Genomic DNA, 56,671 nt, shown 5'->3' with positions numbered 1-56,671 from the left:
CAGCATCTTCATCGTGGTGCTCTTGCCGCAGCCGTTCGAACCGATGAACCCGAAGATCTCGCCGCGCGCGACGCGCAGGTTCAGGTCGCGCACCGCGACGAAGGCGCCGAAGCGCCGCCACAGCCCCTCGGCCTCGATCGCGGGCGGCGCCTGGCCGGGCGGCGCCGGTGCGCAAGGCGGCGATGCCGGCGGCAGCCCAGTGGCCGCGCCGCGCGCCGCCGGCGACAGGCGCGCGAACGCCTGTTCGAGGGTCGCGGCGCCACTGCGTTCGAGCAGCGCGGCCGGGCTGCCCTGGGCCAGGACGCGCCCGGCGTCGAGCGCCACCAGGTGATCGAAACCGCGCGCCTCGTCCATGTAGGCGGTGGCCACGAGCACGCTCAGCACCGGGCGGGCGCGGCGGATGGCCCCGATGAGTTCCCAGAACCGGGCGCGCGACAGCGGGTCGACGCCGGTGGTGGGCTCGTCCAGGATCAGGAGCTCCGGGTCGTGCACCAGGGCGCAGCACAGGCCCAGCTTCTGCTTCATGCCGCCCGACAGCTGGCCGGCCGGACGGTCGAGGAAGCTCCACAGTCCCAGGCTGCGCGCCAGCGCGGCGATGCGCGGGCCGCGCGCGCCGGCGCCGAGTCCGAACAGGCGCGCGAAGAAGTCCAGGTTTTCTCGGACCGACAGGGCCGGCAGCAGGTTGGGGCCGAGACCCTGGGGCATGTAGGCGATGCGCCGGCAGGCGTCGGCGCGGAAGGATGCGAGGCGCATGTCGCCGCCCAGCACCTGGACGGCGCCGTGCTGGATGCGGCGGGCGCCGGCCAGCACCGCCAGCAGGCTGGTCTTGCCCGCGCCGTCCGGCCCGATCACGCCGGTGACGGCGGCGCACGGCAGCGCCAGGTCGATCCCGTCCAGCGCCAGCGTGCGCCCGTAGCGCATCGTCAGGCCGGACACCCGCGCCACGGGAGCGGCGGCGCCGGTCATGGTGGCGCCGGTCATGGTGGAGCCGGTCATGGCGGAGCCGGTCATGGCGGCGCCGGCAAGGCCAGCGCGGCCGGCCAGGGCTGGGCCGGGTCCAGCCGCAGCCAGGCCACGCCCGGCACGCCCGCCTTCACGTAATCGGCATGCCGCGCCAGCGTCGCACGGTCGACCTGGGCCTTGACCCGGAACATGAGCTTCTGCCGTTCGCTCGCCGTCTCGCCCGACTTGGGCGTGAACTGGGCCGCACTGGCAACGTAGGTCACGCTGGGCGGCACCACGAAGCGCGGGGCCGCATCCAGCCGCAGGCGCACCTCGGCGCCCAGCGCCACGCGACCGGCCACGGTTTCCGGCACGAAGAACGTCATGTACACATCGGTCAGGTCGATCAGGTTGAGCACGGCGCCTCCGCCCGGCAGCACCTCGCCCGGCTGCGCCACGCGGTACTGGATGCGGCCGGCGCGCGGCGCGGTCAGCACGCCTTCGCCCAGCGCGGCGTCGATGCGCGCGGTGGCCGCGGCCGCCACCTCGACCGCCGAGCGGGCGCCCACGGTCTGGGCCCGGGCGGCGTCCACCGCGGCGCGCGCGGCGGCGCGTTGCGCCCGGGCGGCATCGACCGCGGCGGCCACGCCGGCCGCGCGCGCGCGGTCGTCGTCGAGCTCCTGCGCCGCGGCGGCCCCGCGCTCGGCCAGCGTGGCCGAGCGCGCCAGGCGGCGCCGGGCGGCGTCGAGCTCGCTCTCGCGCTGGACCACGAGCGCCGCCGCCGCAGCCTCGTCGCTGCGCCGCATGGCCAGCGCCGCCAGGCTTTCGGCCACGGCGTCGCGCGCCTGCCGTTCACGCGCCAGCGCCTCCAGCCGCTCGGCCTGCAGCGTGGCCAGGTCCATCAGGGCCACCACCTGGCCGGCCCGCACCAGGTCGCCTTCGTCCACCAGCACCGCGGCGACCCGGCCCGGCTGCTCGGTCGCGACGTCGACCTCGACCGCCTCGACGCGGCCGTTGCCGCTGACGAAGCCGGCGCCGGGCGCGGCCGGACGGGTGGCGCGCCACGCATACAGGCCGGCGGCGGCAACCAGCGCGGCCAGCAGCGCGGCGGCGATGCGCGTTCGCCAGCGCCGCCAAGCGGGCGGCGGCCCAGGCTCGGCGGCGGCCGGCCGCGCTCCGGCCGCTTCGGATCGCATTTGTACCTCGTCCACATATCCTCCCGCGCATCGGCCCTGAAGAAGATAGACCGGCGCCAGGCGCGAAATGCACAGGCGCGCATTTAGTGTGGATCAATGAAGCGAATGAGGCGACGCCGCCGCGCGGCTGTCGGCACGATCGGTTGCCTCAAACGGACAACGCAAATATCCAACTGAGCGACATCAAGGCGTCGTCGTTCTCCCCGACTATCCTGCACCTCTGGCGCGCACCGCGCGGCACCCCTGACTCCGGAGGTTTTCATGAACCCATCCATGCCCCCCACGCCCGATACCGTCCGCGCACGTCCCCCGCTCCCGCCGTCGCGGGCGCGCCGGAGTCTGCGCCGGGCCCTGCTCGCCGTGCTGTGCACGGCGCTGCCTGCGTTCGCGCAGGCCCCGGCATCCACCGCCGGCGCGCCCGACGCGCAGCCCACCGTCACCGGCGCCAGCGAGGCGCAGCGCAAGCAGACCGCCGCCCGCCACGTCGACGATGCCGCCAGGGCCGCCCAGACGATGGCCGCGGATCCCAAGCTGGCCGCGCTGCTCAAGCGCGCACGCGGCGTCTACATCCTTCCCCGCTACGGGCGCGCCGCGCTGGGGGTCGGCGCGGAGGGCGGCGCCGGCGTCCTGCTGGCGCGCCGCGCCGACGGCAGCTGGGGCGACCCCGCATTCTTCAACACCGGAGCCATCGGCATCGGCCTGCAGGCCGGCGCCGAGACCGGTCCGGTGGCCTTCGTCCTCATGAACCAGCGCGCGGTCGACCACTTCCGCAGCAAGAACAATTTTTCGATCAGCGCCGACGCCGGATTGACGATCGTCACTTATGCGCGCCTGGCCGAGGGGTCGACAGGCGGCGACATCGTGGCCTGGTCCGGGTCCAAGGGGCTATTCGCGAATGCCTTGACGGTTGCCATCCAGGACATCCGCTTCAACCAGGGCCTGACCGACGCCTACTATGGCCAGGCGCTGAGCGCGCGCCAGGTGCTGGAACGCGAACAGAACATCGACCAGGCGGCGGCGCTGCGCAAGGCGCTTGGCGGGGCCGACGCGCGGACGTCGCCGCGCTAGCCGCAGCATTTTGCGAGTCGGCCATGGCGCGACCGCAACTGCCGCGCGCTGCCGCCCGAGCCGGCCGCACTCTGCACGCCCTGCACGCCCTGCTCGCCCTGCTCACCCTGCTCCCGCCATCGGGGTGGGCCACCGTGCCGGCGCGCCTGCCGGGCGCCGCCCAGGCGCCGTGCGCCGCGGGCGCCGGCGATGCCTGCCGGCCTGCGCCGGCGCAAGCGCAAGAGCAAGAACCCGCGTGGCTGGCGGACGGGCAAGCGCTTGCGCGCTCTGCGCTCGGCCTGCTCGCGGGCGCCGCCGACGACGGCCTCGATCCGGCGCATTACGGCCTGGATGCGCTGGCGCGCCGCATGCCGCAAATCGATGGGCCCGACGCGGCGGCGCAATTCGAACGCGACCTCGGTGCGGCCATGCGCGCCTTCGTGACCGACCTGCATGGCGGCCGCATCCCCCCATCCAGGCGGGCGCGCTACGCCGACCCGGCCCCGTTCGATGCCGCGCGCCACCTCGCGGCGGCGGCCGGCGAGGGACGGCTGGCACAGGCGGTGCGCGACGCCGCGCCCGCCATTCCTCCCTATGAGCGGGTGCGCGCATCGCTGCGCCACTACCGGGAGCTGGCGCGCCGCGCTCCTGGGCCCTTCGCGCTGCCGCCGGTCGCCGCATCCGGCCTGGCGCCCGGCGCCCGCTACGACGGCGCCGCGCAGCTGCGCGAGCGCCTGCTGCTGCTGGGCGACCTGCCCCCCGGCGCCGAGGCGTCCGCACACGACGCCGACCGCTACACCGAGGCGCTGGCGCAGGCGCTGCGCCGTTTCCAGATGCGCCATGGCCTGGCGCCGGATGGCGTGCTGGGGCCGGCCACCCTGGAGGCGCTGGCGGTCCCGCTTGACCACCGGGTCGACCAGCTCGCGCTGACGCTGGAGCGACTGCGCTGGCTGCCGCGCCTGCCGGACGGACCCGCCGTGGTCGTCAACCTGCCGGCCTACCGCCTGTGGGCGTTCGACCGCGGCGGGTCGGCCGCACCGCTCGAGATGCGCATCATCGTCGGCAAGGCCGCCGGCACGCCCACGCCCCAGTTCCTCGGCCAGATGCGCCACGTCGAGTTCAATCCCTACTGGAACGTGCCGCGCAGCATACTGATGGGCGAGATCATGCCGAGGATCGCGCGCGACCCCGCCTACCTGCGCGACAACGACATGGAGGCGCTCGGGCCGTCCGGGACGGCGGCGCCGGCGTCAGGCGGCGCGCTGCTGGCGGGCCTGCGCTCCGGCGCGCTCAGGCTGCGCCAGCGGCCCGGGCCGCGCAACGTGCTGGGCGCGGTCAAGTTCGCGCTGCCCAACCCGATGAACATCTACCTGCACGGCACCGCAACGCCGGCCCTGTTCGGCCGCGCGCGGCGCGACCTGAGCCATGGCTGCATCCGGGTCGAGGATCCGGTCGGCCTGGCGCATTTCGTGCTCGACGCGGCGCCGGCGTGGCGCGCGGGCGGCGTCGAAGCCGCCATCGCGGGCGGGCGCAATCTGGTCGTGCCGCTGCCGGCGCCGGTGCCCGTCATCCTCTTCTACGCCACCGCCATGATCGACCGGCATGGGCGCGTGCTGTTCGCCGACGACATCTACCGGCGCGACCCCGGTCTGATCGACCTGCTGAAAGCGCCGCCGCGCGCGGGCGCGGCGCATGCCGTGGGCTTGCGCTGGCGACCGCCGGCATGAATCAGCGCCGCTCCACCCGCCACGCTGTGGTCTGCCCACGGGCCCACGAACGCAGGCCGATCCGGATGCGCAGGCGGCCCAGGACGTCGGCGACCGCATCCTGCCCGCCCTGGGGCAGCCCGCGAGGGCGCCCTCCCGGCGGCTTCAGGTATGCGGACGGTCGCGCGCCGGCGCCGCGGGAAGCGCGCGCTGCTGGAACGTCAGGCAGCAGGCTCCTTCGGCGCCGTGGCCGACCGCGATCTTTTCGGCCGTACACTCGTAGTCGTCGTTATGCCAGCAAGCCGACATCTTGCAGGCGCCCACGCCGGCACGGCGCTCCGTGGACCTGGCATGCGGCGTCGCGGTCAGGCAGGTGTCGCATCCCGGATGCACCCCGTTCCCGATCGTGATCGCCCGCGCGTGGCAACCGCCATGCGCGTTATAGGCACACTCGCCGACGAAGCAGGCGCTGACGAGCGTCAGCTCGATGGAAATCGTTTCCATGATGAACTCCCTTCGGTGAAACAGGAGATGAAGTGAAATTACTTAGACGCGCCGCAGGCGCCACTTGCCGAAGAAATCCATATTCCCTTGATCTGGATCAGTGACCAACACCGTGAGCAGACTTGCATCCCGGGATCACTCCGCTACCCATGCCGGAAACGCCACGGTGACCACGCAGCCTTGTCCATCCGCTTTGCGCGCGAGCGCGACCGTGGCCCCATGCTGGCCGGCGATTTCCCTGACGATGCTCAGCCCGAGCCCCGCCCCCTGCCCGCCGCCCGGCCTCAGCCGGTAATAGGGCCGGAACACGTTCTCGCATTCATGATCGGGCACCGGCGCGCCGTCGTTCGCCACCCGCAGCAGCGCCACCCCGTCGCCGCAGGCGATGGACACGTCGACGTCGCCCTGCGCCATTCCGTGCTGCGAGGCGTTGTCGATCAGATTGCGCAGCAGTTGCTGCAGGCGATACGGATCCCCGGCGACCGCGCAGTCGCAGGGGGCGTCGAGCCCGAGCGACTGGCCCCGGCGGTCGAGCAGCGGCTCCTCCAGGGCGATCACCTCGCGGCAGACCTCCGCCAGCGACACCCGGCGCCGCAGCGCCAGGTCGGTGCCGGAGGCCAGGCGGCTGAACGTCAGCAGCTGCTCGGCCAGCTGGGTGGTGCGCCGCAGCGCACGCACCGCCTCGTCCAGCGACCCGTCGCGTTCGGCGGCGTCGGCCGCGCGCAGGGCGTTTTGCACATGCAATTGCACGGCGGCGATCGGGGTGCGAATCTCATGCGCGGCGGCGTCGATGAACTGCTGCTCGCGCTCGAAGGCGGCGCGTACGCGCGCCAGCAGGCTGTTGAGTTCGTCGACCACCGGCGCCAGCTCCTCGGGCAGGTCGGACAACTCGACCGGGGCCAGCGACTCCGGCTCGCGCCGTGCGATCGCATCGGCCAGGCCGCGCAGCGGCGCCAGGTTGGCCGACAGCACCAGGTTGACCACCAGCGCCAGCAGGAGGCCGCCGACCACCACCGGCCCCAGCACCGAGGCGGCCAGCTGTTCGACCATCTCTTCGCGCACCTCGTCCTTTTCGGCGACCAGGACCCAGACGCCGCCCGAGCGCAGCGCGAAGGCCTGCCACAGGTCGCCGTCCACCCGCTTGCTGCTGAAGCCGGCCGCCAGGGGCGCGAACGGCGTCACCGGCGCCGATGCCGAACGGGCCAGCAGCCGGCCTTCGGCGCTCCAGACCTGGAACGCGATCTTGTGTTCGTAAGGATGGCCGTAGGCGCTCGCTCCGCCGTGATGGCCGACCTGGCCGGGGATCGGAATCTCGATCGGCGCGGCGATGGTCGCGGTGTCGAGCTGGTGCGCGACGAGACTCTCGAGCACGCGCGCCGAACTGGCCAGGCGCGCGCTGAAGAATTCTTCGGATTCGTGCCCCGCGAACAGGTGCGCGACCAGCGAGATGCCGCCAAGAATCAGCAGCATGCAGACCATCGTGCGCCGGATCAGGCGCCTGCGGATGGAATAGCGGCGGGCCCTCATGCGGCGGGCTGCCCGATCCGGTAGCCGAGGCCGCGCACGGTCTTGATCAGGTCTGGATCGGTCTTGCGGCGCACGTGGTGCACATAGACGTCGATCGCATTGCTGGCCACGCCCTCTCCCCACCCATACAGCGATTCCTCGAGCTCGGCGCGGCTGAAGACCTTGTTCGGCTGTTCCACCAGGCGCTTGAGCAGCATGAATTCGCGGTGCTGCAGCTCGATGCGCGCGTTCTTCCAGCTGACCGACATCGCGGCCAGGTCGAGCTCGAGGTCGCCGAAGCGCAGCTGGTTGACCGGCAGGCCGGCGCGCCGGCGTTCCAGCACCCTGACCCTGGCCAGCAGCTCGTCGACGTCGAACGGCTTGGTCAGGTAGTCGTCGGCGCCCAGGTCGAGCGCCGCGATGCGGTCGCGCACGGCGTCGCGCGCCGACAGCACCAGCACCGGCAGCGCGTTGCCGCCGCGCCGCACCCGCTCCAGCACCGCGACGCCGTCCAGGCGCGGCAGGCCCAGGTCCAGGATGGCCAGATCGAAGCCGTTGTGCGCCAGCGCCGCCACCGCCGCCACGCCATCCCCCACATGCTCGAGCGCGTAGCCGGCGCGCTCGAGCGCCAGCCGCAGGCCCGAGGCCAGCGACGCATCGTCCTCCACCAGCAATATCCTCATCCCGTCCCTTCCCGGCTATGCACCGTTACTTGCGCTTGGCCGCGACCTGCGCCAGCAGCGTTTCGGCCTCGCTCCTGCGGCCCTCGTCGGCCAGCTTGCGCCCGGGACGGGGCGCCGCCTGCAACGCCTTGCGCAGGTAACGCTCGGCGCCGTCCAGGTCGCCCTTGCGGTACAGGTAGTCGCCGTAGAAGTAGTTGGCGTCGATCCCGTCGGGATTGAGCGCCAGCCCCTGCTTCAGCAGGTCCTGCGCCTTGCGGTCGTCGCCGAAGCCGATCGGCCAGCCCGGCACCTGATAATACAGGCTGCCGAGGCTGGTGTAGGCGGATCCGGCCAGGGCTTGCGGATCGCGCTTGAGCGCGGCCTCGAAGTCCTTGCGGGCGTCTTTCGCCAGGCCGAGCGCGCCGAGGCCGCCCTTGGCGCCTGCGTGGCTGGCCACGATGATCCCGTGCCAGATCAGCAGCGGCGCGCTGTCGGGGTGGCGCGCCAGCGCCGCGTCGGCCTCGGCCGTCAGGGCGGCGAAACCACGCTCCTGCTCGCCAGCGGCGCTGCGGTATTTTATCTGCTCCCAGCGCTGCTGCAGCGCACCGATCGCATCGTCGGCCGGAGCGGCCAGCGCGGTCAGGGCAAGCCCCGACAAGGCCATCCACACGCCGATGGCGACGAAAAAGAACCTGCTGGTATTCATGATGCACTCCTCTTGTTGCGCCAGGACTGGCCCGGCATGTGTCGTTGGATGATGGCGAGCTGTCCGCGGATCGCGCGGTCCGGCAAGGACGGCAGCAGCTGGTTGACCAGCACCAGCAGCGCCTCCCTCAACCCCGCCTTGCGTTCCCAGGCAGTCCCGTCCAGGAAATCGAGTAGCTGGCGCGCCACGTCGCCCGGCTGGTCCACCGCCACGCCCATTTCGGCGTTGAGCGCATCGACCGCGCCCGCGTTGATCGGCGTGCGGGTCGCGCGCGGGATGAAATGGCGCGCCGCGATGCCGGTGTCGGCCAGCTCGCGCCGCAGCGCCTGGGTGAAGCCGCGCAGGCCGGCCTTGCTGGCGCAATAGCCCGCGAATCCCGGATAGCCCAGGTAGCCGAACAGCGAACCGACATTGATCACCTGGGCGCGCCCCGCCTGGCGCAGTTGCGGCAACAGGCGCTGGGTCAGCAGCATCGGCGCCAGCAGGTTCACGTCCAGCAGCGCGCGCAGCGCCGCCGGCTCCTGGGTCGTGAAATCGTGGAAGGCGTTGACGCCCGCGTTGTTGATCAGGAGGTCGGCGCCGCCCATCGCCCTGGCTGCGGCCTCCACCGCGGCCAGCGTCGCGTCCTGCGTCAGGTCGCCCTGGACGACGCGGACCTTGTCGGGGCCCAGCCGCGCGCGCAGCGCTTCCAGCGCGGGGCCGTCGCGCCCGACCAGCATCAGCGCGGCGCAGCGCGGCGCCAGCGCCTCGGCCAGGGCCTGGCCGATGCCGCCCGACGCGCCGGTGAGGACCAGGCGCCACATGTGGCCGCCCATCTCAGGCCCCCGCCAGCGCATCGGCGCGCCGGGGCAGGCCGCGGAAGATGTCGCCGTACAGGCGGTACATCATGCGCGCACAATCGACCACCGCCTCGCGGTCGGCCTCGCGCTCGAGGCGGTTCACCAGGCCTTCGAAGAAGGCGACGTGTTCCAGGTCGAGGCTGCCGTGCGAGGTGAGGTAGCTGAACGCGTCCTGCGGCAGTCCCAGCGCCTGGCGGATCGTCCCGGCGGCCTGGGTCGCCAGCGCGGTGCTGGTGCCCTCCAGGACGTGGACCATGCCGAAGAAGCCGACCGGGTTGCCGCGGTCGATCTGGTGATAGGCGTAGGCCACCATCACCTCGGTGGCAGGATGCGGACGCGAACGGCGCGCGCCGTCGGGATCGGCGCCGCAGGCCGCGATGTCGGACAGGATCCATTCCTCGTGCCCGATCTCTTCCTCGATGTAGTCGGCCACGGCGCGGCGCAGCCAGCCGTATTCGTCGCCGAGGCGGCTGCCGCAGGCCATCATCAGGGGCGCCGTGTGCTTGACGTGGTGATAGGCCTGGGTCAGGAAGGCCACGTACTGGCCGCGGTCGATGTCTCCACGCAGCGCGTCGCCGATGACCGGAACATCGAACAATCGCTGGCGGTCGGGGCCGGTGCGCTGGCACAGGATGTCATAGAACTGCATGGGTTGCTCCTTCATCAAAGATACAGTCGGTCGATCTCGGGGGCGCAGCGCGCGCGCGCGGCGGCGCGGCGCAGGCGCCCGTTGGCGGTGGCGGTGCCGTCGGCCTCGCCGAACGGCGCGCTGCGGAACCAGGCGCCGATGCGCGCGTAATCCGGCAATGCGCGGTTGACGCCGGCCACGGCGGCCGCGATCGCGGCGTCGGGCAGGTCGGGATGGGCCGGCACGATGGCCGCCGCCAGGAAGGGACGCGCCTCGCCCACGACCAGCGCCTGGGCCGCCACGCCGGTGCCGAGCAACAGCGTCTCGGGCCACTCGGGCGAGACGTTGCGGCCATACGCGGTCACCAGCACATTGCTCTTGCGGCCGTCGACATGGAGATAGCCGTCGGCGTCGAGACGGCCCAGGTCGCCCGTGCCGATCCAGGCATCCGGCGCCGGGGCCGGCCCGCCGAGGTAGCCGGCCATCGCGCCGCCGCCCACCTCGATCTCGCCGTCCGCGGCGATGCGCACCTGCCGGTTCGGCAGCGGGCGCCCGGCGCTGCCGTGGCGCGCCTGCCCGGGCAGGTTCAGCGAGACGACCGAACCGCACTCCGAGAGGCCATAGCCCTCGTACACAGGAAAGCCTTTGGCATGCGCCGCCTCGATCAGGGCCGGCGGCGTCCTGGCGCCGCCGACCGCGATGAACTTCAGCGTGTGCAGGCGGCTGTCGCCCGCGCGCGCCGCCGCGACCAGCGCCTGCAGCATCTGCGGCAGCAGGATCACGCTTTCGGCGCGCGTGCGCGCGATCGTGTCCAGGCACAGCACCGGGTCGAACGAGGCCGCACCGCGCAGGCCGGTCTGGGCCAGCGGCAGGCAGATGGTCGCCGCGCCCGACAGCAAGGCGGTGTAGGCGCCGGCGATGTTTTCCAGCAATACCGCCAGCGGCAGCAGGTTGAGGTGGCGGCGGATGTCCAGCGCGGCCAGTTCGCCGGCCAGCACGCGCGCCAGTTCCCATTGCTGCGCCGATCCGAGGCACACCCCTTTCGGCTGGGCCGTGGTGCCGGAGGTGAAGGTGACCTTCTGCACGCCGGGAGGCACGGTGGGCGCCGGCCGCGGGCCGAGGTGCAGCGCCAGCGCTCCCGTCGCGCCGGCGCGCTCGCCGAAGCCCAGCAGCGCCGCATGGCGCGGGTCGGCGCAGAACATGCCTTCCACCGCCCCCGCCGCCAGCGCGTGGCGCCATTGTTCGGGCGTGAAGAAGCCCGGCAGCGGCACCAGCGTCATGCCGGCCTCGTGCACGGCAAGGTCGACCGCGATCCAGTCCGGCCCGTTGTCGGCCAGAATCGCCAGCGCCGCCCCGGGCGGCAGGTGGCGCGCAGGAGCCGCGCGAGCGTGTTCACGCGGTCGTCGAGCATGTCGCCGCTCCAGGAGAAATCGGCCCCCGCCAGCACGGCGCCGGCGCGGGACTGGTTAGCGCGCCAGATGGTCATGGCCGAATCCGATATTGCCGAACATGACTTGCGGATGGGTGGCGTAGTACGTGCCCCAGCCGCGCCCGGCGTCCGCCAGCCGCGCCGGATCGGCCTCGGCCAGCACCGACGGCGTCAACCGCAGCCGCGCGAACGAATTGAGCAGCGCGCGGGTGGCGGTGAAGGTGACCCAGGCCAGGCCCTGGCGGTGCAGGTGGCGCGTCATGGCCACGATCAGCCTGCGTCCCGCGCCGGCGTCGATGGCGGCCAGATTGCCGACCTCGACCACGTCGCCGCGCGCGACCGGATGGCCGACGTGTCCGGCGATGGCGGTCTCGACCGGCAAATCGAGGTACTGCTCGAGGAACAGGCCGGCATCCGCGGCCGGCGTGTAACCCAGCGCCGCGACCCACGTTCCGTCGGCGTCGCGGTGTCCCGCCAGCGTGGGGCAGAAATGCGCGAGCCGCGCCCCGTACGTGCGGGCAAATTGCGCGCCGATAAAGGCTTCCAGCGCAGGCCGCGCGGGATGTCCCGGCGGAACCAGTTCAAGGCCGTCCAGGCCGTCGGCCCGATCGTCGCCCGCGGCGGACACGTGGCCTGGCCGGCAGGGCGGGGTTGGCAGGGTAAGCGGCACGGGGTTCTCCTGATGTTGTTCCAGGCTGCAACTTATGCGCCGAACATTAAGGTCAGATTAATCGCACATCCGCGCGCCGACGCGGCCCCCCGCTCGACCCGACATCCGTGGCGCCGGCACGGCCCGCCCTGGCGGCGCGCCACCGTCGGCGGATCTGAGGCAGCGCAAGCGTTCACGGTCATGCACGGCGCATGCTGGCAAAGCGGCCCCGTTCCCTGGCGCCGGTCAGGAGTGCACCGTGTATAAAACCATTCTTGTTCACGTCGACGGCAGCCCTGCGCAGGAAAGCAGGGTGCGCGCCGCCGCCATCGTCGCCAAAAAGCAGGGTTCGCATCTCGTCGGCTGCCAATCGACGGGCATCACATGGCTCGACCTGTCCCTGTCGGCAGGGTCGATGAACGCCCCTCATCCCCTGATCGACTTCGACGCGCTGCGCGCGGCCGGCGCCAGGCTGCTGGATGCCTTCGCCCTGCAGGCGCAGCGGGCGGGCGCCGGATCGGTGGAAACGCGGCTGGCGGACGACCTGCCCGACGCCAGCCTGCAACTGCAGGCGCGCTATGCGGACCTGGTCGTGCTGAGCCAGGACGCGCCTTCCAGCGCCAATCTTTTCCCGGGACGCCGTCACCTGCCGGAACAGCTCGTCGTGCGCTGCCCCCGGCCCATTCTCGTGGTGCCGGCGGGATACCGCTCGGCGCCGATCGCCAGCACCATCGTCGCGGGGTGGGATGGCAGCATCCAGGCAATGCACGCCCTGAGCGCCGCCCTGCCCCTCCTCGCCACCGCCGATCGCGTCGCGCTGGCGCTGATCAATCCCGACGAACGATCGGGCTTGCACGGCGAGGAGCCCGGCGCCGACATGGCGCTCTATCTGGCGCGCCACCGCGTCGAGGTCGAGGTGGTGGTGCAGCGAACCGCCCAGGCGCCAGCCCAGGCACTGCTGACGCTGGCCCGGCAGAGCGGCGCCGGACTCATCGTGGCCGGAGCCTATGGCCACAGCCGTTACCGTGAATGGGTGCTGGGCGGTACGACCCGTGCGTTGCTGAGCCAGGCGCAGATTCCGCTCTTGCTCGCTCACTGAGAAGCGGTTGCCGCCACCGGTCGATTCGGTGCGTGGGCGCAGGCCGCGCCGACCGGATCACCGTGCGCCACGCAGTGCCTGCGCGCGGCCGCCTTGCACATGCTGTTCTTCGCGCGCCCTGTCATGCGGATCGGACCGCAGACCGGTCACGTGGCCGGCCAGCAGGGCGCCGATGAGCACCATCACCATTGCCGCCAGCGTGCCATTGCCGACCAGCTGCCACAATTTCTCGAAAGCCTCGATCTGATCCGCGACCATCCCCTGCATCGCATAGATGGCGTAGGCGTACTGGATGTACCAGTCCCAACAGGTGTTCGAACGCTGGTCGGCGCGCTCGAAGAGGTCGCGCCGCAGATTGAACAGCTTGGGCGCGCGCAGCTTGACGGGCGGCTGGCCGGCGGCGGCCAGCAGCGTCGGCAGCGAGTTTTGGTGCGACACGATGCCGTTGAGGACGGTACGGGGATTGAACCTGCAGGGCCAGCGCACCAAGGCCGGCCCGGGCCCGGCGCGCTCGCGGATCTGCTGCTCGTCGACGGAGACCCATTGTCGAACATCGGCCTGATCGACGACCCCGACCGGAACCTCCTCGTGATCATGAAGGATGGGGTCGTATTCAGGAACAGGCTGACGGCGCGGCCTGTCGGCTGAGGTCGCGGTAGCGTCGGCCGGCCCTCATGACGCCGTCGCGAACGTGGCAGCCACCTCCTCGACACGATCGCGCAGCCAGCGCTGCGACGCGTTCTCGTCGTTGCGCCGGTGCCAGATCATGTGAAAACTTATCTGCGGCAAAGAGATTGGCGTCGGAAACATCAACAGGTCCCCGGCCTGTGCCGAGTGCAGAGCAACCCGGCGCGGAAGCGTCGCCGCCAGGTCGGTTTGCCGCAGCAGCGCGGGCACCGCGAACATGTGCGGCAGCGTGACCTGCACGTTGCGACGCAGGCCATGATCGGCGAGCGCCTGGTCGACGACCCCATAACGGCTACCCTCCGGAGACACCAGGACATGCCGCATACCCAGATAGGCATCGAGGTCCAGCAAGCGGCGCGCGCGCTTGCCGTCGCGGCGCAACAGCGTCACGAACTCATCGCGCAGGATCTGGCGACTCAGGATGCGGCTTTCCTGCAGGGTGGGCGCGACCCCGATGGCGAGATCGATCTTGCCGGCGTCAAGGAGCGCCACCGCCTCGTCGCGTCCCGAAAAGGCGTGCACGTCGATCTCGATTGCCGGTGCCGCCTGCGTCAATGCCTCGAGCAGGGCCGGCAGCAGAACGAAAGCGGGATAGTCGGACAGTCCCATTCCAAACTTCAATGCCGCCGTGCGGGGATCAAAATGCTCTGACGAAACGAGCAATGCGCCGATCTGCCGCAGGGCGATGGCCACCGGTCCGGCCAGCTCGTTGGCGCGGGGCGTCGGCAGCAACCCGGCCGCGCTGCGCTGGAACAGGCGGTCGTCGAACAGCGTGCGCAGGCGTCCAAGCGCCGCGCTCATCGCGGGCTGGCTCACGTTCATTCGTGCGGCAGCGCGCGTCACGTTGCGCTCCTGCATGAGTGCATCAAACGCTGCAAGCAGGTTCAGGTCGACGCCATTAAAATCCATATTTTGTATATCACTGTATTTGCGCTATTTGTTGGATTAATTTTATATCGCTTCGATAATCCTTTCCATGCGTCGAACACGTCGACGCTTCATGAAAGGATCTGATGCTTACGCCTCAACACAACGACGATGGCCGCATGGCCGCCGAGCGCAGCGCCGTGGAACGACTCTACGACGCCTTCAGCTTGAAGAACCCCGACCTGATCGACGCCGCAGTCACCGCCGACTGGCAGGACATTCCGCTCGCGCCGGGACAGGGGCCCGGGCCGGAAGGCATGAAGCCGGTCATCCGTCAGGTCATCGCAGCATTCCCCGACGTGCGGATCGTCATTCACGACATGGTGCAGCTTCCTGGCAAGATCGCCGTGCGCGGAGAAATCACTGGCACGCATCGGGGCGAATTATTCGGGATCGCGCCCACCGGCAAAGCGGTCAGCTTCAGGATCCACGAATTCCACCATCTGGATGGTCAACGCATCACCACGACCTGGCACATGGAAGACTGGTTCGGCCTGTTCCTCCAGCTCGGCCGCTTTCCCTCCCTTTGATCCGGCAAGGAGCCAACCATGCAAGCAGCAATGATTCACCGCTTCGCGCAGGACGCCGACGTCCGGCTCGCGCCGATCGCAGCCCCTCTTCCCGGCGCGGGCGAAGTCGTCGTGCGCATCGAGGCCGCCGGCGTCAATCCGCTGGACGTGAAGATGATCTCGGGATATATGGAACAAGTGTTTCCTGCCGAACTGCCATATATCCCGGGGACCGACTTCAGCGGCGTGGTGACGGCAACGGGGCCGCGCGCGACCAACGTGAAGGTCGGCGACCGCGTCGTGGGACGCAAGGATCCCGGGCAAGGGGGCGCATTCGCCGACGCCACCCTGGCGCGCGCCGATGCGCTGGTCGTCATCCCTGACGAGATGAGTGCCGAACAGGCGGCCGCCTTGCCCACCGGCTTCGGAACGGCGCGCCAGGCGCTCTTCGATGTCGCCAGACTCCAGGCTGGACAGCGTGTGCTGATCCACGCCGGCGCCGGCGGCGTCGGCAGCTTCGCGGTGCAGCTGGCCAGGCAGGCCGGCGCCCATGTCACCGCCACCGCCTCGGCGCGCAACCTCGGCCTGCTCGAGGAGTTGGGTGCGGACGAGGCGATCGATTACCGCAGCACCGACTTCACGCGTTTGCCGCCATTCGACGTCATCCTGGACACCGTGGGCGGCGACACCACCGCGCGCTCGTGGGAAGTCCTGCGCGAGGGCGGCACCCTGGCCACGCTGATCGACTTCGCCATCGCGCCCCGCGAAGGCCGTCACGCCGCCTTCGTGTTCTTCTCCGACGCCACGTCGGCGTTGCGCGAGGCGGTCGGCCTGTTCCAGGCGGGCAAACTGGATATCGTCATCGACGCGCTCCATCCGCTCGGCGAGGCGCGTGCGGCCCTGGACCAGGTGGCGGCGGGCCATGTCCGCGGCAAGGTCGTGCTCCGTACCGCGCGCTAGAAGCACCGCCACGACGGCGCGAGCCCCCTCCGCCGACTTGCCCGATGCCGCCGCCATCGGGTTTGTCGGCGTACGCCTGACCGGCGCACCGCGCATTTTCCCGAATCAAGGCCGTCCTCGAAGATTGTCGTCTAAATGATAATGCAGTATCATTATCATTATCGGTATCATTAATAAACCAGTTCGTCTGGACGGATCGTGCGCGCCTCTGGGCCCACGGTGACATCGCGCATCGACCTGCCCCAACCGTTTTGCAGCGCTGCTCCGGCATTCACCACCCTATCCCAATGATCAGAATCGACCACCTGACCAAGCGCTACGGCGAGCGCACCGTCGTCAACGACCTCAATCTGCACGTCCATACGGGACAGGTCTATGCGCTGCTGGGGCCGAACGGCGCCGGCAAGTCCACCACCATCGGCTGCCTGCTGGGCTTCGTGAAGCCCGACCACGGCCGCATCGTCCTCGCCGGATCGCCGCTGCCTCCCGCCGAGTCGGCAATTCGCCACGCCGCTTACATCGCCGAAAACGTCGCCCTGTACGACCGTCTTACCGGCGTCGAGAACGTGGACTTCTTCATGCGCCTGCTCGGACGCCGGCTCGCGGCGGACCAGATCGAAGCGCTGCTGGCGCGCGTCGGCCTGCCCCGGCACGCCTGGCACCGGCAGGCGCACGGCTATTCGAAAGGCATGCGCCAGAAGGTCGGCATCGTCATGGCGCTGGCCAAGGGCGCGCGCGTACTGGTGCTGGATGAACCGACCTCGGGCCTCGATCCGGAAGCCAGCGTCGCTTTCGGCGAACTGATCCGCGCGGTGGCCGATGACGGCGCGGCCGTGATCATGGCCACCCACGATCTGCTGCGTGCCCAGGAACTGGCGGACCGCTGCGGAGTGCTGGTCGGCGGCCACCTGGTCAGCGAATGGAAACTTGGAGAACTGAATGCAGGCGAACTCGAACGCAATTACCTCGCCAGTCTCGCGGCCCGTGCCTGAGGCCGTGTGGCGCCACGCCTTCATCGGCGCCTGGCAGGCCGACTGGCGCGAGCGCCGGCGCGACTGGCGGGTGGGCCTGGTGCTGGCGATCGGGCTGGCGCTGGCCGCCTGCGCCGCGCTGCTGGCTTCGCTCGACCTCGACCGCACCCGCGCCGCGCGCGCGGTGGCTGCCGAGGCCGAGGCCCGGCGCTGGATCCACCAGGGCAGCAAGAATCCCCACTCCGCCGCCCACTACGGCGTGTATGTCTTCAAGCCGCTGACGACGCTGGCGGCGCTCGATCCGGGCATCGAGCACTATGTCGGCGCCAGCGTGTGGCTCGAGGCCCACCGCCAGAACGACATGGTGTACCGCCCCGCGGCCGATGGCGCCGGGGCCGATCGCCAGTTTCGCCTCAGCCCTGCCCTGATGCTGCAGGTGCTGGCGCCGGCCGCCATGATCTTCCTGGGTTTCGGCATGTTCGCCGCCGAGCGCGAGCGCGGCATGCTGCCCGCGCTGCGCCTGAACGGCGCGCCGCTGGGCGCGATCGCCGCCGCGCGCGGCGCCGTCCTGCTGTGCCTGGCGCTCACGATGTCGCTCCCGGCGATCGTCGCGATCGCCGGCGTGAAGTGGCATGCGGGCGGCGCCGAGCCGGTCGCCGACGCCGCTGCGCGTGGCGTGCTGTTCGCGGCTGCTTACCTGGTCTACCTGGCCACCTGGGCCGCACTGGTGACGGCGGTATCGGCCTTCGCCCGGACCATGCGCGCCAGCCTGGCGCTGCTGGTCACGCTGTGGATCGTCGCAACCCTGGTGCTGCCGCGCGCCGCCGTCGAACTGGCGCAATCGGCGGCGCCCCTTCCATCGATGCAGGCTTTCCGCCAGGCGATCGACGAAGAACTCGGCATGCCCGACGACCCGGCCGAGGCCGAACGCCACAAGCGGCAACTGCTCGAGCAGTACGGCGTCGACGACGTCGCCGACCTGCCGGTCAACTGGGCCGGGATCAGCCAGCTGCGCAGCGAGGCCCACGGCAACGAGGTGTTCGACCGCCACTACGGTCCGCTGTTCGCGGCGATGGCCGCGCAGGACCGCGCGGTGGCGCTGGCGTCCTGGCTGTCGCCGGCGGTGGCGATCGGCGGCCTGTCGAGCCGGCTGGCGGCGAGCGACAACGCCAGCCATGTCGAATTCATGCAGGCGGCCGAACGGCACCGGCGCCTGATGCAGGACCTGCTCAACAGCGACCTCGCGCGCAATCCCGACCGCGACGGCGTCAAGTACCAGGCCGGCGAAGCGCTGTGGCGCAGTATTGCCCCGCTTCGATTCACCTATGCCGCCCTCGACATGGGCGAGCTGCTGGCGCGCTGGCTGCTGCCGCTGCTGGCCGGCCTCGGCGCGAGCCTGGCGCTGGCCGCGATCGCCCTGCGCCGCCTGCGCACCGGGAGCGTCAAATGATGGCCATCCTTGCCCTGGCCCGTTTCGACCTGCGCGCCCTGCTGCGCGAGCGCGGCGCGCTGCTGCTGATCGCCGCCTCCCTGCTGCTGGCGCTGTACGGCCTGTTCGAAGGGGCGCGCTTCCAGCGCCATGCCCAGGCCGGGCAACAGGCGGCGCTCGCCCAGGAAACCGCCGCGCGCGCCGCCGCCAGGGAACTGGCGGCGCGCTACTTCGCCGATCCGGACCATCCCGACTTCGCCGGCATGCGTTTCTTCCGCACCCCGGTCGACATTCGCGGCTACGCCTTCCGCGAGCACGTCGGATTCGCGACGCTGCCGGCGCTGCCGGGCGCCGCGCTGGCGATCGGCCAGGCCGACATCCAGCCGGGCTACGTGCGTGTGCGCGCCGAATCGATGGAATCGGTGCGCACCGCCAGCGAGATCGAGCATCCGGCGCGCCTGGCGACCGGGCGCTACGACCTGATGTTCTTCGTGGTCTACCTGTGGCCGCTGGTGCTGCTGACCTTGTCGGCCTCGGTCCTGACCCAGGACCGCGAAAGCCTGCGCCTGCGCAGCCTGCTGCTGCAGGGCGTCGGCGGCGCCCGCATCCTGTTCACCCAGGCCAGCGCGCGCAACCTGCTTGCCACGGGGCTGCTGGTGGCGGTCGTCGCCGGCGCGGCCCTGCTCGGCGGCGTCACGCCGCGCGACGGCGCCGGCCTCGCCGCACTGGGCCGCTGGAGCGCCCTCGTGCTCTTGTATTCGGCCTTCTGGACCGCGGTCGGCGCCGCCGTGTGCGCGGCCTGCGCCAACCGCATGAGCGCGACCTTCGCCGGCTTCGGCCTGTGGCTGCTGTTCGCGATCGTGCTGCCCGCCGCGCTCGATGCCGGCGCCCGCATGGCGGCGCCGGTGCCGCCACGCGAACGCTATGTCCAGGCGACCCGCGATGCGCTCGACCAGGTCAACGCCAACACCGCCGGCAGCCTGGCGCGTTTCTACGACAGCCATCCGGAATGGAAGCCGCAGCGCACCGCGCCGGGCGCGGTGTCGTCGTATGTCTCGCGCCTGCACCGCGCCCAGGAGCTCGAGCGCACCATGGCCGGCGTCGAGCGCGAGTTCGCCAGCGCCAGGGATGAACGCAGCGCCCTGTTCGCGCAATCGAGCATCCTGAGTCCGGTGACGCTGGCGAATGCCGCATTCGCTGAACTTGCCGGCAACGACGGCGCGCGCCACGCGCGCTTCGTCGGCGAGGTCGCGCGCCACCAGAGTGCACTGCGCGACTGGTTCCAGGGCGCCATCCAGCGCGCCGCGCTCGGCGACGAACGCGCTCCCTGCCCGCGCACCTGCCTGGGCGGCTACGGCTTCCGCGATTTCGACGCGGTGCCGCGCTTTGCTGCTTCTGCCGCGCTGGGACAGCCTGCCGCCCTGCCGCACCGCGCCTGGTTGCTGGCGCCATGGGCCGCCTGCTTCGTCGCACTGGCCATATTGGCGCTGGGCCGGGAACGCCGGCGCCAACGCGGCTGAATTTTCGACCCTTTCCCCTCATGTTTCTGGAGTAGTCATCTTGCGATCCGCCCCCCGTTTCATCCCTTGCCCTGCGCCGCTGCGCACAATTGCCCACGCCGTCATGCTCACCTGTGCGCTGGCCGCGCCGGCGCTGGCGGACGATACGGCTGTCCCATCCGCCGACCCGGCCCAGGTGGTCGAAGTGAAAGGGCAGCGCAGCGAGGACGAGCGCCTGGCGCCAGGCACCGGCCCCAGGTCGCTGCCCGGCGCGGTCACCACGGTGACCTCGGAAGACCTCGCCACGCTGGACATCGGCCGCGATATTTCGAACGTGTTCCGGCGCGTGCCGGGCGTGGTCGCCAACAATATCGACCAGGGCGACACCGGCAACGGTTTTCGCATGCGCGGCTTCGCCACCCAGGGCACGCACGGCGCCGACACCGCCATCTACATCGACGGCGTGCCGCAGAACATCCCGTCCAGCCAGGGCGGCGCGGGCCACGGCCCGGCGTTCCTCGAGTGGATGACCGGCGACATGATCGACACGATCGACGTCATCAAGGGACCCGTTTCGGCGCTGTACGGCGACCAGAACCGTGCCGGCGCGGTGGCGATCCGCACCCGCGAAGGCGGCGCCGCCACGCCGTCGAGCGCCACGGTGACCGTGGAGAGCTATGGCGGCCGGCGTGGCTCGCTGGTGCTCTCCAGCGAGCATGGCAAGCTGCGCTCGCTGGTCGTGGCAGACCGCTACAGCCTCGATGGCTTCCGCCACGGCGCGTTTACCGATCGCAGCAACCTGTTCTGGAAGCTGTCGACCCCGATCGGCGATGGCATTTACAGCCTGCGCGCGACGTACTACAAGTCCGACTTCGCCGGCGCCGGCTACCTGTCGCTGCCGGCCATGGAAGCCGGACTCGACCCGCATTCGACAATGTACGGCCTGCCCGGCTTCGGCGCCGCGCAGCGCAAGACCCTGGTGTTCAACCGCCGCCCGGCATCGGGCGAAGCCGGCTGGTTCGCCACCGCCTACGCCGAGGACTTCGAGCGCAGCCGCGCGATCCAGACCAGCACCACCCAGCACACCTACGGCTACGACGACCGCGGCATCTACGGCGCGCGCGGCGGCAACACCTGGGCCTTCGGCGACACCGCCATGCTGACGCTGGGCGCCGAGGCGCGCAAGGACAAGGGCGACGCGTATCGCCAGCAATACCGCAACCGCCAGCCGACCGCCAACTACGTCAACAGCCAGGAGCTCGACCTGCTGACCTACGGCGTGTTCGTGCAGGGGCAGTATCGGGTACTGCCCACCGTCAAGCTGCATGGCGGCGCGCGTTATGACCGTTTCGACTACGACCTGGTCAACCTCAAGCTGCCGGCCGCGTCGACCGGCTACAAGAGTTCGGTGCTCACGCCGAAGTACGGCGCGATCTGGAACGTCGTGCCCGACGTGGAACTGTACGCCAATATCGCGCAGGGCTTCCGCTCGCCGGCCGCCGAGCAGATCAGCGCCAGCGGCAGCCTGGGACCACTTGGCGCTGCGGGCGGACGCATCAACGTTGGCATCGATCCGAGCCGGGTGCGCTCGCACGATGTCGGGTTCAACGCAACGCCGCTCAGCGGCCTGACCATGGCCGGCGCGTTCTACACGATCCAGAACGACGACGAGATCGTCAACACGGCGCCCGACGTGTTCGTCGCCTCCGGGCAGACCACCCGCCGGGGCGTGGAACTCGACCTGCGCTACCAGTTCAACAGCGCCTTCAGTACCTACCTGAACTATGGCCGCATCCTGCGCGCGCGCCTGGACAACCCGGCCCCCGGCGCCGGCGCCCGCCTGTCGGTGCCGGAACACACCTGGAAGGCCGGCGCCCAGTACCGCAGCGCCCTGGGACCGGGCCGGCTGACGCTTGCCGGCGACGTGTATGTCACGGCCGGCAATCCCTACTATATGGGCTCGCCGTTATACGAACGCGACATGCCGACCTATGTGCGCTACGACGTCAAGGCGACCTACGACATCGGCAAGTTCCAGGGTGCGCTGTTCGCGACGCTGCAGCCGCACAAGTTCGCCAGCGACATCGCCTATGGCACCGCGGGCGGGCTGGTGGTCACGACCGTGCCGGAGGCGAGCGGCGGCGCATCGCTGCGGTATTTCTTCTGACGCGGCGTGCGGCGAACGGGAGGACTGCGGTTTCCCTTCGCCGCCTTTTGGGACGGAATCGGACCTGTCATTCCGGATCAGGGGGTGGGCGGTGTGGAGTGGTCAAGCGATTTCGGACATGACGAATTGCACCGCCTGGCAAGCACGTTGTGAGCAACTGGCAGGGTATGCTTGCTGTCAGTCGTGTGCACGAACTCGCGCTTCCAGACTGGCGTCCGGCTAGTCTGCTGCAGGAGCTTGCGTACCTCGTCCCCCCCCGATCTTCAAGCCGCCATTGGCAAGCGCCGTAACCAAATAGCGGCTGCCATCACGCGGGCCGCTACTCGTGAATGCCGCACCCAGAGGCGCGCCAACTGCCGGATACGCTGCTGCTCAGCCGTCAGCGGCTTGCCGATACCGGGCTGGGCCGGGCAGCACATGTCGAACGCCGACCGGTACCAAGTTGACTCCGGTGTCCGACGGGCGCTCAGCGTGCAAATGGCATCGCCCCGCGGCCCCCCTTCAGGCCACGGCGCTGACGGCAACGGCCGGCGATACGGGCATGGTGAACGCGAAACACACCTTGCCGCCCTGGGAACTCACATCGAGCGTGCCGCCGTGCGAGCGCGCAATCTCGGAGGCGATATACAGCCCGAGCCCGAGTCCCTTCTGGGCCTTGCTGGATGGCGAGCGCCAGAAGGGCTTGAACAACTGCGACACGACATGCGCCGGCAGGGGTTCGCCCTCATTGGCCACGGACATGAAAAACCTGTCTTCTGTGCAAGTGACGAATACATTCACCTCGGTGCCGGGGTTGCCGTGGACGATCGCATTCTTGACCAGGTTCGACAGCATTTGACTGAGCCGTCCCGGATCACAACGAAGATTGATGCCCGGCTGTATGAGCTCCACGATGTGCGCTTCCGGATGGACTTCGCGTAACTCGGCAATGACTTGCATGAAGTGCAGTTCGAGCGCATGTTCGTCACGGACATCCAGCGCAATGCCACCGCCCAGGCGGCCACGCGTGAAGTCGACCAGGTCATCGACCAGCACCGACATCCTGCCGACGCCACGGCGCATGCGCTGCAGGATGCCCAGGGTGGCAGGGTCCGTCGACTCCGATCCGAGCAGTTCGACGCCGTACTGCAGAGCGCTCAGCGGTGTACGCAAATCATGGCCCAGCACGGCAATGAACTGCTCTCGCAGTTCGGCCGTCTCGCGTTCGGACAGCAGCGCGGTTTGCGCCAACGCATGCTCATGCTCGGCTTCCAGCTGGGCCGACACGAGCTGGGCAAACAACTCGAGCGTGGACAGCGTTGTCGGTGTCGACAGGCGCATCGGTTTCGGATCGAGCCCGCACAGCGTGCCGAAGTAGCTGCCATCGCGCCGGAAGATCGGAACCGAGAAGTAACTCTGAAAACCATAGATCCGGGGGGTGGGGTGATCGCGATACTGTTCGCTTTCCTGGACATGATCGATGACGATGGTTTTCGCGGTGCTGCGCACCTCGTCGCACAAAGTCGTCGTCACGTCGAGACCGTCACCGACCTTCAAGCCGAAATCGAGCTGATCCCGGACCGCGCACGTCGTCCACGACGTTGCGGTCACATGCGCGATCGCGACGAAGCCCAGGCCAGTAAGCGATGCGACCGTCTCAAGAATTTGCGGCACGGCACTGATGGCCTGGATCCCGCGCACACTCGTCACCACCTCTGTACTCATCGCTGAACTAGCCTGGAATTTGCAATCGACTCGTCATATTAGCATTCGCTGGCTTCTTGCCAACAAAAGGATCTTGGCCGTTGACAGGCCGCGGAAGAGGAGCGAAGCAATGAAAGCCTCCCTTCCCGTTGGGGGAGCGGCTCCGATGCTTCGTCTAATGCAGGCAACTGCGCTTGTGCAGATACATTTCGCGGTCCGCAGACTGCACATAGTCGAGCAATGCCGCGCCGCTGCCCGGGTCGCATTGCACGGCACCGGCGCTCACCGCGAGCAGGTAACTGCGTTCCTGCATCAGGTTGAACGCGCGCAGATTGTCCTGAAGCCGCGCCAGTATCACGCGCGGATGCGCATCGTCGAGTGCGAACGCCACGAACTCATCGCCCCCAAAGCGCGCCAGCACGTCGCTGTCGCGCAGGGATTCGCGCAGCACGCTGGCCGCGTCCTGAATCAGCTGGTCGCCCGTGGCATGGCCGAGCTGATCGTTCACCAGCTTCAGACCGTCGATGTCGGCATAAATCACGGCGCAACCGGCCTGCTTGCGCCGTGCCAGCTTGAACATGTGCTCGGCCCGGACGAAGAAGCCGCGCCGGTTGTTCAGGCCGGTCAGGACGTCGGTCAGCGCGAGCGCGCGCGCCGCGCCTTCGGATTCGTCGCGGCGGGCCAGTTCATCGGCATGTGCCAGGGCAGCGCCCACCATCTGTTCGTGCTGAACCGACACCAGGACCTCGAGCGAGGTGCGCGCCGCGATCCGGCCGAGGGTCGCGATGACCAATTCCATTATCGTGCTCAGCAGGCGGCGCCGTGCGTCCCAGGTTTCCGGCGCCGCATCGCCGGTCCAGCCGGCGGCCAGCACGGCCATGGCGTGCCGGGTCGGCACGCCCACCAGCATCGTGCGCGGGTCCATCACCGCAGTCTCGTCCGCTCCGCTGTCCAGCCGGGCCAACGCCATGCGGTACTGATCGTGACCGGACGCCGCCTTGGCCGGAGTGCCAGCGTGGTCGAAAGCAATGCATTCGTTGACCTCGCCGCGCACCAGCAGCAAGGCACGGTCGATGTGCGTAAGCTCCACCATGGCCCCGCCTGCCAGCGCGAGCGCAGCGAAGGGCTGGTCAGCCTGCATCAATTCGCGCGACATGGTGAGCAAGGCGCGCAATTGCCGCACTTCCAGGTCTGGATCCCGTTCGGTGATGTGGGTCATGGTAGCTCTCCGCTTCCATCTGGCCCGCAGCCCTAGGCTGCGGGTTATTGGCCGTCCGGAAAAGTCGGCGTGATCGCTTCGGAGACCGCCTGTCCCGCACTCTCGCGGCGGCGCAGGGAAGGATGGCCGAGCACGCGTGCAATCACATGCTCCGGAACATGCTTATGCCGCATATAGCGTCCGGCGAGTTCGGCATTGCGCGCTGCCAGGATATTCAGCCCGCGTGCGACGGCATTCGCCGCCAGCCCGTCGCGGCGCCGCTGACGCTCGTTGATCAGCATTGATTCTCCATCAAACTACGCTGGAACAGGCGACACATCGGAATGATGCCTGCATATGTTCAAACGGCGGTTCGATTCACTATACGCGCCGCACCGCCAGGGCGCCAGCGCTTTTCGTGGCGTCGCGAGGAACATGTACATGCGCTCTTCGGTCGCTGCATGCGGTGGGCGCACCGTGGCTGGCCGCCGGCGCGAAGGACGGCGACATTCCGCCCTCAGGCAACATGCAACAGGACGGCGAAGTAGTGGCAAATGCTGCCGGCCAGGACGAACAGATGCCAGATCCCGTGACCATGGCGCACCTTGTGGTCGGTGGCATAAAACACGATACCGGCCGTGTACGACAAGCCGCCCGCCGCCAGCCAGGCGAAGCCGGCGCGGCCGAGCCCGTCGACCAGTGGACCGGTACAGGCGATGGCGAGCCAGCCCATCACGACATAGATGACGAGCGAAAGCACGCGGCGCCGTCCCGCATACAGGAGCTCCTGCGCGATTCCGAGCACGGCCAGGGTCCAGACCACAGCGAACATGGTCCAGCCGATGGTCCCGCGCAGCGTCACCAGCGTGAATGGCGTGTACGTGCCCGCGATCAGCAGGTAGATCGCGCAATGGTCCATCTTGCGCAGCACGTTCTTGGTTGCGCCGCGCAGGCTGTGATACAGGGCGGAGGTCAGGTAGAGCAGCAACAGCGTGACCGCGTAGATGCTGAAGCTGAAGATCTTCCATGCATCGCCACTGCGCGCCGCCACGTCCACCAGCAGCACGCCGCTCACGACAGCGGCCACCGCCCCCACCGCATGCGTGATACTGTTGAAGCGTTCACCGTAGACCATGCGCCGCCTTTCGCACGCGAGGCTCGGCCTGGGCGCGGCCGGCCCGCGTGGCCGGCCGACGTGCATCATTCGGGTACCCGATGGCCGAAAACAGGGCTCCCGGAGCGCGCGACGCGCCGCTGCCATGGCCGTGTCAGCACGCGCAGCGCCACCTCCAGCGAAACCTGATTCTTCGCCAGCGCCTCGGCTGCGGATCGGATGCTGCAGGCGCGGTGATTGCTCACGATAGCATCGATTAATATGGCATTCAGGCGGTCGAGACGGGTACGCATCCTTCAGTCTAGCACCCTGCCGATGAACGCAAAAATTATATTTTTTGCCAGATAAAGCAGGTAACTGATTTCGTGCTACTGTGGCTCCCTGACCAAGGAGCATTCCATGCACGCCGAGCCGAAATCGCACTACAAAGGCTACACCATCGTGGCGAATCCGGTCGAGACGATCCGCAGACGCTTCATGGCCATTTTCACGATCTATGAAAGCGAACATGCGACCTTCCCCTTATGCCATCACCAGGCGGTCGGAACCAAGGGGTTCATGACCGTCGAAGAAGCCGTCAGCAATTCCTTCGACAATGCGCGCAAGTGGATCGACAGTCGACACACTGCGAATATGCACTGAAGCCCCAGCATCCTTTTGCATGCTCGCGCAGGTGGCCATTCCCGCACCGACAATGGCATGGTCACCATCCCGCACCACTTTCACCCACGACCGGCGGCAGTGCACTCTCACCGGCGCGATGCGCGCATCCGAATCGCATAGCATTCGTCAACATTCGAACAATCATGCAAAACCGCGCTGACGCGAACACGATGGAATTCACAATGCTCGACGAGCCATACCTTGGCTACATGATCGAGTGGGCAACCACGCCATCGCAGAATCAGCCCACAATGTGGCTGGGACACTTTCACGCGTTCAAGGAAGGCGAGTGCCCCGTCAGAGGTTCGCTAGTCAATTTACAACGCAGCGCTGCGGACGCGCACCTGAGGGTGATCCGTGTCGCAAAATCCAGAATCGATGCGGCGGTTCTTCAACAGCCCCCCATCCGTCCCTCGCGATCCTGAGCCAGCGGCCGCTTCTGGCTAAACCTGCTGCCGGAAACGCATTGGGCAGGCGCGCCGGCCTCGGGCCGAATCATCGATAACCATGCGTCGAAAACATGTTGAACATGGCTCACAGTGCCCGATACGGTGATGAAAAGGGGTAGCGCACACGCCAGCGGCGGCGCGACCGCATGGTCGGCGCCGCCGCGAGGCTTGCCCCAGGGACCCGGGGGGAGGATTCAAATATCAACGTGGCGGCGACGACGCGTCGCCGCCGGCCTGGCCGGGGCCGCCTTGCGGGTTGCCGGGGTTGCGCGGCGGGCCAGCCTGGCCATCGGGCCTGGCATCTGCGGCTTCCCCGTGGAGCTGGTTCAGGTACTCGGCGCCGATGTTGGCGCCGCGCTTCGCCTCCTGCAAGAACGCGTCGCGCGAATTCTTGACGGTTTCCTCCTGCTGGCGCAGGTTCTTGTCGGCTTCTTCGGCCGACACGCGGGTCACTTCACTGGCCAGCGCGCGCGCGGTTCGGGAGGTTTCCTGCACATGCTGCTCGCTCGCGCGGGTCAGGTCGACCTGGGTGGCGGCGGCAAGCTGCGACAGCTGCTGTTGGTACGAACGGAGCTTGTCGGTGGTGGGCTGGGCGCACGAGGCCGCTGCCGACAGGGCGTCAGTGGGACGATCGGCGGTCAGCATGCGCTGGATGGTGCCGGTCGCCTCTTCGAGCAGGGTCTGGCCCAGCTGCATGTTCAATTGGAAGACCTGCTGGAACGAGCGCGACATCGCTTGCGACAACTCGTTCAGGAAGGCGCTCTGGGCGTCGATGTGCGTACGCACGGCAGGATTGACGGATTGGGGGAACGGATACATGGCGTACCTTTCAAGGTATGAAAAACGGATGGGATGGGCATGCGAGCGCCGGATGCAATGCATTGACAAGTCCGGCGGGAATGGCAGCACGGCAGGTGCCGGCTGGATGAGGACGATCAGGGCAGATCGCGTTTGACCATCACACTATGCGCTCTTTTCGGCGTCCCTGCGGCCGATTCGCGTATCTATTTTCCCGCCATGGCAGGCGGCAAGACATTACTGATGAATACAACTGAAAATGGACACCACGTTGCGTGGCAGCCCCGGCAAGCACGCAAGCAAGTACCGCCAAGCCATTTATTGTTATAAACTTGACAATAAAAATGAGGCTGCTACACTCCATTTGCCTGGTCATTGGGCCACGCCAAACAGCTTGTAAGACGCGCCAAGAGGCGAGCACCGATGCCAGCTAAAGACGCCATGCCTTATCGAGTGCTCATCCTCTCCCCCGACGCCGACGACGTTCGCATCCTGCGCCAGGCACTGGGCAACGCACGCGACGGACCCTTCGTTCTGGAAGACGCTGCCACCCTGGTGGACGGACTGCGCCGCATCCGAGGCGGCCAGATCGATGCGATCCTGGTCGATCTGCTGCTCCCGGACAGACAGGGCCTTGCTTGCTTCGACCGCTTGTACGCCGAAGCACGCCATACACCGATCCTCATACTATGCGGACTCGACAATGAAGCCGACGCCATCGAGGCGGTACAGCGCGGTGCGCAGGGCTGGTTGTCGAAAGGTTTCTTCGACAATTACCTGGTGCCTCAATCGCTACGCAACATCATCGAGCGCATGAAAGTCGAGCGGGGATTGTACGTTGCCCAAGCCCGTGCCGAAATCACGCTCAACTCGATCGGCGATGCCGTCGTCTCGGTCGACATGGCCGCGCGCGTGGACTACCTGAATATTGCGGCCGAACTGGTCTGCGGATGGTCGCGCGAAGAGGCGCGCGGACGCCCCGTCATCGAAGTGATCGATCTGGTCGATGCGGACAGTGGCAGCACGATTGCCAGCCCGATCGACGACGTCCTTCATACGGACCAGCCCACGAACCTGAGCGGCAACGCCATCCTCGTTTCACGCCAGGGCCAGCGCATTCCGATCGAAGATTCCGCCGCGCCCATCCATGACTGGGATGGGCAGCTCGTTGGCGCCGTGATGGTGTTCCGGGATATTTCCGACACCGTGGCCCTGACGACCAAGATGCGGCACCTGGCGCAGCACGACTTCCTCACCAACCTGCCCAACCGAGCCCTCCTGAACGACCGCATCACCCAGGCCATCGCCCTGTCCAGGCGCAACGATACCGCCCCGGTACTGCTGTTCCTCGACCTGGACAAATTCAAGCACATCAACGACTCCCTGGGACACGCGGTGGGCGACCGCTTGCTGCAGGCGGTTTCGCAGCGCCTGGTCGCCTGCGTTCGTACGTCCGACACGGTCAGCCGCCATGGCGGGGACGAATTTGTGATCCTGCTGGCCAATGAGCGGCGCGCGCGCGATGCGGCGCTGGCGGCCGACAAGATCCTGCGTGCGCTGTCGACCCCGTTCTTGATCGACGCCCACGAGCTGCATACCTCGACCAGTATGGGAATCAGCGCTTTTCCGCTCGACGGGACCGATGCCGCCACCCTGATCAAGAACGCCGACACCGCCATGTACCACGCCAAGGACCTGGGGCGCAATAATTACCAGTTCTTCCGCCAGGACATGAACACGCGCGCCGTCGAGCGGCAACTGATAGAGACCAGTTTGCGCCGGGCGCTGGAACACGGTGAATTCACGCTGCACTATCAGCCCAAGATCGACCTGCAAACCGATTGCATCACCGGTGTCGAAGCCCTGCTGCGCTGGGAGCATCCGGAATGGGGACTGGTCATGCCGGAGCGTTTCGTATCGATTGCCGAGGAATGCGGCCTGATCGTTCCGATCGGACGCTGGGTGTTGGGCGAAGCGTGCGCGCAACTGGTACGCTGGGTCGGTATGGGAATCCCGAATCTATCGGTCTCGGTGAACGTTTCTGCTTTGGAATTTCGCCACCGGGATTTCTTCACGCACGCAGTCGCGATCTTCGATGCCACCGGCGTGGACCAGACACATATCCAGCTCGAGCTGACCGAGAGCGTACTGATGCACGATGTCGCCGCCAGTGCCCTGCTGCTGGCCAAGTTCAAGGCAATGGGCGTACAGATCGCGGTCGATGACTTCGGCACCGGATACTCCAGCCTCAGTTATCTGAATGAATTCCCGATCGACGTGCTCAAGATCGATCAGTCCTTCGTCAAGGCGATCGACGTGCGGACGGAGGCGGGACGCAACGGCGCGATCGTCAGCGCGGTCATCGACATGGGCAAGAACCTGCACAAGCGCGTCATCGCCGAGGGTGTCGAGGACGAGGCGCAGCTCGCTTTTCTCAAAGACCACAACTGCGACGAAGGCCAGGGCTTCCTGTTCAGCCAACCGGTGAGCGCGGTGCGGATGCAGGCAATGCTCGGCAATGGCGGGCGTTGCTGAGCGGTCTGCGGCATGCCATGTCCTGGTGATGATGATTCCACCACGCGAATCTCATTGCTGGCGCAATTTTTCCGCTTTCTTTATTTTTTTGTCCGCCTTTTTCTCTTTTGGGGTCTTGGCAGGTTCTTTTTTGGCGGATTTCTTTGCGTCCTGACTTTTGCTCATGATTTTCTCCATATCGAGGTGGCTGGATTGCCATGCATGATCGAACATTCGGTGACCGGGAATCCCGTTGGAGTTCCTTGGAGAAGGCGAAGCAGACGTAGTGTCCGAGGTCAGGCGACCAACATACAGCAGTTGCACCACTCAAGACAGCGATTTCGGTATGGATGCGCAAACAGGCCTTCGCACGCGACCACGGTGGCAAGCTCAGTACCGCGGCAAAATAGCCGGCGCTCTGGCCAGGTAGGCACGCCAATCAAGGGCGCTTCGGCATCCTTCAAGCCGAGCGGAGCTGGTCGAACCGGCCTGCAGCCGGATTGCGTTCGAACGCCTGGACCCATGCCGTGCCGTCGAGAATAGCGACGGATGTCGACGTACGCCTCGAACGGCTACAACTCGTCACGACACGGATCGGTCGCAGGCAGCTCCTCGATGGTGGTGACGATGGATCCCATGCTGGCACGATGCGGGAGCCGCCGTTCGCGCCTGCGTGGTATGCGCCAGCGATGTCAGGTGCTGGAACGACCTCGGGCCCGGTGGCGGCGCCAGCCTGCAGGCGCATCTTGGCAGCGCCTGCATCGCCATCGCGCGCAAAGGCGTCGATGCGCTCGGCATGACTAGTCTCACCGCCCGCTTCGGTGCCCGGTCCCTCGTGGCCCTGTACAGGAACGCCGAGTAGTGCGCAACGCACCGGGCCGGTTCAGATTTGGGAAGCACGCATGGCCAGCGCGCCCAATGTCACATCCTGCATCCGCTCCAGCATGAACGCTTCGGTGGCGCGGAACACGGCGCCCAGCTCCGCCACCACCGCCCCCTCTACCGGGCAGGTCTTGTGGTCGACCGCTACGTCGATTGCCAGTACCGACGGCGAGCCGAGCGCTTCATGGACTTCGCGCACCGTGACGCCGTCGACGGCGCGCGCGAGCGACCAGCCGCCGCCGGCGCCGCCGTCCGATGTGACCAAGCCGGCCCGCTTGAGGGGCGCCATCGTGCGGCGCACCACCACCGGGTTCGTTCCAAGCATTTGCGCGATCGTGTCGGACGTGGTGCGGCCGCCCCGCTTGTCCATGTGAATCAGCACATGCAGCATGCGCGACAACCTGGCGTCGTGTCTCATCCCTGCCCCGGCATCGTCATTGTCATTGTCATTGTCATTGTCATTGTCATTGTCATTGTCATTGTCATTGTCATTGTCATTGTCTTTTATCACTCCTCTCAATCCGTAACACAATATGTTACGCGACTTGACCGCACCCAATGCGCAACATATGATGTTACGCATTGGCCAGTCAGGAGAGTCGTATGCAGCGCAAATCGGTCGATGTGAATGGAATTACCCTTTCCTACCTTGAAGCCGGCCAGGGCCCGGCGATACTTCTTTGCCACGGCTTCCCGGAAACCTCGCGTTCATGGCACAAGCAGATCCCCGCGCTGGCCGCGGCCGGCTACCGCGCCATCGCCCCGGACTTGCGCGGGTACGGCGAGTCGTCCTGCCCCACGTCGAGCGATGAATACACGGCATTCCATGTTGTGGGCGACCTGATTGCCCTGATGGATGCGCTGTCGGTCAAGCGCGCCGTCGTCGTCGGCAACGACTGGGGCGCCACGATCGGGTGGCAGATGGCGCTCATGCGCCCGGACCGGGTCTGCGGTGTCGTCGCGTTTGGCGTGCCGATGATGGGCCGCGCCCCGAAGCCGCCAACGCAGCTTTTCCCACGCACGAACCACGCGCTGTTCTACACGCTGTATTTTCAGGAGCCGGGCCTCGCCGAGCGCGAACTCGACCGCGACGTGTCCACCACGCTGCGCCGGATTTACCACGCCGCGTCGGGCGATGCGGGCCCGCGCCGGCCGGGTGACGGTACGCCCAACCCGTTCGGAATGGTATCTCTCGAACGCGGGTTGCTGCACGACCTGCCCGAGCCGGCCGGCCTGCCGGCGTGGCTCGCCAAGGCCGATTTCGACGCCTACGCCGCTGCCTTTGCACGCAGCGGTTTTCGCGGCGGACTGAGCTACTATCGCAACCTGGATCGCAACTGGCAGCTCCAAGCCAGCCTGGAAGGCATGCGGGTCGGGGTGCCGGCGCTGTTCGCCATTGGCGCGCGCGATGTCGGCCTGTCGATGCCGGGCATGGACCGTATCATCGACGCCATGCCGACACTCGTGCCGCGCCTTCGCCCGCCGGTCACCATCGACGATGCCGGACACTGGCTACAGCAGGAGCGGCCCGATACGGTCAACGGCTTGATCCTGTCGTTTGTCGCTTCGCTACCAGACTAAGGGTGCAGGTCCTGCCGCGACGTCGCAGCCGGCATTGGCCGGTGCGCTCTGCAGCGCGTGTCGCCGTTGTTCGGATAGCCTGAGCTGGCATTAAATGGAAGAAGCAGCTGAAGTGCTACGAGTCTGCTAGACGCCTGGAAGTCTACGGGATTGTTTTCGTCAAGTTTGTCGGCACGCACAAGCAGTACGACGCTATCGATACATAAACTACCGAGGGATCTCATGGACATTAAACCTATTCGTACCGAAGTGGACTATCCAGCAGCGCTGCGCGAAGTGGAATCGCTCATGAATGCCGAGTTCGGAACGCCAGAGGGCGACCGTCTCCACGTGCTGGCCACGCTGGTCGAAGCCTATGAAACAAAACACTTTCCGATGGAAGTCGCGGACCCGGTCGAGGCCATTAAATTCCAGATGGACCAGAAGGGTCTCACCGTCAAGGATCTTGAGCCGATGATTGGCCGGTCCAACCGGGTGTACAAGGTGTTGAATCGCCTTCGCCCTTTGACACTCCCCATGATCTGGAAACTGCACAAGGGGCTTGGCAAACCTGCCGAGGCATTAATTCAGCCGCCGAAGGGCACAGCCGTTGTGTGAGCAGACTGCTCCGGCGTAACTCGCGCTTACCAGCCTCCACGAGAACCGGGGCGATTCAGTTTCAGCTCCATCAAAAGCGCAGCAGCATGCTCCGCCGCAGGCGCAGTTCAGCACCGCGAGCCTTCCTCGCATGATGCATATCGATGCAGTGAGACGGCAGGAACCTGCATCGATCTCTCCCGAGGCCCCATGCGCAGCTCGATTTTCCAGTCGCGCCGAGGCCGGTCCACAACGACGTGTGGCACCGGCGCGGCAGCGCGAATCAGAGCTCGAACGACTGTACCGCGGTCACCGGCCGATCGAGGCGATCGCATTCGTACCTGTTCAGTGCATCGGTAACCGATTGGTGCAACTCGGCAGGACCCGACAATCCCGGCACGTCGACCACCCGCCCGTTTTCGATGCGGACTCGCGCGACGACGACCGCTTTCGCACCGGTCGCTGAATAGCCAGCCGGCAGCGTTGGCGGCACCATGTTCCTGCACACAGCCTTGACCGGTACGGCGGCAGCGGCATTCGTTACACGCTGGAGATGCATCAATCGGGACGCGATATGTGTCCTCATGGCTGACAACGGTGGGAACGAATCGCGCCCGACCTTCGTTTCGAGCACCTCGATGATATGCCAGCCGAACTTGGTCTGGACTGGCTCGCTCGACAGGCCCGACGGAGCCAGAGCTACCATGCCTTTCGAGAACTCATCGATGAAGAACGATGGAACCGCCCAGCCCAGGTCGCCTCCCTTCTCTTTCGAGCCCCGATCGGTGGACACGGCGCCGGCAACTTCACCAAATCGCTGTCCCGCCTTGATGCGCGCGAGCGCAGCAAGCGCTTCCCCGCGTGTGCGCAGCAAAATGTGCCGCACCAGGTATTCCTGCACTGGCTGCGTGGCGGCCACCAGCCGATCGTACTCGCTCTGGATTTCCTGATTGCTCGGCTCGCGCACGGCAACCTGCGTTGCGACGGTGATGGGCGTCGTCGGGTCGATTCCCATGGCGGCGCGATGTGCGACTGAACTGATCACCTTGACCATGACGCCATTCCTGCACGTGTCGGCGACGCCGTCGAGTGCGAGGACAGTCGCCTGTCCATAGTCCGGAATCATCAGTTCGTCGCCAACCTTCGTCTGCCGCGCCACGCAATGCGAGGACGGTCGTTTGCGCTCTTCGTCGGACGGAAGCTTATCGGTGCTGGCCAGGTTTGGAAATTGCGGATCGGGACACCGGGTGGCATGGGCGCCATGGATGCGCGTGGCGATGACCGCCACGCCTTTCGAAGTCGAGGTTTCATTGCCACTACCTACCCCGGAGGGGATACAGGCGTCACCGGGCTGCACAGCCGGCATAATGATCACAATAGGGGCGCCCGCGTTGCCGGCATATGCGCTACTTGTCACCATTGCTGATAGCGCAAGCGCGAGCATCAGTCGACGCGTCGCCGCTGTCGGTCGTGTCTCTGGCATCGTCGATCAGCGCAGATTTAACTCGACCACGGCTTTTCGCAGGCCCATGACGCTAAAATACGCAGGGTATGTTTCTGCCAGATACGTGCGCATGGCAAGCTCCTCGTCGAACGCGTCCAGCTTGAAACCTTTTTCGGAGACATCCATCCGAATGTGCCCGATATAAGTGATGGTATTGGCTTCGACCCTGAACCGATTGGTCGACTGCAGCCAGGCAAAGCGCGGATAGACGTTCAATTTGCTGAATGTATATTCACCGGCGTCGACGGGAATCAGCTGGAAGCCGTTACCAGCCTTGAGATTGACCCAGCCTTTAGCGCCGACTAATTCCTCGCCGAAGCGGCTTGCGAACGTCGATTCTTCGATGTAATCGACGTACGTCACGTATGCATCGGCGTTCGAAGTGACATGAACGGCCAGCAAACCCTGGTTCGGCTTCAGAGGTTCGCCATCCCGCGCCTGTCGCGAGCTGGCGCAGCCGCTCACTGCCACAATCACGCCGAGCACGATCATCGAATATCTTAACCGCGCGGTGATTTTTCTAAACACGTTTATCTCCTGAAGGACAGACGGGCATTACGATATTGTTGCGCCACTTTGACCGATGCGGAGACTAGCAGATTACCGGCAATAAATACAGGTTTATGAAATGTGTCTGCTTATACAAGCAACGATGTCTGGAACGAGCGAGCCCAGACTCACGTGCGCAGGTCGGTACATCAGATAGGCGCACCACGGAGGTGGATATCTGGATAATCATGCGGAGATTGTAGTGATGGGGCCGGAGCCGACCTGATCGAATGCGACCGTTTTTCCAGCATATTCATTGTTGGCGGAACCGTTGCAGGTAGCGAATCACCCCGGCTTTCACGGGCGCCGGTTTAGGTGAGTCAGGACGCATGGCCTTGCGAACATGCCGGACTTGTCCGTTAGTGCGAACGTGTGATTTCATCAGATATAGGGTGCGAGTGGTAACGCCACGGGTTTTGGTGCTATCGAGATATGCGTCGTCTCGCGTCGTAAGGCAGCGCACTGTTTTCGCAGGTTTTCGTGAAATTTCAGGACAGAGGTAGACCCTGAGTTTTATCGGGATAAGCCCATAGCGAAACGGACTGAAATACCAACCCCTTCCCCTCCAGCTTTTCTACAATACCCCTGCTGAGCCCATCTGCAGCGGCTTGCTGGGCCGCTGGCCATGTCTACCGAGTCGGCTCGACCACCTATAAATTTTATTTGGCCTTTATGCGACCAATAAAAACAAAACGGGCCTCGAATGAGGCCCGTCCGTTTATTATTTGGAGGCGAGGACGGGAGTCGAACCCGTCTAGACGGCTTTGCAGGCCGCTGCATAACCGCTTTGCTACCTCGCCAGAGGATATAGTGCGCTTGATCGATGTGAACGGTTATGAAACACATCAACAAGGGAAGAAGGAATCTTCCTGAATTCTGGAGCGGGAGAAGAGTCTCGAACTCTCGACCTCAACCTTGGCAAGGTTGCGCTCTACCAACTGAGCTACTCCCGCTTAGGAGTGATACTACCGATCGTAAAACCTGGAGCGGGAGAAGAGTCTCGAACTCTCGACCTCAACCTTGGCAAGGTTGCGCTCTACCAACTGAGCTACTCCCGCATGGAGTCTTACAATGTACAACTTACTGCGCGCTGCCCAGTTCAGGAAACTGGAGCGGGAGAAGAGTCTCGAACTCTCGACCTCAACCTTGGCAAGGTTGCGCTCTACCAACTGAGCTACTCCCGCGTACAGAACAACGATTATGACAGAACTTTGACGTTTTTCCAAGATCGCTTTACAGCTTTGCAATCTTTGGAGCGGGAGAAGAGTCTCGAACTCTCGACCTCAACCTTGGCAAGGTTGCGCTCTACCAACTGAGCTACTCCCGCTTCGTCTTTCATTCTGTTGCGTTGTTGTCGCAACAGGCAGGCATTATAGAGATTCTATTCTGTACGTCAAGGATGCCACGAAACAAATTAAATCGCCCCCGCCTTCTCCTTGATCAGGGGCCAGGCGCGGCGCAGATAATAGAACATCGACCACACCGTCAGCACGCCCGCCACCCACAGCAAGTACTCGCCCCAGAAGTGGATGTCGATGCCGAACAGGCGGTCATGGAACAGCAGCATCGGGATCGCCGTCATCTGGGCCGCGGTCTTGATCTTGCCGATCGAGCTGACCGCCACCGAGCGGGTGGCGCCGATCTGGGCCATCCACTCGCGCAGCGCCGAGATGGTGATCTCGCGGCCGATGATGATGCCGGCGATGATCGCGTCCACGCGGTCCAGCTGGACCAGCACCAGCAGCGCGCCGGCCACCATCAGCTTGTCCGCGACCGGGTCGAGGAAGGCGCCGAAGGCCGAGGTTTCGTTCCATCGGCGGGCCAGGAAACCGTCGAACCAGTCGGTGATGGCGGCGACGATGAAGACCGCGGTGGCTGCCAGATTACGCTCGGGAAGCGTCATCCAGTCGACTGGCAAATAGAACAATCCGACAACGAGGGGAATGAGCGCGACGCGTAACCAGGTCAGGAGAATCGGTATATTGAGGGGCATGAGAGAGCTGATTACCGTGGAAAAATGCTTGGCCGTTAGTCTACATGGGTATGCTGGTTTGGGCCAGTTGACTCATCCGTATGCGGCAGCGTGGGGGTAGATCGCTCAACGGTTGGCTGGCCCTGGAGGTTGACCGTGGGGGAATCTCGATGCGGAATGGATGTGATGGTGCGTTCGCTGAACGCCTGGACGGCGAAGCCATCCACCCTACCGACGAGCGCCGTGGGATGGACGACTTTGTTGTCCATGCGCTCTACCTCAATGCAGCTGCCTGTAGATTTCTTCCGCCAGCGCACTCGAGATTCCCTCGACCGTCATCAGGTCTTCGACACTGGCATCGATCACCCCGCGCAGCCCGCCAAAGCGCGCCAGCAGGCGCTGGCGGCGCTTGGCGCCGATGCCCTCGATCTCTTCCAGGCGCGATGCCTGACGCGCCTTGGCGCGCTTGGCGCGCATGCCCGTAATCGCAAAGCGGTGCGCCTCGTCGCGGATCAGGGCCACCAGCATCAGCGCCGCCGATTCCTTGCCCAGCTCCTGGGCCGGGCGGCCGTCGGCGAAGATCAGGGTCTCCAGGCCCACGCGCCGCCCTTCTCCCTTCGCCACGCCGACGATCATCGAGATGTCCAGCCCCAGCTCGGTAAACACCTGGCGCGCCATCTCCACTTGCCCCTTGCCGCCGTCGACCAGCACGATGTCGGGCATCACGCCCTCGCCGCCCGCCACTTTTTCGTAACGGCGGGTCAAGACCTGGCGCATGGCGGCGTAGTCGTCGCCCGGCGTGATGCCGTTGATGTTGAAGCGGCGATATTCTCCGTTCTGCATCTGGTGGTGCTGGAACACCACGCACGAGGCCTGGGTCGCCTCGCCCGCGGTATGGCTGATGTCGAAGCATTCGACGCGCAAGGCGTCCAGGTCTTCGCTGTCGAGCTGCAGGGTGTCGGCCAGCGCGCGCGTGCGCGCCTGCTGCGAGCCCTGCTCGGACAGCAGCCGCGCCAGCGCGATTTCTCCGCCCTTGCAGGCCATCTCGAGCCACTGGCGGCGCTGGCCGCCCGGCTGCAGCACCAGGCTGATGCGGTGGCCGCACTGCTCCTGCAGGGCCATGATCAGCTCGGGCTGGTCGAATTCCACGTTCAGGATCAGGGTGCCCGGGATGAACTGGCCGGCGTAGTGCTGGGCCAGGAAGGCGCACAGCACCTCCACTTCGATCGGGCACTCCCCCAGCGATTCGCCGACGTGGCTCGGGAAGTAGGCGCGGTCGCCCAGGTGGCGTCCGCCACGCACCATGGCCAGGTTGACACAGGCGCGTCCACCCTGCACCACCACCGCGATGACGTCGACGTCGGCGTCGCCCGTCGTCTCCATGCTTTGCGCATGCAGCACCTTCGACAGCGCCTGGATCTGGTTGCGCACCGACGCCGCCTGCTCGAACTTGAGCTCCATCGCATAGTTCTGCATCTTCTGCTCGAGGTCGGCCATCACCTCGCTCTGGCGGCCGCGCAGGAAACGCGCCGCGTTCTCGACGTCGAGCTTGTATTCCTCCGGCGCGATCAGCTTGACGCAGGGCGCGCTGCAGCGGCCGATCTGGTGCAGCAGGCAGGGGCGCGTGCGGTTGGCATAGACGCTGTCCTCGCAGGTGCGCAGCTGGAAGACGCGCTGCAGCAGCTGGATCGATTCCTTCGCCGCCCAGGCGCTGGGGAAAGGACCGAAGTACTGGTTCCTCTTGTCCAGCGCGCCGCGGTAATACGCCATGCGCGGCGCCTCGCCGCCCGTGATCTTGATGTAAGGGTAAGACTTATCGTCGCGGAACAGGATGTTGTAGCGCGGCTTGAGCGTCTTGATCAGGTTGTTTTCCAGGATCAGCGCTTCGGCCTCGCTGCTCACCACCGTCGTTTCCAGGCGTGCGATCTGCGACACCATCATCGCGATGCGCGGGCTGGCCAGGTTTTTCTGGAAATAGCTCGAGACACGGTTCTTGAGGTTGCGCGCCTTGCCGACGTAGAGCACGTTGTCGGCCGCATCGAAATAGCGGTAGACGCCGGGCAGGCCCGGCAAACGGTTGACGACGGCCAGCACTTGCGCGCGCACGTCGGCATCCACTTTCGGGCTCAGTTCGCGGTTGGCTTCGGCGCGCATTTCCTCGCGCGCGTCCGACAGGCGCTCGCGGCCCAGCCGCGCGGCCAGTTCGGGAGTGAGTTCGACGGATGGATTGCCGGTTGCTGCGGGTTTTGCTTCGGACATTACTCTGCCAATGATGGTGATGCCAACGGCGCCTGGGTCACGATCACGAAGGCGACGCCATAGTCGGCCTCGTCGCTGATCGTCACCTGGGCGCTGAGCTGGTGCTCGCGCATGAAGTCGCCAAGGGCGCCGCTGCAGACGATGACCGGCTTGCCGCTCGGGTCATTCAGCATCTGCGCGGAACGCCAGGTCATGGGCATGCGCATGCCAAGACCGATGGCTTTCGAGAACGCCTCCTTGGCCGAGAAACGTGTGGCCAGGAAGCGCAGGCCGCGCACCGCGTTCTTGGCGCTGCGGGCATGGTATTTTTCCAGCTCTTGCGGGCCGAGGATCTTCTCGGCGAAGCGCGGGCCGCTGCGCGCGAGGGCAGCCTCGACACGCGAGATCTGGACGATGTCGGTGCCGATGCCGTAGATCATATTCAGGCCCCGGCTTTCGCGGCGTACGACACGCCCAGGCGCGCCGCGACCATGATCGCCTTCATCTCGCGCACCGCGTTTTCCCAGCCGGCGAACAGCGCATGCGCCACGATGGCGTGGCCGATGTTCAGCTCGTGCAGGTCGGGAATCGCCGCGATCGGCTGCACATTGGTGTAGTGCAGGCCATGGCCGGCATTCACGCGCAGGCCGCGCTTCGCGCCTTCGTGCACGCCCAGCTTGATGCGTTCCAGCTCGTGCCCCACTTCATCGCCTGCCGCCTCGGCATAACGCCCCGTGTGCAACTCGATCACGGTGGCGCCGACGGCGGCCGCCGCTTCGATCTGGCGCGCATCGGCATCGATGAACAGCGAGACGCGGATGCCCTCTTCCTTCAGCTGCTTCACGGCCGCCTCGACCTCATTGTAGTAGCGCACCACGTCCAGGCCGCCCTCGGTCGTGACTTCCTCGCGCCGCTCCGGCACCAGGCACACGTCCTGCGGTTTCACCTGGCAGGAGAAGTCGATCATCTCCGGGGTGACGGCCGCTTCCAGGTTCATGCGCGTCGCCAGCAGCGGGCGCAGGGCCAGCACGTCGGCATCCTTGATGTGGCGGCGGTCTTCGCGCAGGTGCAGCGTGATCAGGTCGGCGCCCGCCTGCTCGGCCAGCAGCGCGGCGCGCAGCGGGTCTGGATACGTCGTGCCGCGCGCATTGCGCACGGTGGCGATGTGGTCGATGTTCACGCCCAGGTCGATCACCTGGCCGGCGGGTTGCAGGAAGCTCATAGTATTCTTTTTACAGTTGCATCAAATCGATCAAAATCTGGCGCGTATTGAGCGGCTGGCCGCCCAGGTGGTGCGCCAGCAGGAAGCGCATCAATTGCTTGCTCTGCGCCTGGGTCGCCGGATCAGTATAGTCCTCGCGCTCCATATCCAGCAGGGTCTTGCCCAATACGACGGGCCAGACTTCGCCGGCGCCCGCCGCGCGCGCGCCGCGCTCCGGATCGACCACGTAATCACGGCCCGGCTCGACCCGGTCGCGGCTGCTCGTGCAGCGGCCGAGATCGGCTGCCACGCCTGTTTCCTTAAGTAAGGCTCTTTCGAATTTTCGCAAGACGATTTGCGCCGGTTCGCCGTGGGCGAGCTGGTTCAGGGTCGAGACGTAGTGATCGAACAGGGCCGGATGGCGGTCGTCGCGCGCCAGCAGTTTGACCAGCAATTCGTTCAGGTAGAAGCCGCACAGCAGCGCCGTGCGCTCCAATGGGAGCATGCCGCCCACCCACTCGGCATCGATCAGGGTGCGCAGTTCGGACTTGCCACTCCACGATACCGAGAGGGGCTGGAAGGTCTGCAGCACGCCGCGCAGCTTGGAGAACGGGCGCTTGGCGCCTTTCGCCACCACCCCCACCCGGCCATGGTCGCGGGTGAACATGTCGATGATGAGACTGGTTTCTTTGTAGGGATAGCTGTGCAGCACGAAACCGGGCTGGCCGACGATGCGGCTGGCCACTGCCGAAGCGCGCGGGCGCTTGCCGGCGGCCGGAACCGCCTGCTCCGGCGCGTCGTCGATGAATTGGTCGTGGCTGGACATGCGCGTGGCTAGCGTCCCTCGCCCTTACTCGTAACCGTAAGCGCGCAGGCCCGCTTCGTTGTCGGCCCAGCCGGATTTGACCTTGACCCAGATCTCCAGGTAAACCGGGCCGCCAAACAGTTTCTCCATGTCGAGGCGCGATTGGGTGGAAATCTCCTTCAGGCGTGCACCCTTGTTACCGATGATCATCGATTTATGGGTGTCGCGCTCGACCAGGATCGCGGCGAAGATGCGGCGCAGATTGCCTTCCTGTTCGAACTGTTCGATCACGACGGTGCTGGTGTACGGCAGTTCGTCGCCCAGCAGGCGGAACACTTTTTCGCGCACGATCTCGGCCGCCAGGAATTTCTCGCTGCGGTCGGTGATGTCGTCCGGGCCGAAGACCGGCGGGTTTTCCGGCAGATGGCGCTTGATCTCGGTTTCCAGCGCATCGACCTGGAAGCGCAGCTTGGCCGAAACCGGCACGATGGCGGCGAAGTTGAATAGGGCCGAGATCTTTTGCGCGAACGGCATCAGGACCGCCTTGTCCTTCACGCGATCCGATTTATTGATGACCAGGATCACCGGGACGTTTTTTGGCAGCATGTCCAGCACCTGCTGGTCGGCCGGGCCGAAGGTGCCGGCTTCGACCAGGAACAGGATCGCGTCCGACGACGTCAAGGTGTTCGAGACGGTCTTGTTCAGCGTCTTGTTCAGCGCGTTGGCATGGCGGGTCTGGAAGCCCGGGGTATCGACGTAGATGTATTGCGCGTCGTCGCGGGTCTGGATGCCGGTGATGCGGTGGCGCGTGGTCTGGGCCTTGCGCGACGTGATCGATACCTTGGCGCCGATCAGAACGTTCATCAGGGTCGACTTGCCGACGTTCGGGCGGCCGACGATGGCGATATAGCCACAACGGAAGTTGCCGCAGCTGACATGCTCTGGAGTGGCGTTCATGCTTTTTCTGTTCCTGGTTGTTCTGCCTGGGCGGCCGATGTGGTTTCGCCCTGATTGGTACCGATGCCTGCCAGCTTCAACTGGGGCGAGCGCTGGCGTGGCTTGCGCGCGCCCGGCGTCTTGGTCAGCGCTTTCTGCGCCGCGTCGAGCGCCAGGCTGGCGGCGGCCTGCTCGGCCGCGCGGCGGCTCCCGCCGCGGCCGAACACCTGCACGTTCAGCTTCGGCACCAGGCATTCGACTTCGAATTCCTGGCTGTGTGCGGCGCCGTGGGTGGCCACCACATTATAGGTCGGCAGCGCAATGCGCTTGGCCTGCAGGAATTCCTGCAGCAGGGTCTTGGCGTCCTTGCCGAGCGTGGCCGGGTCGACCGTCTCCAGCAGCGGAATATAAAAGGCGCGGATCGTGTCGCGCGCGCTGTCGAAGCCGCCGTCGAGGAAGATCGCGCCGAGCAGCGCTTCCAGGGTGTCGGCCAGGATCGACGGCCGGCGGAAACCGCCGGACTTGAGTTCGCCCTCGCCCAGGCGCAGGAATTGCGACAGGTCAAGCTTCTGGGCGATCTCGAACAGCGCCTGCTGCTTGACCAGGTTGGCGCGCAGGCGCGACAGGTCGCCCTCGTCGAGCGTGCCGAAACGTTCGTACAGCACCGAGGCGACGACGCAGTTGAGGACCGAATCGCCCAGGAATTCCAGGCGCTCGTTATGCAGACTGCTATGGCTACGGTGGGTCAGGGCTTGCTGCAGCAGCCCGATTTCCCGGAACGTATACCCCAAGCGCGTTTGCAATAACTGAAGATTCATTGTTGTTGTCGTGTGCGTGGCCCGGCGGGCCACGGTGTTTCCATTAACGGGCGGCGCTGTCGGCCTCGGCCACCACGCCGCTCGGGTCGGTGGTGCCGGCGAAGTCGATCAGCAGGCTGACGTTGCCCATCAGCGGCAGCCGCTTTTCGTAGGCAAAGCTGATCTGCATGTCTTCACCATCGCGGGTGAAGACCAGGTCCTGGCCGCGTACGGCCTCGACGTCGTTGACGCTGGTGCGGCGGTTGAAGGCTCCCTGCATCTCGCGGATGCTGCCGCCGGCGTCCCTGACCTCGACGATCGCGGTCTTGATCGCGTTGTACTCGATATAGGCCGGGACCATGCGCATGGCGAAGATGCCAACCACGCCGATGACGGCCAGCGCCCCGATCAGGCCAGAGAGCGAAATACCGGCTTGCTTGTTCAACAGCTTCCTGCGATCCATGGGCGCCCCTTCTTATTGGATACCGCCGACGCGTTTCGGATTGCTGAAGTTCATCCAGACCACGAAGGCCTTGCCGACGATATTGCGGTCAGGCACGAAACCCCAGTAACGGCTGTCCGCGCTATTGTCGCGGTTATCGCCCATCATGAAATACTGCCCTTCCGGCACCACGCAGGTAAACTTGTCGTAGGTGTATTCGCAGTTTTCGCGCAGCGGGAAGTTATCCACGCTGCCCAGGTCGATAGTGCGCTTGTCGGCCGTGTTCAGGATGCGGTGCTGGGTCAGGCCGCCCGGGCTCGGCAATTTCTCGACGAACTGCTTGTGGTAGATCGGATGCTGGTCGTCCAGGTAGTCGTCCAGCGCCGTGTACTCGACCGGCTTGCCGTTGACCGTCAGGCGCTTGTCCTCGTAGGTGATTTTATCACCCGGCACGCCGATGACGCGCTTGATGTAATCCTGGTTCATATCTTTTGGATACTTGAACACCATCACGTCGCCGCGCTGGGGATTATTGATCTGGATGATTTTTTTGTTAACGATCGGCAGGCGGATGCCATAGGTGTACTTGTTCACCAGGATAAAGTCACCCACCAGCAGGGTCGGCACCATCGACGACGACGGGATCTTGAACGGCTCCCACAGGAAGGAGCGCAGGATGAACACCAGTGCGATCACCGGGAAGAAACTGCCTGAATACTCGATCCAGGTCGGCTGGCGCAGGTGGGCCTGCTCGATCGCCGCGCGGTTGCCGTTGTGGTCAACCTTGATCCCATCCGCGACCAGCTTGGCGTTGCGCGTATCGTACTCGCGTAGGGCGGCGTCGGCGGCGCGGCGCCGTTGTTTCGCCAGATAGAATGTGTCCAGGCACCAGATGATGCCCGTGATCACCATAGCGACGAACAGGATCAGGGCAAAATTGCCCAGGATGGGTTGCAGGTTCATTATTTATCTTCCACCTGGAGAATGGCCAGGAAGGCTTCTTGTGGAATCTCCACCGAGCCGACCTGCTTCATGCGCTTCTTGCCGGCCTTTTGCTTCTCCAGCAGCTTTTTCTTACGCGAGATGTCGCCGCCATAGCACTTGGCCAGGACGTTCTTGCGCAGCGCCTTGACGTTTTCGCGCGAGATGATCGTGGCGCCGATGGCGGCCTGGATCGCGACGTCGAACATCTGGCGAGGGATCAGTTCGCGCATCTTGGCAGCCACCTGGCGTCCGCGATACGGCGCGTTGGCGCGGTGGACGATGATGGCCAGGGCGTCGACCTTCTCGCTGTTGATCAGCATGTCGACCTTGACCACGTCGGCCGCGCGATTCTCCTTGAACTCATAGTCCATCGAGGCGTAGCCGCGCGAGGTCGACTTCAGGCGGTCGAAGAAGTCGAGCACGATCTCGGCCATCGGGATCTCGTAGTGCAGCTTGACCTGGCGGCCGTGGTAGGCCATGTCCATCTGGATGCCGCGCTTGCCGTTACACAGGGTCATCACCGAACCGACGTACTCCTGCGGCATGTACAGGTTGACGTCGACGATCGGTTCGCGCACTTCGTTGATCTTGGACGGTTCCGGCATCTTCGACGGATTGTCGACGCGGATGATGCTGCCGTCCTTCATCTCGACCTCGTACACCACGGTCGGCGCCGTCGTGATCAGGTCCATGTCGAATTCGCGCTCAAGGCGCTCCTGCACGATCTCCATGTGCAGCAGGCCCAGGAAGCCGCAGCGGAAGCCGAAGCCCAGCGCCTGCGAGACTTCCGGCTCGTACATCAGGGCGGCGTCGTTCAGTTTCAGCTTCTCGAGCGAGTCGCGCAGCGCGTCGTACTGGTTCGCCTCGACCGGGAACAGGCCGGCGAACACCTGCGGCTGCACTTCCTTGAATCCCGGCAGCGGCTCCGGCGCCGGACGGCTGGCCAGGGTCACGGTGTCGCCCACGCGGGCGGCGGTCAGTTCCTTGATGCCGGCGATGATGAAGCCCACCTGGCCGGCGGTCAGTTGCGGCAGCGACACCGAGCGCGGGGTGAACACGCCGATGTTTTCCACCAGATTGACCGACTCGGTGGCCATCAGGCGGATCTTGTCCTTCGGACGCAGGGTGCCGTTGACCACGCGCACCAGCATCACGACGCCGACGTACGGGTCATACCAGGAGTCGACGATCAGGGCCTGCAGCGGCGCGTCCGGGTCGCCTTTCGGCGGCGGCACTTTCGCGATCAGGGTTTCCAGCACGTCTTCCACGCCCAGGCCGGTCTTGGCCGAGCACACGGTGGCGTCGGACGCATCGATGCCGATCACGTCCTCGATTTCTTTCTTGGCGTTGTCCGGGTCGGCGTGCGGCAAGTCGATCTTGTTCAGGATCGGCACCACTTCCACGCCCAGGTCGAGCGCGGTATAGCAGTTGGCAACCGTCTGCGCTTCCACGCCCTGCGAGGCGTCGACCACCAGCAGCGCGCCTTCGCAGGCCGACAGCGAGCGGCTCACTTCGTACGAGAAGTCGACGTGGCCCGGGGTGTCGATCAGGTTCAGGTTGTAGACCTGGCCGTCGCGCGCCTTGTACTGCAGCGCCGCGGTCTGGGCCTTGATGGTGATGCCGCGCTCGCGTTCCAGGTCCATCGAATCGAGCACCTGGGCGTCCATTTCACGGTCCGACAGGCCGCCGCACAGCTGGATGATGCGGTCGGCCAGGGTCGATTTGCCATGGTCGATGTGGGCGATAATGGAGAAGTTACGTATGTTGTTCATTAACAAAGCTCAAAACCAAAAAGGCCGCGAAAGGCGGCGACTACGACGATATAAGGCGTACTGCCGTGCAGCACGAATCGGCTGCGCAATACGAAAAAGCGCTGCGTCGGGGCCGTGCCGGTCCCCAGGCGAGCGCCTTGGAATTCTCTGGAAGGTATTCGATCACCGCTCCGACCCGGCATTTTACCGGATTTCGGAGTAGAAAGCCCGATTTCCGGGGGCGGCCATCAGGAAGCCGCGACCGAGGCCAGATAGGCCCGCACCGCCGCCTCGTCCAGGAAGTAATGGCACAGTTCGGGACCGTCCGGATCGCCGTACAGCACCGGCACCAGCTCGTCGAAGGACGCCAGCAGCGCCGGGTCGGCGTCGACGTCCAGCACGGCGACGTCGAACGGCTGCCCGGGCGGCTCGAGCGCACGCAGCGCCGCCAGCATGTCCTCGCACAGGTGGCACCAGCTGCGCGAGTACAGGACGAACCTTGGGCCGGACTGCGTCGGCGCCCTCGCCTGCTGCGTCACTGGCGCGGCTTGAGCGTGATGTACTGCGTGGTGTCTTCGCGCTGCACCAGCAGGGCCACCGCCTTCGACTTGTCGTGCTTGGCCAGCAAGCCCTTGAACTGCTCGACGCTGGTGATCGGGGTGTTGTTCCACTGCAGGACCAGGTCGCCGGGCTGGATGCCGGCGCTGGCGGCCGGACCCTGCGCCTCCTCGACCAGCAGGCCGTGGTCGATGCCCAGCTCCTTGCGGTCGGCGGCCGGGATGTTCGACAACTGCAGGCCCAGCGCATCCGGGGCGACGCCCGGCGCCGGTTTCTTCGGCTGCTGGCGACCCTGGGTCGGACGTTCTTCTTGCAGCTCGACGATGGTGACCGGCACCTCGACCTGGGCGCCGCGGCGCCAGACGGTGACGCTGGCGCGGCTGCCGACCTTGGAGGCGCCCACCAGGCGCGGCAGGTCGGTGGTCGACTGGATCGGCTGCTTGTTGAAGGCCAGGATGATGTCGCCGACCTTGATGCCCGCCTTCTCGGCCGGGCCACCCGGCTCGACCATCGAGACTTCGGCGCCGCGCGCCTTGCCCAGGCCCAGCGATTCGGCCACGTCGCGCGTGACTTCGCTGATCTGCACGCCCAGGCGGCCGCGGGTGACCTTGCCGGTGGTCTTGAGCTGGTCGGATACGCGGAGCACCTCGTCGATCGGCACCGCGAACGAGATGCCGTTATAGGCGCCCGACAGGGTCGCGATCTGCGAGTTGATGCCGATCACTTCGCCGCGCAGATTGATCAGGGGGCCGCCCGAGTTGCCGGGATTGACCGCCACGTCGCTCTGGATCAGGGGCAGGTATTCGCCGGTATCGCGCGACTTGGCCGAGATGATGCCGGCGGTCACGGTATTCTCGAGGCCGAACGGCGAGCCGATGGCCAGCACCCATTCGCCGACCCGGATCTTGCTGGAGTCGCCGGTGCGCAGGTAAGGCAGATTCGTCGCGTCCAGCTTCAGGACCGCGACGTCGGAGCGGCGGTCGGCGCCCAGCACCTTGGCCTTGAACTCGCGCCGGTCGGAAAGCGTCACGGTGACCTCGTCGGCGCCCTCGACCACGTGGGCATTGGTCAGCACGAAGCCGTCGGCCGAGATGATGAAGCCGGAGCCCACGCCGCGCTGCACTTCGCGTTCTTCTTCCTGCTGCTGCGGACCGCGCCGGCCACCGCCGCGCGGCACCATCTGGCCGCCGAAGAAGCGGCGCAGGAATTCCTGCATCTCTTCCTCGCCCGGGGCGCCGCCGCGGGTGCGCACGCGCTCGGTGGTGCGGATATTGACGACGGCCGGTCCTACTTTCTCGATGACGTCGGTGAAGTCGGGCAAGCCGGAGACGTTCGGGGTGGGGACGGGGCGGCAGCGTGGACTGGTTGAATGAATGCCGTGGCGCCGGACACGAGCAGCGCCGACAGGAGCAGGCTGGCAGTTTTACTGGTCATGGATTCGCTATCGAATGGCTAAGATTGACTGAATGGTAAGCCAAATCAAGCGCTTTGTCGCGCCATGCCAGCCGCGTATCGCCTGCGCACGACGGACGAGGGATGAAATTTAAGCCTGGGATAAGAATGGACGACCGGGAAGTCAGGAAGAAGCGGTCTTGGCGAGCACCGCCGCCAGGCCGGTGGACTCGGCCGCGACGGTCGCGCGGCGCAGCGGCGGCGGCTCGCCGGCCAGGCGTTCGGCCAGGCGCGCATGGAATGCGGGCGACAGCGCCGGTGCGGACGTCTCGCGCAGCGTGTCGCCGATCAGGTGATACAGATCCCAGGCCTGGCGGCCGTCGCTGCCCTGCAGCGCCGCCAATGCCAGCTCCAGGTCGGCGTCAGGCAAGGCGCCGTCTTTCAGGGCAGAGATCTGCTCGCGGAGTTTTTTATTGGTGTCCATCGGTGGTTCCATCGACGTCGGTAGTGTTCAATATGTGCTGTGTTCGTACGATCCCGCTACCTACCGACGTTTGTCAACCGGGAAATCGAGTAAAGGGCGTAATTTCTCGGCAATGACTTCGCGCGCCCGGAAAATCCGGCTGCGCACCGTACCTATTGGACAGGCCATCACTTCGGAGATTTCCTCATAGCTGAGTCCTTCAATCTCGCGCAAGACGATCGCCGTGCGCAGCTCGAGCGGCAAGGCCTCCATGGCCGCGTTGACTGTGTGGGCGATCTGCTTACTCGCGAGCATCGATTCAGGTGTATTGATGTCGCGCAAGCTGTCTGCATCCTCGAATGCTTCGGCGCGCTCGGCATCCGTCTCGGTCGAGGTCGGTGCGCGCCTTCCCTGGGTGACTAGAAAATTCTTGGCGGTGTTGATTCCTATTCGATAGAGCCACGTATAAAAAGCCGAATCCCCGCGAAAATGGCGCAGGGCCCGGTATGCTTTGATGAAGGTCTCTTGCACCACGTCTTCGGCTTCGGCCGGATCGTGGACGAGACGCGACACCAGGCGCATCAGGCGACGTTGGTACTTGGAGACGAGCAAATCGAATGCCCCTGGTCCCCGGCCTGGACGCGCTCTACCAGCAACTGATCACACTCGCGTTCTGTCGTCACGGACCATGCCCCATTGGCGACCCTCTCGCGAGGAGGCACCGATTCATTCGCGCCAGCGACAATCGGTACCTCCTTAAGAGTTGGCCCCCTGCAATAAGTTCACACTGTTTTGTATCGGTATTGTTGCAGCACCGTTGGCCAGCGCACGCAGGGCCACCGCCAGCGCGCGGTATTGGCCGGCACCCACGGCATCTGGCAGCAGCACCAGCGGCCAGGTCGCTCCGTCCTCGGCGCGCAGGCGCAGCAGGATGCAGCAGGGCCAGACCGTGGCGCCGGGCAGCAGCGTCATGGCTGGGCCCGGCCGCGGAATCCCGGCCGCCGGCACGCCTTTCCCCAACTCCTGTTGTACCGTCAGGCGTAGCTGCCCAACTCCAGAAATATCAATTCGGCGCACCGTTGCAACCGAGTGCGAAATCACCGTGGAATGTGTGAGGCAGCGGGCCAGCAACAGCGCGGCCAGCAGCGGCGCGCATGCGACAGCGCCGCCGAATGCGAAGCGTTCAGGCAGCAGCAGGCCCACGGCCACGGCGGCCGCGAACAGGGATGCGCAGAAGGCGGCGAGCAGGCAGCGCAGGCGACGCGACGGCGCGATGACGGCGGACACCGCAAGCGACATGAAGCAAAGGATGAATCGAGGGAATGGCCTGCCGATGGGCAGGATGGCGGGCGGAGGACTATCCGGAAAAAATCCTCTACCGCCAGCACCGGCCGGCCGCCACGAACGGGCGACAGGGCGGGCTGTTGGAAGCGCCCATCCCATTTGACCGGGATGGGGCGAAGTGGTTCAGACCTTGGCGAAGATCAGCGTACCGTTGGTGCCGCCGAAACCGAAGGAGTTCTTCACCGCGTAGTCGATCTGCATCTCGCGCGCCGTGTTGGCGCAGAAGTCCAGGTCGCACTCCGGATCCTGGTTGAAGATGTTGATCGTCGGTGGCGACACCTGGTTGTGGATCGCCAGGACGGTGAACACCGATTCCAGGCCGCCGGCGCCACCGAGCAGGTGACCGGTCATCGACTTGGTCGAATTCACGACCAGGTTCCTGGCATGGTCGCCGAACACGCGCTTGATGCCCTGCACTTCAGCCTTGTCGCCCAGCGGGGTCGAGGTGCCGTGCGCATTCACGTACTGCACCTGGTCGACGTTGATGCCGGCGTTGTTGAACGCATTGACCATGCAACGCGCCGCACCGGCACCATCCTCGACCGGCGAGGTGATGTGGTAGGCGTCCGCGCTCATGCCGAAGCCGATGACTTCAGCATAGATCCTGGCGCCACGCGCGACGGCGTGTTCGTATTCTTCGAGCACCATGACACCGGCGCCCTCGCCCAGCACGAAGCCGTCGCGGTCGCGGTCCCATGGACGCGAGGCGGTGGCCGGATCGTCGTTGCGGGTCGACAGCGCGCGCGCCGAGGCGAAACCGCCCAGGCCCAGCGGCGACACGGTGGATTCGGCGCCGCCCGCGATCATCACGTCGGCATCGCCGTACTCGATCAGGCGCGCTGCCGCGCCGATGCTGTGCAGGCCGGTGGTGCAGGCGGTGACGATGGACAGGTTCGGGCCACGCAGGCCGAACTTGATCGAGAGATCGCCCGAGATCATGTTGATGATCGATGCCGGCACGAAGAACGGCGAGATGCGGCGTGCGCCGCGGCTCGCGTATTCTTCCTTGGTCGCTTCGATCATCGGCAGACCGCCGATGCCCGAACCGATCACCACGCCGATGCGGTCCGCGTTCTCTTCGGTGACTTCCAGGCCCGAATCCTGCAGGGCCTGGATGCCGGCTGCCATGCCGAAATGGATAAACGTATCCATGTGGCGGCCTTCCTTGCCCGGCAGGTAGTCTTCGACGTTGAAGTTCTTGACCTCACCAGCGAAGTGGGTCGTGAATGGCGCTGCATCAAACTTGGTGATGTTGGCAATGCCCGACTTGCCGGCCAGTGCCGCATCCCAGGTCTCGGCAACGGTGTTACCGATCGGTGAGATGCAGCCCAGGCCGGTGACGACGACACGGCGGTTGCGTGAACGACTCAAGCGATTCTCCCAAAAACTGTAAAGCGCCTACTTAGGCCTTGACGTGCGCGGTTGCGTAGTCGATGGCTTGCTTGACGGTGGTGATTTTCTCAGCCTGCTCGTCAGGGATTTCCATTTCGAACTCGTCTTCCAGTGCCATCACCAGTTCAACGGTGTCCAGCGAGTCAGCACCGAGGTCGTCAACGAACGAGGAATCGATTTTGATGTCTGCTTCGGCAACGCCCAGTTGCTCAGCGACGATTTTTTTAACGCGTTGTTCGATATCCGACATGTTTTGGCTCCATTAAGGTATGTGTTGCGGAAAGTGCGCGCATTTTATCAGGTTTGCGACCCGAAAAACTATTTTCGGCGACTGCGGCTATTTCGCCGGAAAGTCCTGCTAAAAGTCCGGATTGCGCTCATAACGATCCCTGTTTAACGAGGTGTATGAGCGCAGGTATTACTTTACTGATTAATTCATGTACATGCCGCCATTCACGTGCAGTTCGGTGCCCGTGATGTAGGCGGCCTGCGGGCCGGCAAGGAAGGCCACCGCATGGGCGATGTCTTCCGGCTGGCCCAGGCGGCCCAGCGGAATCTGGGTCAGCAGCGCTTCGTGCTGGCCTTCGCCCAGCGCCTTGGTCATGTCGGTGTCGATGAAGCCCGGCGCCACGCAGTTGACGGTGATGTTGCGGCTGCCGATCTCGCGCGCCAGCGCACGGGTCATGCCGGCCACGCCGGCCTTGGCGGCGGCGTAGTTCATCTGGCCCGGGTTGCCGGCCGCGCCGACCACGGAGGTGATGCTGATGATACGGCCGGCCTTGGCCTTCATCATGCCGCGCAACACCAGGCGCGACAGGCGGCCGACGGCGGTGAGATTGGTGGCGATCACGTTGTCGAACTCGTCATCCTTCATGCGCATGGCCAGGTTGTCCTGGGTGATGCCGGCATTGTTGACCAGGATCGACAGGCTGCCGTAGCCTTTCTGCACTTCATCGACGACTTCCGCGCAGCGGGCCGCGTCGAGCACGTTCAGGACCACGCCCTTGCCGCCGAATTCGGCCAGGTAATCGGAGATCGCCAGGGCGCCCGATTCGCTGGTGGCGGTGCCGACGACCTTGGCGCCCTGGCGCGCCAGTTCCAGCGCGATGGCCTTGCCGATGCCGCGCGATGCGCCGGTGACGAGCGCGACTTGGTTCTGCAGATTCATGGGTTTCCTTTATTCTTGGTTCAGAGGCATCAAGCCGGCTTGAACGATGCCAGCACGCGCTCCAGCGCAGCCTGGTCGACCAGCGCTTCGCCGACGAGGTTGGCGTCGATGCGCTTGGCCATGCCGATCAGGGTCTTGCTCGGTGCGCATTCGATAACCTGGGTCACGCCGTCAGCCGCCATCTTCTGCATGGTCTCGACCCAGCGGACCGGACCGGCGGCCTGGCGCACCAGCGCGTCCTTGATCTGCTCGGGATCGTTCAGCACGGCGACGTCGACGTTGTTGATGACGTCAATTTGCGGAGCAGCAAACTTCAGCTCCGCCATATAGGTACGCAGGCGGTCGGAGGCCGGCTTCAAGAGCGACGAGTGGAATGGCGCCGACACCGACAATTTCATGGCGCGCTTGGCGCCCCTGGCCTTGGCGATCTCGCAGGCGCGCTCGACGGCGGCGGTATGGCCGGCGATCACGATCTGGGTCGGCTCGTTGAAGTTCACGGCTTCGACCACTTCGCCCTGCGCCGCCTCGGCACAGACGGCGCGCACGTCGTCGGCCTGCAGGCCGAGGATGACGGCCATGCCGCCCTGCCCGACCGGCACCGCGTCCTGCATCGATTGCGCGCGGAAGCGCACCAGCGGCACGGCGTCGGCGAACGGGATCACCCCGGCCGCCACCAGGGCCGAATACTCGCCCAGGCTATGGCCCGCGACCACGTCCGGCACCGGCCCGCCGGCCGCGATCCAGGCGCGGTAGACGGCGACCGCGGCGGTCAGCATGACCGGCTGGGTGTTGGTGGTCAGGTCGAGGTCTTCCTTCGGGCCCTCGGCGATCAGGCGCTGGAGGTCGAAGCCCAGGGCGTCGGACGCTTCTTGCACCGTTTGATCGACGACCGGGTTTCCGGCGAAGCCGTTCAGCATGCCAACTGCCTGGGCGCCTTGTCCGGTGAACAGGAATGCGAATTTGCTCATCGTTGTTTTCCGTAGTTTTGTTGTTCTTGGGAGCTCGGCCAGGCGCTTACATGCGCGCCAGCACCGCGCCCCAGGTAAAGCCGCCGCCCACGCCTTCCATCAGGACGTTCTGGCCCGGCTTGATGCGGCCATCGCGCACCGCCTGGTCGAGCGCCAGCGGGATCGAGGCGGCCGACGTATTGCCGTGTTCGTTGACGGTGACGACCATCTTCTCGAGCGGCAGGCCGAGTTTCTTGGCGGTGCCATTCATGATGCGGATATTGGCCTGGTGCGGCACCAGCCAGTCGATCTGGTCGGCGGACACGCCGGCGTGATCCAGCACCTCATACGCGACTTTTTCGAGCACCGACACCGCCAGCTTGAACACCGCCGGACCGTCCATGTGCAGGAAGCCGCTGCCGGCGACCGCACCATTGGCCAGGTTGCCCGGGATCGACAGGATGTCGGCATGGCTGCCGTCGGCATGCAGCTTGGCGCCGAGAATGCCCGGCTCGTTCGAGGCTTCGAGCAGCACGGCGCCGGCGCCGTCGCCGAACAGCACGCAGGTGGTGCGGTCGTTGAAGTCGACGATGCGCGAGAACACTTCGGCGCCGATCACCAGCACCCGCTTGTGGTTGCCGGCGCGGATGAAGGCGTCGGCGGTCGAGACCGCGTATACGAAGCCGCTGCAGACGGCGGCCACGTCGAAGGCGGCGCTGCCGTTGGCCATGCCCAGCTTTTGCTGGACGATGCAGGCGGTGCTCGGGAAGCTGCCGTGGAAGTCGGGCGTGGAACTGGCGACGATCACCAGGTCGACGTCGGCCGCCGTCTTGCCGGCCATCTCGAGTGCCTTGCGGGCGGCGTGCACGGCCAGGTCGGACGACAGTTCGTCGGCCGCGGCGTAGTGGCGCGCCTCGATGCCGCTGCGGGTGACGATCCACTCGTGCGAGGTTTCGACGCCATTCTCGGCGAGTCGGGCCGCCAGCTGTTCGTTGCTGACGCGATTGGCTGGCAGGTAGCTGCCGGTGCCGGTGATTTTGCTATACATGGTCATTGCTTCACCATCCTGCTGGGTTATAGTGCCTGGCGCTGGCCGTCGAGCACGGGCGCCGATGTCGGCGCCACTGCGGCCGCGGTCGCCGGAGCCGTGATCGGGGAGCTCGGCATCAGTTCGGCGATCAGGGCCGACAGGTGCTCCTGCACATTATTGTGCGCGGCATCGTAGGCGCGCTTGATCGCCCACTCGAAGGCATAGGCATTGGCGCCGCCGTGGCTCTTGAAGACCAGGCCTTTCAGGCCCAGCAGGCCGGCGCCGTTGTAGCGTTCCGGATTGAGCTTCTTGAGCGCCTTGCGCGCGAAGAGCGCGCCCAGCATCGACATGACGCTTTCCTTGAACGTCGTCTTCATGAAGCGCGACAGGCCTTCGATCGCCTTGAGCATGACGTTGCCGACGAAACCGTCGCACACGACGACATCGACCGTGCCCTTGAAGATGTCATTGCCTTCGACATTGCCGAAAAAGTTCAGTTTGCCACGTTCGGCGTCGGCGCGCAGCAGCACGCCGGTGGCCTTCACCGCCTCGTTGCCCTTGATGTCTTCGGTGCCGACGTTCAGGAGGCCGATGGTCGGACGCGGGATACCCTCGATCGCCGAGCACAGCACGGAGCCCATGATGGCGAACTGGTGCAGGTGGTCGGGCTCGCAGTCGACGTTGGCGCCGAGGTCCAGGATATAGGTCGGGCCGCCCTTCTGGTTCGGCATGATCGAGCAGATCGCCGGGCGATCGACGCCTGCCATCGTCTTGAGCACGTAGCGCGAGACGGCCATCAGGGCGCCGGTATTGCCGGCCGAGACGCAGGCGTGGGCGCTGCCGTCCTTGACGGCCTCGATCGCGACGCGCATCGACGAATCCTTCTTGCGGCGCAGGGCCACTTCGACGGGATCGTCCATCGCCACGACTTCGGAGGCATGCTTGACGGTCAGGCGCGGGTTGTTGTCCGCGTGATGCTTCTTGAGTTCTGCGCGCAGCACATCTTCGACGCCCACGAGCACGAGCTCGGCGTCAGCTTGCTTTTTGAGAAAGGAGATGGCTGCCGGAATGGTAACTGAGGGGCCGTGATCGCCGCCCATGCAGTCAATGGATATTTTAATTGTCATTTGTTGGAGATGCCGCGGCTCACACAGGACGGGCGGCCAGAGGGGATCGGGTCGTGGCGCGCAGGCGCACGGGATCCAGGCTGTTCAACATGACGGTGCCGGGAGCATTGAGACGGGCTCCGGGGATGCAGCCGGTTACTGAGCAGATGCCAAAGAAAAAGCGGCGCCACGCAGATAACATACGTTGCGCCGCTTTCATGATGCTAAAAGCCAGAACGTCGATTACTCGTCGTTCTTGGTTTTCAGGACCTTGCGACCACGGTAGAAGCCGTTAGGCGAAATGTGGTGACGCAGGTGGGTTTCGCCGGTGGTCGGCTCGACTGCCAGGTTAGGGGCGGTCAGGAAATCGTGCGAACGGTGCATGCCGCGCTTCGATGGGGATTTCTTGTTCTGTTGAACTGCCATGATAACTCCTAGTACAAAGTTCTAAAATTTTAACACATTCGATATGCAAAAAGGATGCAAGTCGAGTATCTCGGCGGCAAGCCTTGCGGACTGCCGACATGTTGAACGCTGCTACAACTACCGCGAATGCCATACTCGATTGCACG

Annotated in this window: 56 protein-coding genes, 5 tRNA genes and 1 pseudogene (1 of these 62 cut by a window edge); 14 read left to right on the top strand and 48 right to left on the bottom strand. The window is 65.9% G+C overall.

All coding sequences use genetic code 11. The annotated features are described in order from the left end of the window. Window positions 1-981 carry the 5' portion of a ribosome-associated ATPase/putative transporter RbbA gene (gene rbbA / locus DIR46_RS22910; protein WP_205289192.1) on the bottom strand. Its footprint begins 1,773 nt before the window's first position, so the window shows 981 of its 2,754 coding nt (coding positions 1-981); it begins with the start codon at window positions 979-981; the stop codon falls past the left edge of the window. A gap of 26 nt (window positions 982-1,007) precedes the next feature. After that, the gene (locus DIR46_RS22905; RefSeq protein WP_109347291.1) at window positions 1,008-2,138 is read right to left on the bottom strand and encodes an HlyD family secretion protein; all 1,131 of its coding nucleotides are present in this window, start codon (window positions 2,136-2,138) and stop codon (window positions 1,008-1,010) included. A 261-nt stretch (window positions 2,139-2,399) separates the two neighbouring features. On the opposite strand from DIR46_RS22905, the gene DIR46_RS22900 reads away from it, so the two are divergent. Continuing rightward, the gene (locus tag DIR46_RS22900; protein ID WP_109347290.1) at window positions 2,400-3,206 is read left to right on the top strand and encodes a lipid-binding SYLF domain-containing protein; all 807 of its coding nucleotides are present in this window, start codon (window positions 2,400-2,402) and stop codon (window positions 3,204-3,206) included. Window positions 3,207-3,229: 23 nt separating this feature from the next. Next, the gene (locus tag DIR46_RS22895; RefSeq protein WP_109347289.1) at window positions 3,230-4,912 is read left to right on the top strand and encodes a L,D-transpeptidase family protein; all 1,683 of its coding nucleotides are present in this window, start codon (window positions 3,230-3,232) and stop codon (window positions 4,910-4,912) included. Window positions 4,913-5,056: 144 nt separating this feature from the next. On the opposite strand, the gene DIR46_RS22890 is transcribed toward DIR46_RS22895, so the two are convergent. The 8 genes from DIR46_RS22890 to DIR46_RS22855 all read right to left on the bottom strand — a co-directional run bounded on the left by DIR46_RS22890 (window position 5,057) and on the right by DIR46_RS22855 (window position 11,835). Next, a complete protein-coding gene (locus DIR46_RS22890) occupies window positions 5,057-5,395 on the bottom strand; it encodes a DUF1540 domain-containing protein (protein WP_109347288.1) in 339 nt (112 codons plus the stop codon). A gap of 135 nt (window positions 5,396-5,530) precedes the next feature. Further along, window positions 5,531-6,922, bottom strand: coding sequence for a sensor histidine kinase (locus tag DIR46_RS22885; RefSeq protein WP_109347287.1), 1,392 nt, complete (start codon window positions 6,920-6,922; stop codon window positions 5,531-5,533). After that, window positions 6,919-7,584 (bottom strand): response regulator transcription factor, encoded by a 666-nt coding sequence (locus DIR46_RS22880; RefSeq protein ID WP_109347286.1) that lies wholly within the window; start codon window positions 7,582-7,584, stop codon window positions 6,919-6,921. Before DIR46_RS22880 ends, DIR46_RS22885 begins: the two co-directional genes overlap by 4 nt. A gap of 25 nt (window positions 7,585-7,609) precedes the next feature. After that, complete coding sequence (locus DIR46_RS22875) at window positions 7,610-8,269, bottom strand: tetratricopeptide repeat protein (protein ID WP_229446369.1); 660 nt, start codon at window positions 8,267-8,269, stop codon at window positions 7,610-7,612. Then, window positions 8,266-9,072 (bottom strand): SDR family oxidoreductase, encoded by an 807-nt coding sequence (locus tag DIR46_RS22870; RefSeq protein ID WP_229446368.1) that lies wholly within the window; start codon window positions 9,070-9,072, stop codon window positions 8,266-8,268. Before DIR46_RS22870 ends, DIR46_RS22875 begins: the two co-directional genes overlap by 4 nt. Window positions 9,073-9,085: 13 nt before the next feature. Then, entirely contained in the window at window positions 9,086-9,757 is a 672-nt protein-coding gene (locus DIR46_RS22865) for an iron-containing redox enzyme family protein (RefSeq protein ID WP_109347284.1), read from the bottom strand. Window positions 9,758-9,771: 14 nt separating this feature from the next. Next, entirely contained in the window at window positions 9,772-11,160 is a 1,389-nt protein-coding gene (locus DIR46_RS22860) for an AMP-binding protein (protein ID WP_109347283.1), read from the bottom strand. A 42-nt stretch (window positions 11,161-11,202) separates the two neighbouring features. Next, window positions 11,203-11,835, bottom strand: coding sequence for a thermostable hemolysin (locus DIR46_RS22855; protein WP_229446367.1), 633 nt, complete (start codon window positions 11,833-11,835; stop codon window positions 11,203-11,205). A gap of 238 nt (window positions 11,836-12,073) precedes the next feature. Here DIR46_RS22855 and DIR46_RS22850 point away from each other — a divergent pair, with 238 nt between their 5' ends. After that, window positions 12,074-12,913, top strand: a complete 840-nt coding sequence (locus tag DIR46_RS22850; protein WP_109347282.1) for a universal stress protein — start codon at window positions 12,074-12,076, stop codon at window positions 12,911-12,913. 57 nt (window positions 12,914-12,970) lie between these two features. On the opposite strand, the gene DIR46_RS22845 is transcribed toward DIR46_RS22850, so the two are convergent. Together DIR46_RS22845 and DIR46_RS22835 are read right to left on the bottom strand one after the other, a co-directional pair. Further along, complete coding sequence (locus tag DIR46_RS22845) at window positions 12,971-13,351, bottom strand: hypothetical protein (protein WP_109347281.1); 381 nt, start codon at window positions 13,349-13,351, stop codon at window positions 12,971-12,973. 234 nt (window positions 13,352-13,585) lie between these two features. Beyond that, entirely contained in the window at window positions 13,586-14,509 is a 924-nt protein-coding gene (locus DIR46_RS22835; protein WP_109347280.1) for a LysR family transcriptional regulator, read from the bottom strand. 104 nt (window positions 14,510-14,613) lie between these two features. Here DIR46_RS22835 and DIR46_RS22830 point away from each other — a divergent pair, with 104 nt between their 5' ends. The 6 genes from DIR46_RS22830 (at window position 14,614) to DIR46_RS22805 (ending at window position 22,062) form a co-directional block, all read left to right on the top strand. Continuing rightward, window positions 14,614-15,057, top strand: coding sequence for an ester cyclase (locus DIR46_RS22830; RefSeq protein ID WP_109347279.1), 444 nt, complete (start codon window positions 14,614-14,616; stop codon window positions 15,055-15,057). 18 nt (window positions 15,058-15,075) lie between these two features. Next, window positions 15,076-15,996 (top strand): NADP-dependent oxidoreductase, encoded by a 921-nt coding sequence (locus DIR46_RS22825; protein ID WP_109347278.1) that lies wholly within the window; start codon window positions 15,076-15,078, stop codon window positions 15,994-15,996. A gap of 287 nt (window positions 15,997-16,283) precedes the next feature. After that, window positions 16,284-16,988, top strand: a complete 705-nt coding sequence (locus tag DIR46_RS22820; protein WP_109347277.1) for an ABC transporter ATP-binding protein — start codon at window positions 16,284-16,286, stop codon at window positions 16,986-16,988. After that, a complete protein-coding gene (locus tag DIR46_RS22815; RefSeq protein ID WP_109347276.1) occupies window positions 16,936-18,417 on the top strand; it encodes a DUF3526 domain-containing protein in 1,482 nt (493 codons plus the stop codon). The genes DIR46_RS22820 and DIR46_RS22815 overlap by 53 nt, the downstream gene beginning before the upstream one ends. Then, window positions 18,414-19,916, top strand: a complete 1,503-nt coding sequence (locus tag DIR46_RS22810; protein WP_109347275.1) for a DUF3526 domain-containing protein — start codon at window positions 18,414-18,416, stop codon at window positions 19,914-19,916. The genes DIR46_RS22815 and DIR46_RS22810 overlap by 4 nt, the downstream gene beginning before the upstream one ends. A 40-nt stretch (window positions 19,917-19,956) precedes the next feature. After that, a complete protein-coding gene (locus tag DIR46_RS22805; protein ID WP_229446366.1) occupies window positions 19,957-22,062 on the top strand; it encodes a TonB-dependent receptor in 2,106 nt (701 codons plus the stop codon). Between the two features lie 501 nt (window positions 22,063-22,563). Here the strand turns inward: DIR46_RS22805 and DIR46_RS22800 are convergent. From DIR46_RS22800 to DIR46_RS26785, 5 genes are all read right to left on the bottom strand, one after another. After that, window positions 22,564-23,766 (bottom strand): GAF domain-containing sensor histidine kinase, encoded by a 1,203-nt coding sequence (locus DIR46_RS22800; protein WP_109347274.1) that lies wholly within the window; start codon window positions 23,764-23,766, stop codon window positions 22,564-22,566. Window positions 23,767-23,920: 154 nt separating this feature from the next. After that, on the bottom strand, window positions 23,921-24,964 hold the full coding sequence (locus DIR46_RS22795) for a GGDEF domain-containing protein (protein ID WP_109347273.1): 1,044 nt from the start codon (window positions 24,962-24,964) through the stop codon (window positions 23,921-23,923). Between the two features lie 44 nt (window positions 24,965-25,008). Continuing rightward, window positions 25,009-25,245, bottom strand: coding sequence for a hypothetical protein (locus DIR46_RS22790; protein ID WP_109347272.1), 237 nt, complete (start codon window positions 25,243-25,245; stop codon window positions 25,009-25,011). Between the two features lie 215 nt (window positions 25,246-25,460). Continuing rightward, complete coding sequence (gene trhA / locus DIR46_RS22785) at window positions 25,461-26,078, bottom strand: PAQR family membrane homeostasis protein TrhA (protein ID WP_109347271.1); 618 nt, start codon at window positions 26,076-26,078, stop codon at window positions 25,461-25,463. A gap of 65 nt (window positions 26,079-26,143) precedes the next feature. Then, window positions 26,144-26,350, bottom strand: a complete 207-nt coding sequence (locus tag DIR46_RS26785; RefSeq protein WP_162819596.1) for a hypothetical protein — start codon at window positions 26,348-26,350, stop codon at window positions 26,144-26,146. 106 nt (window positions 26,351-26,456) lie between these two features. Here DIR46_RS26785 and DIR46_RS22780 point away from each other — a divergent pair, with 106 nt between their 5' ends. Continuing rightward, window positions 26,457-26,699: a DUF6566 family protein gene (locus DIR46_RS22780; RefSeq protein WP_109347270.1), complete on the top strand. Its 243-nt coding sequence runs from the start codon at window positions 26,457-26,459 to the stop codon at window positions 26,697-26,699. Window positions 26,700-27,370: 671 nt separating this feature from the next. On the opposite strand, the gene DIR46_RS22770 is transcribed toward DIR46_RS22780, so the two are convergent. Further along, window positions 27,371-27,988, bottom strand: a complete 618-nt coding sequence (locus tag DIR46_RS22770; protein ID WP_109347268.1) for a phasin family protein — start codon at window positions 27,986-27,988, stop codon at window positions 27,371-27,373. A gap of 402 nt (window positions 27,989-28,390) precedes the next feature. Here DIR46_RS22770 and DIR46_RS22765 point away from each other — a divergent pair, with 402 nt between their 5' ends. Further along, window positions 28,391-30,502, top strand: coding sequence for a putative bifunctional diguanylate cyclase/phosphodiesterase (locus DIR46_RS22765; RefSeq protein ID WP_229446365.1), 2,112 nt, complete (start codon window positions 28,391-28,393; stop codon window positions 30,500-30,502). A 652-nt stretch (window positions 30,503-31,154) separates the two neighbouring features. Continuing rightward, a complete protein-coding gene (locus DIR46_RS22760) occupies window positions 31,155-31,343 on the top strand; it encodes a hypothetical protein (RefSeq protein ID WP_109347266.1) in 189 nt (62 codons plus the stop codon). A gap of 21 nt (window positions 31,344-31,364) precedes the next feature. On the opposite strand, the gene DIR46_RS22755 is transcribed toward DIR46_RS22760, so the two are convergent. Then, window positions 31,365-31,781, bottom strand: coding sequence for an Rrf2 family transcriptional regulator (locus tag DIR46_RS22755; RefSeq protein ID WP_109348119.1), 417 nt, complete (start codon window positions 31,779-31,781; stop codon window positions 31,365-31,367). Between the two features lie 185 nt (window positions 31,782-31,966). On the opposite strand from DIR46_RS22755, the gene DIR46_RS22750 reads away from it, so the two are divergent. Both DIR46_RS22750 and DIR46_RS22740 read left to right on the top strand, forming a co-directional pair. Further along, window positions 31,967-32,944: an alpha/beta fold hydrolase gene (locus DIR46_RS22750; RefSeq protein ID WP_109347265.1), complete on the top strand. Its 978-nt coding sequence runs from the start codon at window positions 31,967-31,969 to the stop codon at window positions 32,942-32,944. A gap of 222 nt (window positions 32,945-33,166) precedes the next feature. Beyond that, complete coding sequence (locus tag DIR46_RS22740) at window positions 33,167-33,541, top strand: helix-turn-helix domain-containing protein (protein ID WP_109347264.1); 375 nt, start codon at window positions 33,167-33,169, stop codon at window positions 33,539-33,541. Window positions 33,542-33,803: 262 nt separating this feature from the next. On the opposite strand, the gene DIR46_RS22735 is transcribed toward DIR46_RS22740, so the two are convergent. From DIR46_RS22735 to rpmF, 29 genes and pseudogenes are all read right to left on the bottom strand, one after another. After that, window positions 33,804-34,964: a peptidylprolyl isomerase gene (locus DIR46_RS22735; protein WP_162819595.1), complete on the bottom strand. Its 1,161-nt coding sequence runs from the start codon at window positions 34,962-34,964 to the stop codon at window positions 33,804-33,806. A gap of 45 nt (window positions 34,965-35,009) precedes the next feature. Further along, complete coding sequence (locus tag DIR46_RS22730) at window positions 35,010-35,516, bottom strand: hypothetical protein (protein ID WP_109347262.1); 507 nt, start codon at window positions 35,514-35,516, stop codon at window positions 35,010-35,012. Between the two features lie 783 nt (window positions 35,517-36,299). Then, a tRNA-Cys gene (locus DIR46_RS22725) sits at window positions 36,300-36,373 on the bottom strand. Window positions 36,374-36,450: 77 nt separating this feature from the next. Beyond that, a tRNA-Gly gene (locus DIR46_RS22720) sits at window positions 36,451-36,526 on the bottom strand. 29 nt (window positions 36,527-36,555) lie between these two features. Continuing rightward, window positions 36,556-36,631: transfer RNA gene (locus DIR46_RS22715), tRNA-Gly, on the bottom strand. Window positions 36,632-36,681: 50 nt separating this feature from the next. After that, a tRNA-Gly gene (locus tag DIR46_RS22710) sits at window positions 36,682-36,757 on the bottom strand. A gap of 67 nt (window positions 36,758-36,824) precedes the next feature. Further along, window positions 36,825-36,900 (bottom strand) — tRNA-Gly (locus DIR46_RS22705). A gap of 87 nt (window positions 36,901-36,987) precedes the next feature. After that, entirely contained in the window at window positions 36,988-37,566 is a 579-nt protein-coding gene (gene pgsA, locus DIR46_RS22700) for a CDP-diacylglycerol--glycerol-3-phosphate 3-phosphatidyltransferase (RefSeq protein ID WP_109347261.1), read from the bottom strand. A 258-nt stretch (window positions 37,567-37,824) separates the two neighbouring features. Further along, window positions 37,825-39,699 carry an excinuclease ABC subunit UvrC gene (gene uvrC / locus DIR46_RS22695; RefSeq protein ID WP_109348117.1) on the bottom strand — a complete coding sequence of 625 codons (1,875 nt, stop codon included), beginning with the start codon at window positions 39,697-39,699 and terminating at the stop codon, window positions 37,825-37,827. Between the two features lie 104 nt (window positions 39,700-39,803). Next, on the bottom strand, window positions 39,804-40,223 hold the full coding sequence (gene acpS / locus DIR46_RS22690; RefSeq protein ID WP_109347260.1) for a holo-ACP synthase: 420 nt from the start codon (window positions 40,221-40,223) through the stop codon (window positions 39,804-39,806). Between the two features lie 2 nt (window positions 40,224-40,225). Next, window positions 40,226-41,005, bottom strand: coding sequence for a pyridoxine 5'-phosphate synthase (pdxJ, locus tag DIR46_RS22685; RefSeq protein WP_109347259.1), 780 nt, complete (start codon window positions 41,003-41,005; stop codon window positions 40,226-40,228). Between the two features lie 10 nt (window positions 41,006-41,015). Further along, a complete protein-coding gene (gene recO / locus DIR46_RS22680; RefSeq protein ID WP_109347258.1) occupies window positions 41,016-41,810 on the bottom strand; it encodes a DNA repair protein RecO in 795 nt (264 codons plus the stop codon). A 24-nt stretch (window positions 41,811-41,834) separates the two neighbouring features. Then, window positions 41,835-42,746 carry a GTPase Era gene (era, locus tag DIR46_RS22675; RefSeq protein WP_109347257.1) on the bottom strand — a complete coding sequence of 304 codons (912 nt, stop codon included), beginning with the start codon at window positions 42,744-42,746 and terminating at the stop codon, window positions 41,835-41,837. Then, the gene (rnc, locus tag DIR46_RS22670; RefSeq protein WP_229446364.1) at window positions 42,743-43,516 is read right to left on the bottom strand and encodes a ribonuclease III; all 774 of its coding nucleotides are present in this window, start codon (window positions 43,514-43,516) and stop codon (window positions 42,743-42,745) included. Before rnc ends, era begins: the two co-directional genes overlap by 4 nt. A gap of 70 nt (window positions 43,517-43,586) precedes the next feature. Continuing rightward, a complete protein-coding gene (locus tag DIR46_RS22665; RefSeq protein ID WP_229446363.1) occupies window positions 43,587-43,967 on the bottom strand; it encodes a DUF4845 domain-containing protein in 381 nt (126 codons plus the stop codon). A 30-nt stretch (window positions 43,968-43,997) separates the two neighbouring features. Next, entirely contained in the window at window positions 43,998-44,927 is a 930-nt protein-coding gene (gene lepB, locus DIR46_RS22660) for a signal peptidase I (RefSeq protein WP_109347254.1), read from the bottom strand. Then, entirely contained in the window at window positions 44,927-46,720 is a 1,794-nt protein-coding gene (gene lepA, locus DIR46_RS22655; protein ID WP_005666820.1) for a translation elongation factor 4, read from the bottom strand. The genes lepB and lepA overlap by 1 nt, the downstream gene beginning before the upstream one ends. A 227-nt stretch (window positions 46,721-46,947) precedes the next feature. After that, entirely contained in the window at window positions 46,948-47,238 is a 291-nt protein-coding gene (locus DIR46_RS22650) for a glutaredoxin family protein (RefSeq protein ID WP_109347253.1), read from the bottom strand. Next, window positions 47,235-48,578 (bottom strand): DegQ family serine endoprotease, encoded by a 1,344-nt coding sequence (locus DIR46_RS22645; protein WP_307719108.1) that lies wholly within the window; start codon window positions 48,576-48,578, stop codon window positions 47,235-47,237. Before DIR46_RS22645 ends, DIR46_RS22650 begins: the two co-directional genes overlap by 4 nt. Before the next feature lie 255 nt (window positions 48,579-48,833). Further along, window positions 48,834-49,133 carry a sigma-E factor negative regulatory protein gene (locus DIR46_RS22640; RefSeq protein WP_109347251.1) on the bottom strand — a complete coding sequence of 100 codons (300 nt, stop codon included), beginning with the start codon at window positions 49,131-49,133 and terminating at the stop codon, window positions 48,834-48,836. A 60-nt stretch (window positions 49,134-49,193) separates the two neighbouring features. Next, a pseudogene (rpoE, locus tag DIR46_RS22635) lies at window positions 49,194-49,795 on the bottom strand (RNA polymerase sigma factor RpoE). A 73-nt stretch (window positions 49,796-49,868) separates the two neighbouring features. Further along, window positions 49,869-50,399 carry a protein YgfX gene (locus DIR46_RS22630; protein WP_162819594.1) on the bottom strand — a complete coding sequence of 177 codons (531 nt, stop codon included), beginning with the start codon at window positions 50,397-50,399 and terminating at the stop codon, window positions 49,869-49,871. Between the two features lie 180 nt (window positions 50,400-50,579). Then, complete coding sequence (gene fabF, locus DIR46_RS22625) at window positions 50,580-51,827, bottom strand: beta-ketoacyl-ACP synthase II (RefSeq protein WP_109347249.1); 1,248 nt, start codon at window positions 51,825-51,827, stop codon at window positions 50,580-50,582. A gap of 31 nt (window positions 51,828-51,858) precedes the next feature. Further along, the gene (acpP, locus tag DIR46_RS22620) at window positions 51,859-52,098 is read right to left on the bottom strand and encodes an acyl carrier protein (RefSeq protein WP_005666812.1); all 240 of its coding nucleotides are present in this window, start codon (window positions 52,096-52,098) and stop codon (window positions 51,859-51,861) included. A 180-nt stretch (window positions 52,099-52,278) separates the two neighbouring features. After that, window positions 52,279-53,016: a 3-oxoacyl-ACP reductase FabG gene (gene fabG, locus DIR46_RS22615; protein ID WP_109347248.1), complete on the bottom strand. Its 738-nt coding sequence runs from the start codon at window positions 53,014-53,016 to the stop codon at window positions 52,279-52,281. 29 nt (window positions 53,017-53,045) lie between these two features. Beyond that, on the bottom strand, window positions 53,046-53,984 hold the full coding sequence (fabD, locus tag DIR46_RS22610; protein WP_109347247.1) for an ACP S-malonyltransferase: 939 nt from the start codon (window positions 53,982-53,984) through the stop codon (window positions 53,046-53,048). A gap of 46 nt (window positions 53,985-54,030) precedes the next feature. Then, entirely contained in the window at window positions 54,031-55,017 is a 987-nt protein-coding gene (locus tag DIR46_RS22605) for a beta-ketoacyl-ACP synthase III (protein ID WP_109347246.1), read from the bottom strand. 20 nt (window positions 55,018-55,037) lie between these two features. Continuing rightward, window positions 55,038-56,120: a phosphate acyltransferase PlsX gene (gene plsX / locus DIR46_RS22600; RefSeq protein WP_109347245.1), complete on the bottom strand. Its 1,083-nt coding sequence runs from the start codon at window positions 56,118-56,120 to the stop codon at window positions 55,038-55,040. A gap of 222 nt (window positions 56,121-56,342) precedes the next feature. Further along, window positions 56,343-56,525 (bottom strand): 50S ribosomal protein L32, encoded by a 183-nt coding sequence (rpmF, locus tag DIR46_RS22595; RefSeq protein ID WP_005666806.1) that lies wholly within the window; start codon window positions 56,523-56,525, stop codon window positions 56,343-56,345. Between the last annotated feature and the right edge of the window lie 146 nt (window positions 56,526-56,671).

The organism is Massilia oculi, assembly GCF_003143515.1.
Taxonomy (GTDB): Bacteria; Pseudomonadota; Gammaproteobacteria; order Burkholderiales; family Burkholderiaceae_D; genus Telluria; species Telluria oculi.
The sequence above is the reverse complement of the archived record's forward strand: the minus strand, read 5'-3'. Positions and strand labels throughout refer to the sequence as shown.

Coding starts and splice junctions, on each gene's coding strand:
- DIR46_RS22905 (WP_109347291.1), bottom strand. CDS start 2,138: ATGCGATCCGAAGCGGCCGGAGCGCGGCCGGCCGCCGCCGAGCCTGGG.
- DIR46_RS22900 (WP_109347290.1), top strand. CDS start 2,400: ATGAACCCATCCATGCCCCCCACGCCCGATACCGTCCGCGCACGTCCC.
- DIR46_RS22895 (WP_109347289.1), top strand. CDS start 3,230: ATGGCGCGACCGCAACTGCCGCGCGCTGCCGCCCGAGCCGGCCGCACT.
- DIR46_RS22890 (WP_109347288.1), bottom strand. CDS start 5,395: ATGGAAACGATTTCCATCGAGCTGACGCTCGTCAGCGCCTGCTTCGTC.
- DIR46_RS22885 (WP_109347287.1), bottom strand. CDS start 6,922: ATGAGGGCCCGCCGCTATTCCATCCGCAGGCGCCTGATCCGGCGCACG.
- DIR46_RS22880 (WP_109347286.1), bottom strand. CDS start 7,584: ATGAGGATATTGCTGGTGGAGGACGATGCGTCGCTGGCCTCGGGCCTG.
- DIR46_RS22875 (WP_229446369.1), bottom strand. CDS start 8,269: ATGAATACCAGCAGGTTCTTTTTCGTCGCCATCGGCGTGTGGATGGCC.
- DIR46_RS22870 (WP_229446368.1), bottom strand. CDS start 9,072: ATGTGGCGCCTGGTCCTCACCGGCGCGTCGGGCGGCATCGGCCAGGCC.
- DIR46_RS22865 (WP_109347284.1), bottom strand. CDS start 9,757: ATGCAGTTCTATGACATCCTGTGCCAGCGCACCGGCCCCGACCGCCAG.
- DIR46_RS22835 (WP_109347280.1), bottom strand. CDS start 14,509: ATGGATTTTAATGGCGTCGACCTGAACCTGCTTGCAGCGTTTGATGCA.
- DIR46_RS22830 (WP_109347279.1), top strand. CDS start 14,614: ATGCTTACGCCTCAACACAACGACGATGGCCGCATGGCCGCCGAGCGC.
- DIR46_RS22825 (WP_109347278.1), top strand. CDS start 15,076: ATGCAAGCAGCAATGATTCACCGCTTCGCGCAGGACGCCGACGTCCGG.
- DIR46_RS22820 (WP_109347277.1), top strand. CDS start 16,284: ATGATCAGAATCGACCACCTGACCAAGCGCTACGGCGAGCGCACCGTC.
- DIR46_RS22815 (WP_109347276.1), top strand. CDS start 16,936: ATGCAGGCGAACTCGAACGCAATTACCTCGCCAGTCTCGCGGCCCGTG.
- DIR46_RS22810 (WP_109347275.1), top strand. CDS start 18,414: ATGATGGCCATCCTTGCCCTGGCCCGTTTCGACCTGCGCGCCCTGCTG.
- DIR46_RS22800 (WP_109347274.1), bottom strand. CDS start 23,766: ATGAGTACAGAGGTGGTGACGAGTGTGCGCGGGATCCAGGCCATCAGT.
- DIR46_RS22795 (WP_109347273.1), bottom strand. CDS start 24,964: ATGACCCACATCACCGAACGGGATCCAGACCTGGAAGTGCGGCAATTG.
- DIR46_RS22790 (WP_109347272.1), bottom strand. CDS start 25,245: ATGCTGATCAACGAGCGTCAGCGGCGCCGCGACGGGCTGGCGGCGAAT.
- trhA (WP_109347271.1), bottom strand. CDS start 26,078: ATGGTCTACGGTGAACGCTTCAACAGTATCACGCATGCGGTGGGGGCG.
- DIR46_RS26785 (WP_162819596.1), bottom strand. CDS start 26,350: ATGCGTACCCGTCTCGACCGCCTGAATGCCATATTAATCGATGCTATC.
- DIR46_RS22780 (WP_109347270.1), top strand. CDS start 26,457: ATGCACGCCGAGCCGAAATCGCACTACAAAGGCTACACCATCGTGGCG.
- DIR46_RS22770 (WP_109347268.1), bottom strand. CDS start 27,988: ATGTATCCGTTCCCCCAATCCGTCAATCCTGCCGTGCGTACGCACATC.
- DIR46_RS22765 (WP_229446365.1), top strand. CDS start 28,391: ATGCCAGCTAAAGACGCCATGCCTTATCGAGTGCTCATCCTCTCCCCC.
- DIR46_RS22755 (WP_109348119.1), bottom strand. CDS start 31,781: ATGAGACACGACGCCAGGTTGTCGCGCATGCTGCATGTGCTGATTCAC.
- DIR46_RS22750 (WP_109347265.1), top strand. CDS start 31,967: ATGCAGCGCAAATCGGTCGATGTGAATGGAATTACCCTTTCCTACCTT.
- DIR46_RS22740 (WP_109347264.1), top strand. CDS start 33,167: ATGGACATTAAACCTATTCGTACCGAAGTGGACTATCCAGCAGCGCTG.
- DIR46_RS22735 (WP_162819595.1), bottom strand. CDS start 34,964: ATGCTCGCGCTTGCGCTATCAGCAATGGTGACAAGTAGCGCATATGCC.
- DIR46_RS22730 (WP_109347262.1), bottom strand. CDS start 35,516: ATGATCGTGCTCGGCGTGATTGTGGCAGTGAGCGGCTGCGCCAGCTCG.
- pgsA (WP_109347261.1), bottom strand. CDS start 37,566: ATGCCCCTCAATATACCGATTCTCCTGACCTGGTTACGCGTCGCGCTC.
- uvrC (WP_109348117.1), bottom strand. CDS start 39,699: ATGCGCGCCGAAGCCAACCGCGAACTGAGCCCGAAAGTGGATGCCGAC.
- acpS (WP_109347260.1), bottom strand. CDS start 40,223: ATGATCTACGGCATCGGCACCGACATCGTCCAGATCTCGCGTGTCGAG.
- pdxJ (WP_109347259.1), bottom strand. CDS start 41,005: ATGAGCTTCCTGCAACCCGCCGGCCAGGTGATCGACCTGGGCGTGAAC.
- recO (WP_109347258.1), bottom strand. CDS start 41,810: ATGTCCAGCCACGACCAATTCATCGACGACGCGCCGGAGCAGGCGGTT.
- era (WP_109347257.1), bottom strand. CDS start 42,746: ATGAACGCCACTCCAGAGCATGTCAGCTGCGGCAACTTCCGTTGTGGC.
- lepB (WP_109347254.1), bottom strand. CDS start 44,927: ATGAACCTGCAACCCATCCTGGGCAATTTTGCCCTGATCCTGTTCGTC.
- lepA (WP_005666820.1), bottom strand. CDS start 46,720: ATGAACAACATACGTAACTTCTCCATTATCGCCCACATCGACCATGGC.
- DIR46_RS22640 (WP_109347251.1), bottom strand. CDS start 49,133: ATGGACACCAATAAAAAACTCCGCGAGCAGATCTCTGCCCTGAAAGAC.
- acpP (WP_005666812.1), bottom strand. CDS start 52,098: ATGTCGGATATCGAACAACGCGTTAAAAAAATCGTCGCTGAGCAACTG.
- fabG (WP_109347248.1), bottom strand. CDS start 53,016: ATGAATCTGCAGAACCAAGTCGCGCTCGTCACCGGCGCATCGCGCGGC.
- fabD (WP_109347247.1), bottom strand. CDS start 53,984: ATGAGCAAATTCGCATTCCTGTTCACCGGACAAGGCGCCCAGGCAGTT.
- DIR46_RS22605 (WP_109347246.1), bottom strand. CDS start 55,017: ATGACCATGTATAGCAAAATCACCGGCACCGGCAGCTACCTGCCAGCC.
- plsX (WP_109347245.1), bottom strand. CDS start 56,120: ATGACAATTAAAATATCCATTGACTGCATGGGCGGCGATCACGGCCCC.
- rpmF (WP_005666806.1), bottom strand. CDS start 56,525: ATGGCAGTTCAACAGAACAAGAAATCCCCATCGAAGCGCGGCATGCAC.